This is a genomic window from Limosilactobacillus mucosae, from assembly GCF_046939755.1.
GTDB classification, from domain to species: Bacteria; Bacillota; Bacilli; order Lactobacillales; family Lactobacillaceae; genus Limosilactobacillus; species Limosilactobacillus mucosae_A.
Genome location: NZ_JBKZAY010000006.1, coordinates 1 through 57,671, shown reverse-complemented (window position 1 = coordinate 57,671; position 57,671 = coordinate 1). Strand labels below are relative to the sequence as shown.

Here is a 57,671-nt window from a genome sequence, read left to right as displayed (position 1 = left end):
TATAACTTTTCGGCCTTTGAAATGGGATTGATGTCTTCGTTATTTGCCTTGGTCCAATTCATCGGCTCCCCCATCGTCGGGCGCATCTCTGATAAAATCGGTCGTAAGCCGCTGATTGTCTGGGGACTATTGATTTTCGGCCTGGCCGAGTTTGTTTTTGCCATGGCTGGTCACCTTTTCTGGTTCAATCTTTCACGGGCCTTTGACGGACTGTCGGCAGCCATGGTCGTGCCGACTTCAATGGCGCTGGCTGCCGATCTGACCTCACTGAAAGATCGGGCTAAGGTAATCGGCTGGCTGTCGGCTTCTTTTAGCGGCGGACTGATTCTTGGGCCCGGCCTTGGCGGTATCTTAGCCAACTTTGGCTATAAGGTGCCATTTTGGATTGCCGGTATCCTCGGACTGATCAGTACTCTGGTGGCCTGGCTTTTGCTGCCAAGCGATCAAAATGAAGAATTCAAGTCCCATACCGAAGACGTTCAAAAAGAGCTGCAGGACAGCACTTGGACACAGGTTAAGTCACTGCTCAGTCCGGCAATGACGACCGCGTTTCTGATGATTTTTGTCGCGGCGTTTGGGTTGGCCGGTTTTGAAAGCATCTACAGCCTTTACGTCAATGAGGTTCACCAATTCGGTTTGGGCGCGATTGCCACCGTTCTCACGCTAAACGGGATCATCTCTTTGATTCTGCAAGTCTTTTTCTTTGAACGCATGGTAGTTTGGCTAGGCGAGGTCAAGCTGGTCCGCTGGGCATTTTTGCTCAGCGCTATCGGAACGGTCGTCGTCATTTACGATCACTCCCATTGGCAGATCATCGTCGCCACCCTGGTCGTCTTTGAGGCGTTCGACTTACTGCGACCGGCAATCACCACGCTTTTAACCAAGATGAGCCAGCAGAATCAAGGTCTTTTAAACGGCATCAACATGTCGCTGACCAGCGTCGGCAACATCATCGGCCCTTTGATCTCCGGTGCGTTACTGGATATTAACTACCAATACCCTTATCTGGTCGTGGTAATGTTTTTGGCGGTTGCCTTTCTGATCAGTTTTGCTTTAAGCAGAATGATTGCTCGCCATCAGTTTGGCTAAAACAACATCAAAAAATGGTCCTGGCAGTAAAACCAAGGCCATTTTTTTTACTTTAAAAATCCCAATCGGCAACTTTTCTAGCGACGACCATCGATCAGGTCATGCCAGTTATACGCAATATTAAGCTGAGCTGCCAGCCGTGTCGCGTAGTCGTGATGGTGCTCAGTATCTTTTAGCGCTATGTCCAGAGCCTTCAGATTATCCGTAACGATGCCATTGACTCCCATTAAGGCCGCCTGACGCATGGTATCAGGATCATCAACCGTCCAGACGCAGATTGGCTGATGATTGAAATGCAGCTGGGCAATCAACAATGGATTAAGCATCGAATACTCAACATTCCAGCCGGCATTCCGTGATGGCCACCCTAATACGTAGGGCTGAATCGCCATGACTTCAAGCTTAGGATTCAATCGATGCAGCTCTTGGACCGCGCGTAGATCCATTGAGTGCAGCCAGGCATGGTTCTGCTGCAGCCGCTTGCCATATCGCTGATTGAAATGCTGCAGCATCCGTGGCGAATCAGCGGGGGTCGTTTTGATCTCAACCAAAAGCTTTTGCCGATGTTTTTGGGCAAACCGCAAGTACTGATCAAAACTGACCAGATGCGCGCGGTGCCCGTTTTCATCAGCTATCAGTCTTTGCAGCTGCCTAAGGGTTAATTGACGCGGCTCGCGGTTGACACCGGTTAGCTGACGCAGGTTTTCATCATGCATTACGACGAATTTTTGATCGGCCGTTTCATGGACGTCAATCTCGATATAATTAGGATGCAGCCGCCGCGTTTTTTCCGCAGCCGGCAACGTATTCTGCACGCCATCGTTTTGCGTAACGCCTCGATGCGAAATGGCTAAGGGCTGATGCCAAACAGCCGGCAGACTGATGACACTGGTCGCTACGATCATCGTCGCAGTCGTCAGCCAGATCCCCTTGCCCAACCAGATGGGAAAGTACTTAGCTGCCCGGTTTTTAACCCGTTTATTTGACGATTGCTGGCCAAGCACCATAACCACCAGCGCGCCAGCCAACAGCCAAAAACTGCCGCCAAGCATCAGCGAGCGAAAAACAATCGCGATTTGCCATACCCATTTCCCGGGAAATTTTTCCAGTCCGCGTAAGCTCAGCAGTAAAAAATGATTAAGTCCCCAGCCAAACAGGCTTAAAATCAGAACCCCGCCCAATGCGCTCAGTGAATTCTCTAACGCTTGCCAACCGGCGTTCAGTTTTTCCCGCGCCTGTTTAAGCGTGATCTGGTCAGCCGCCATTTCAACCAAGTCAGGTAAGGTTAAAAAGCCAATCGTCAGCACTGCCAGATAAAACAGTACCGCTATGATCAGCAGCCATGTTTTGCGCGTCAAAAAATCAAGCATCAAGGCTGGATAATTCAAGTGTCCCCAGCGCAAAGCACAGAATAATCCCTGTCCCAGCGGCATCAGCCATAAAAAATCGATCAGAACCAAGATTATCCAGTCTGGACGCAGCCAAAAGGACATGTTTCTCAACAGTGCTGGCCAGGAAAAGCGATATTGGCTAAGCAGTACAATTCCGCGAATAGCAAGCCCCCAAACGATGCCTAGCCAGATCAGCCATAGACCCAGACAGCCGAGACTACCCAGCAGGACCAGAGGATGCACCGTTAAAAGCTCCATGGCGGTCAGCTTGGAGACAACCGGTACCTGCCCCTGTTGCAGCAGTTTAGTCATGATCAGTTTAAAAAACGGCCCCGTGATTGCCAGATCAATCAGTACGAGCATGAGTAAAAAGCCGCCATAGCTCAGCCAGTGACGAGTATATTCAATCAGGTTGGCTTTGATTTTGTCCATCAACAAATTTATCCTCTCAATTATGCTTCCTTACCATCTTAACTCAGGCCCCCGCAAAGTAAAAGGACCCGCTCGTCTGATGCGAGGAGTCCTTTTAATCTGCTTACTTTTGTTGCTTTTCTGCTTTAAAACCATGTCTTTGCGCATTTGCATAAAAGGCCCAGGCAACCATTCCAAAGAAGATCGGTCCAAATACCGTCCAAAATGCCGTCTGATAGTCATGATCCAAGATTGGCTGCAGACAGGTAAAGATAATGCCGATCGCTACGACCAGCCAGACGATTGCTGAGACCCAGTTGGCCGCCCGCTGCGTCTTAAAGAATACGAATGGCCGATCCAAGTCCTTGATCTTCTTGAAGAATGGGAAGGCCCCGACTAAGAACAGGTATGGTGCCGAGGTTGCGACGTTGGACATATCGGTCAGAATCAGATAGAACTGTTGTGCGGCTGAACCACCAAAGCTGACGGCAAAGATGATCACACAGATGACGATTGCCTGCATCCACATGGCAAAAGCCGGCATATCATGCTTGTTGAGCTTAGTCATCTTAGCTGGCCAAAGTCTTGGATCAGAGCCCATGATAAAGGACTTGATCGGTGAATAGACCATCACGAAGAATGAGCCAATGTAAGCCAGCCACATTGCCAGACCGGTAAACCGCGTCAGGATATTGCCGAGCAGCACCGCCGTGGCATGCGACAGTCCCAAAGAACTGCCCAAGACCAGTCCGACGTTGTTCATCAAGGCATAAGAGATGTTGCCAAGGTTGACGTTTTCTTTGCCTAAAACGCGCTCCCAGTTGGTTGACATCCCCCACATAAAGATCATTAAAGCATACAGAACCGTAATTACGATCATGCCGATCATCAAAGCTCTCGGGAACGTTTTTTCTGGTTTTTCAACCGAATCCATCACGCCCCCCATTGACTCCATCCCGCCATAGGCAAAGACGGCATAGACCATGAATGAAACGACCGCGACCCCAGATTGGAACTGCGGATTAGGCGAAGCGACAAATGAGTGCAGGCCATGAATCGGCTGCATCATCGCGCCGTGATTGCAGATCCAGATAATTAGACTGGCAACGATAAATACACCGCTTAAGATCATGACGAACGTTCCGCCCACGGCCCCAACCTTGGCAATCTTGTCGACCCCGCGGCTGCCCATGTAGGTAACGAAAATCATCCACAAAATAGCCAAAATACCGACAAACTGCGTGGAGGTCAAGCCAAAGAAATTCCAGCTCTGCGTTTTGTCTGAACCAAAGAAAAAGGCCGACATTGGAATCCAAACCTTGGCAGCCGTTGAGACCATCCAGACAACCCATGAACACAGCCAGATAAAGGTTCCGATAAAAGCCAGCTTTTCGCCAATTGAAACCTTCAGCCATGAATAGATGCCCCCTTTGGCACTCTTCAAAGCCGAGCCATATTCAGCAAACATTAAAGACGACGGCAGGAAAAAGAACAAAGCTGCCAGAATATACCAAATAATCGAGGCATAGCCCATTTGATCATAAGCAACGGTCGTATTGGCGAAACCAAATACGCACGTGAAAATCATCATGGTCAGATTAGCCAGCCCGATTTTCTTTTTATCTTGCTCCATTGCAAAATAACCCCTAACTTAATGAATAATTGCTGCCTAAACCAGTTAAGCTTATATGCATAATTATACTACTTTTATTTGGATTTAGGGGTAAAAGAATAAAATCGATCCCAGTTTTTGTTCAAATTAACAAATCACTCTTAAATAAAACGAATATAAAATGTATTTTATACGTGTATTCCCAACCAGGCTGCCCCCAGCCCGCCGAGCACGCTGGTCAGCATATACCCCCAACAGCGCGCGGCTTTACCTTCATCAAGCATCGCCAGCAGCTCCGTACTAAAAGTTGAAAAAGTCGTATAGCCACCCAAGAGCCCCGTCGTCAAAAAAAGGCGCAAACTGCCAGTCATTGTAAGGTTTGCCAGCCAACCCATCAAAAAAGAGCCGGTCAGATTAATGAATAAAGTTGCGACTGGCCAGCCAGATCGGCCCCATTTTTGCCAAGTCAGCGTTAAAAGCCAGCGCAAGGCTGCTCCCAAGCTGGCTCCCCAACCAATCAAGAGTATTTCAGTCATTATTTCGCTCCCGTTTTAATCTTAGTGCCAGTTTAAAGCCGCCAGCAGCCATAAAAACGCCGCCCAGCAGATTGATCGCCAAAAAACCGGCCCCAGCCAAAAAAGAATATTGCAGCAGCTGAACGGACTGCAGCGAAAACGTGCCAAACGTCGTAAACGAACCGACTAAGCCGGTACAGATTCCCAGATTCAGCCAACCACGCAGCTGCTCTTGCAAGACGGCATGGTAGGTTAGAAATGCCAATAGGAAACTGCCGATCAGATTCACCATGATCGTGCCCCAAAAGCCGCCCCAGAGCTGACCGCAAAACGCGCGCAGACAGCCGCCAACAAAGGCAAACAGCATCACGCTGAGCAGATTTTTAGTCAAGATTTATCACTTCCTTTTGAATTTGAACAGTCTTTTTAAGGTTACCATAGACTGTTCAAGCCCGATCATGAGTTCTATAATTAATACGATCAATAAATTGAAATGAGGTCTTAACTTATGAAAATGCGCCGTATCGATCACGTTGTCATTACCGTCAGCGATCTTGAACAGGCTCGCCGCTTCTATCATGAAGTCTTTGACATGCCGGTAATCGATCAGCAGACCAAGCCCGGCGTCGTCACTCTGCGCTGTGGGCATCAGCTGATTCGCCTGCAGAAAGCCGATCGCGATGCTCTGGTAGCTCACAAGCCAACCGTTGGCAGCGCGGATCTCTGCTTGGTTGCCAACGACCCGATTGATGCCATTTTGCACCACTTAAAAAGCTATTATGTCGATGTCGTTGCCGGACCGGTTGATCGGCTTGGCGCAGAAGGTCTCATGCAGTCGATCTACCTGCACGATCCTGATCAGAACCTGATTGAGATCGCGGTTTACGAAAATAAATAATTTCTACTTGGCAAATTTCTAAAATAGGCTTAAACTTTTAAAGCTTATCTTAAATTTCAAGAGGTGAAAAAAGTGAGTGAAGCTATTTACATGCGCAAGGCAACTTTAAACGATCTGGATACGGTAATGGAAATCGTTGAAAATGCCCGTGCGCTTTTGAAGGCTGATGGGAGCGAACAATGGCAGGGAGAAGACGGCTACCCGACACGCCTGACCTTTCAAATGGATATTGAAGGCGGCTACTGCTGGCTTTTAATGTATGGTAACGAAATCGTTGGAACGGCAACCTTGATGACGCAAGGAGATGCTCATTACATGCATATCGTCAATGGCAAATGGAATCGTCCTGGTCATCCGTTTGCCACGATTCACCGCGTTGCAATCTCTGGCAAATACCGCGGCAAGCATTTTGCCAACTACATTATGAGCCATATGATCACGCTGGCTTATGACGCTGGGGTCCGCAACTTCCGCATTGCTACTCACGATAAAAATGACCGCGTTCACAACCTGGTGCAAAACTTCGGCTTCGTCAAGCGGGGACAAGTCTACACCGGTCCAACTGATCGCGATCTGCGCAACGTCTATGAACTGAATCTCGACTAAAAACAAGTACTCTTCGCCAACGCGGGGAGTACTTGTTTTGTTATAATGAAGCTAATGATTTATCAAATAAGGACGTGATTTTTCTGAATGAAGAAAATACAACGATCAGCCAAAAGACTCGTCTCAAGCAGATCATTAAAGTCTTAAATCAGCATTCGTTTCTAACCAACTTTTATCGGCAAAAACACCCAGAAGAGATCCGGCAGGCTTTAGAGGAGCTGGGGCCAACCTTCATTAAGATCGGTCAGCTGCTGTCTACTCGCCCCGATCTGGTCTCACCAGACTACATCAAGGAACTGCGTCAGCTGCAGGATCAGGTCGACGTTGACTCATATGCGACCGTTGAACAAACTTTTGAAGAACAGACCGGCAAGCGGATTGAAGATGTTTTTCAGACATTCGATCAGACGCCTTTTGCCTCAGCTTCAATTGGACAAACACATCATGCCACACTTTTTGATGGTACGAAAGTCGTCGTCAAGGTCCAGCACCCTGCCGTTACTCAATTAGTGCAGACCGATCTGGCATTGTTCAAACGTGCGTTAGGCATGGTCGAGCACGTTCCAATTGATTTTTCGGTAATTGATCCTAAACGAGTTTTAGACGAGCTGAGTACGTCTTTGCTTCACGAGATCGATACGACGACTGAGGTTCAAAACGGTCAGGAATTCTATCGGCTCAACAATCATTTTGACATTATCGAAGTCCCTAAAGTCTATCCCAAATACTGTACGCAAAAGATTCTGGTCAATGAAGCCATGCCAGGCAAAAGCATCAAGCATTTGATGAACGAAAAAATGCCGCTTGATGAAACCAGCACGGCCAGGCTTAAAGAACGCAATCATTATCTGGCGCATGTTCTGGTCGAAAATTTTATCAAGCAGGTTTTCGAGGATCATTTTTTTCATGCCGATCCGCACCCAGGCAACATCCTGTTTTATAATCTCCCTAAAAATGATCCCAAGCGCAATGCAATGGCAAAGGATCTCAATTACCAAAAACAGCTGGGCAGTCACGAAATCGAAATTCAAAAGGATCATCCCTTGCCGCCCTATCGCTTGGTCTACCTTGATTTTGGCATGATGGGGCGCCTTTCGCCTAGTTTAACGGACGGCATTGCTCAGGTTGTAATCGCCCTTAACACCAAAAGCGCCCGCCAGGTTGGTCAGGCAATTCTCGGCATCTGTAATCGGACTGGCGAGGTTGATGAGCAGGAATTCTATAGTCAGCTGACCGGTTTTTTGGCACCTTATCTCAATACGGGCTTAGGCGGTATCGATCTGCCTGCGATGCTGTTTCAGATCATCTCGCTGTGCCGACAGAACAATCTGCAGGTCAAGCCTGAAGTCACGCTTTTGATCAAGGCATTCAGCTCAATTGAAGGCATCGTAGCCGCGCTGGATCCTGAAATGTCATTGATGGAGGTTGCCAAGCCATTTGCCAAAAAATATCTGCTCAAGCACTTCAACTGGAAGGACTCACTAGAAAGCAGCATTTGGCAGGCCCGGCAAACCGCCCTCGATTCGATAGCTATTCCTTCGCGCATCAATGATCTGTTGGAAGTTTTAAGTACTGGTCAGGCTAAGATCAACTTCCAGTACAAAGATCAGGCTCGTGTCTTACGCAATCTGGAGCGCATGCTGAATCGGCTTTTGATTGTGATCGTCTTAGCGGCAATCATCTTGGGCTCTTCAATTCTGGTTGAAGGCAGCGCTGGTCATCCCGCCATCTTCAAGCTGGGGACGGCCGGCTACACGATTGCCATCATTATCATCATTGGCCTTTTTTTAGGCGAGCTGTACCGCTATCTTAAGAAACATCATAAAAAACGCTTCTAACGAAAAATTCCCGCTCAAATCGAACGGGAATTTTTTAATGTAGCATTTTATTTAAATCCAGCGCATAAAACTGGAGAATCTTATCAATCATCAAGACGTCATGATCGGCTAAATGGGGTTTAGGATGCTGCAGCTGCAAGAGATCGCACATTCTGGCCAGACTGATTCCCGAGCTTTTCTCAAACACGTCGCTGCTGATGATCTTCTCTAGATCCAGCGGCTGAATTCTGGTCCAAGAACGACTGGTTTCTGCCAGCTGCAGACGATTGGCCTCTTGATTGAGCACGCTAAGATCCAAGCGATTGTCCCAGCTGACCAGGTAGTCGGGCTGCACACGATCGATAAACTTTAACACTTTTTTCAAAACGCTGGCTACCGTAAGCCGTTCTGCTTCTGAATAGCGCAGATCAAGCCGTCTCAACAGACTCAGCTGATCTTTGGGCGTCATTTTGCTGCTGAACACGTAATAATTGAATGCATCATTCTGACCATAGACACGGCCGGCAATCTGGCCCAGCCGCGTGGTTCCCGGCATCTGAGGCTGGCCATCGCAATAAAACTCCAGATCCAGACTGAGCAGCCTGGCTGGACCATTAACGATTTCGTGAACCTGTTTGAGCGTCGTGACCGCATTGGCAGCTGATGAAGCACTTTTAGGCTGGTGTTGCCAATTGGGCCGTTCCAGGCGAATCAGTTCGCTTAGGCTGGTTTTGCTGTTTTCCACGCTGTTTCCTCCAGTCGTTTTATTGCCGATGCTTGGACAGACCTTTCTTAAACGCCTTGATCAAGAGTCCGATTCCTGCAAATGCATCGCCCATCGTGCCACGCTGATTGCCTGACAGAATGGTTCCCGGCGTGCGCTTGTTTTGATGATCAAATTGAATCGATACGTTTTGACTGGATCCTTTTTTCTTTACCGGTCGCGGCAGCACCTCGATCGGCACTTTGACAGCAGCCTGTGAGGCATCTGGATATTCAATCATAATCGTCACCTGCGTCAGTCCTGGTGTTTCTAGAACCGGCTCTTTTTGCCAGCTAAATCTAGTTTCTGCTGGCAGCTCGCTTAAATTGGCGATTCCTTCTCTGGGAGCCAGCGAATCTCCTGGCATATACACGATCTTGCGCGTTTCGACCGCATATTGGCCAGCCATCGCAATTTTGGTCATAAAAATTCCCCTTTTCAGTATTCAACCGTTAAAATCTTTACTCGACTGCCTTCACCTAAAAGCCAGGTCAGCATTCGCTTCTGCATGGCCAGTTCTTCGGGCGGCTCGCCTTGAAAGACGAACAGAATTACCTTTTTGAGCTGACGAGCCGTCTTGAACAAATCGCTTAAGATTCCATGATCAGCCCGCAAAGAATGCCCCATAATGGCAATCGTGGCAATGTCTTCTGGATAGACGTCATTTGGCAGTTTAATCTTAAACGGTCGAAATGCATTTGCCGCGGTATAGGCCAGCACCTGAGGATCAATGCGTTTTTTAGCACAACGGCTGGCAATCGCATCAATCAGCCACTGGCGCCGCGTCTGCCACTGCTCAAAAAAACGGGTTGCAAAATAGCGGCTGGTAACGGGCATGTCGCTGTCAAGCGTATAAAGTAGCGAGATAATCTCTTGATCGCCAAAGACCGGATACAAGCGCCGCCAGCCATAATAATAGGCATCATAGTTTCTAAAGGCAGCCAGTGTTTTTTCAGCAAGCGGCTGCCAACCATTTCGCTGCCAGGACCAGCGCTTAAAATCAAGAATGTCGCGCCGATATCCCTTGGTTGTACTGGCATATTCATAAGGTTCGCGTGCTAATACGTCATCATTGTCAACCCCAAGAATGGTCTGACCTTCCAAAAGCGACCCATGCAGATAGTAGATATTCTCTGGCCAGACGTCATACAGCTGCTGTGCCGTATCGGTATAGTTAAAGTTTAAAACCGCGCCAGCCTGGCTTAAAAATTCCCGCGCCGTTTGTGAACGCGTGGGATCACTGACTAAGACGCGTTCCCGCTCTGTCCGCAGATAACGGGAAAATTCATGCTCAAAGCGCCGAATCGCCCGTGTGCTGCGCTGCTGAACCATCACGCCTGCACCAGGCATCTTGCGCGTGGCACTTAGCTGATAGGCATTTTCAGCCGCCACGCGAATCTGGGCCTCGACATCTGACCAGCGGACCTGCTGGCTGCGGGCGCGGCGATTAAAATGAACGATCTCATCCAACGGCGTCGTTCCCGCGTGCTGCCAAAAATCCTGATACCGGCTCTTAAAACCATGAAAAAGATCAAAGCCATTGCCAAGAACTACCAGCAGCTGGTCTTGATCATGATGTTGGTCAACGAGCAATGAATGATCCAGTTCTGGTGGCACGATCACCAGCGACACTTCCTTTCAACGTGTCTTATCTGCAGAATGCTGTTTTAGCAAGATCTGGCATCAGTTCATATCATCACAGCGCATTCCCGGAACACAATCACAGGGAACCTCAGCCGGTGCCGTCGCCGCTTTTTTAATCAGCAGTTTCTGCAGTTGCTTGACGTCTGCTTGACTGAGCGTGGCTCTTTCAATCACGTGTGCCAGCGTCCTGCCAACGTGCATATCGCAAAGACTGTCAAACAGTTCATCGGCAGCTTCGTTCATCGTTGGCTGTTCTTCAACGCATGGCTCATAGACAAACGCTCGTCCAACCCGCGTCGTTTTTAAGGCGCCTTTTTGAACCAGCCGCCGCAGCAGCGTTTTGACCGTGGCCGGTTTCCAAGCTACCTTGCCTTGCAGAATCTCGATCATCTGCGTACTCGTAACGTGCTTAAGCGTCCAAGCAACCCGCATTACCTGCCATTCTGCCGGCGTAATCGAATTTTCCAAAAAGATCTTCCTTTCTCTACTTTGAATTGCGTTTAAAGCCCAGCATGCTGCTCAGCGCTGCGGTAGCCGGCTTATCTTTTTTGGATGCACTCGGTTTGGTTAATTTTGCCTTCTGGACCACTCCTGATTTGCCTTGAGTATGCAACGCATCATCATAACTGTTTTGAGCTGTCTTAGTTTTAATATCGGTACCATTTTGATTATTATCATTTTGCGGCAGCACGGCATTGCCATCACCTGATCCAGCTGCGATTGACGAAGCGGCTGAGGGATCAGCTACCGCAACGAACGACTCGACGTCTTCGCCATTTAACGTTTCATAAGTCACATCAAGCTGACTGACTAAACGATCAGCCAGCATCTGCGTCGTCTGTGGATCAGACAAGGCAGTCTGGGCCTCCTTAAATGCCAGATCAAACGCGGTCTGTCTGGAGTCGTAGGCCGCTTGATAGCGTTTGGTCTGATCAACGCCAGTCATTTGGGCGACTGCTTTTTTCAGCTGCGTTAAATCACTGTTCTTGCCATTAAGAGCCTTCCGCGCTTTTATCAGCTCGCTGGTCGTCAAGTCAATCGTTTCTTGAGCTGGCGACTGAAAGTCAGGCGCAAGCTTCGACAGATCGGCAACCGTGGCGTTCAGCTCCTGGTTGGCCGCGGCTTGACTCAACAACTGCTTAGCCTGATCAAAACTGGCTTTAAAGGCCTGCCGGTGTTTGGCATCTGCATTCAGATAACGCAGCGTGGTCAGATCGGACTGTGCACTCTTAAAGACCAGTGCCAATTGGCTGAAGTCGTTCTCCATACCGCTTAATGCGCCACCAGCCTGTTGCAGCTTTTCAACGGTTTGATCCACTTGCGACTGCAGCACGAATTCATCAGTCTGAATGATTTTTCGCGCTGCCGCCAACGCTTCGTTCAGCTCTTCTTTTGCCAACGGACTGGCATTGACATAGCGGGCTGTCTCCATCAACAGCTCAGCGTCACTGATTGCCTGACGCAAAACAAAAGTCGTCGTCTCCTGACCATCGAGCTTCGTAACGGCATGTGCCAGGCTTTCTTGTACTTTTAAAAACTGCTTGAGCGTCACGTCGCGATTCTGCTCCAGGTTCTGCAGCTGTGCATAGGCGGCATCGAATGGCGCTTTTTGGCTGGCATTTTGATAGCGCGCGCTTTGCTTCAGCAGACGCGCTGCCGTGACCAAGATCTGCCAGTGCGCATCATCAATCAATCTAGCCGTCATTTTTTCACCATCTTCCTTTTGAATGAATGCTTTTATTCTATTATGGACCATTTCTTGCATAACAAAAAGCGATTTTGCTGAATGCTGACCTTTTTATTTGCTATAATGATGGCAAAGCTAATTTTGAAAGGAAAATTGCAAAATATGGAAGTTAGTACCAGTCCCATAACACTTTTTACAATTATATTCATTCTGCTTTTAGCAGCTCTGTTTACCCTGTTGGAGTATTCTTTGATCAAGGTTCGTCCAACCGAGTTAAAGGAGCTTAAACAGACATCCAGCGTCCGGCGGGCCGAAAATATGATCGAACATTTGACGGAGTATCTGTCTACGGCTCAGGTCGGGGTTACGATGACGTCTTTGATTTTAGGTTGGATTGGTGAAGCCTACATCACTGAACTGCTTGAAAAGGCCAACATCTTTCCCAAAGCCGTAGCCAACGATTTCAGCTCGATCATTGGGATTTTGCTGTTTACATTCCTGCACGCGGTCTTTACCGACTTGGTTCCTAAAAACATGGCCATCGATCAGCCAGTTAAAATACTGTTGGCGATTGCCCACCCAATGACGTTTTTCCACGTAATTTTCTACCCGCTGATCTGGCTGTTCGACTGGACGGCTAAACTGATTACCAAGCTGCTTGGCTTCTCAGTTAATCCAGACGAAGACATCTACACGCAAAACGAAATCGTCACCTTATCACAGGAATCCGAGCGGGCCGGTGAGATGGATAAAGAGGACGTCGTGTTTATGGAACGCGCCTTTCGCATGAACGATAAAGTTGCTGATGACGTCATGGTCGACCGCACACAGTTGAGTGTAATCGACATTACTGCTACGGTCGCGGACGCCGCCCAACTTTACTTTCAAAAGAAGTACACGCGTTTCCCAGTCGTTGCCAATAACGATAAGGATCATATCTTAGGCTATATCTTCAGCTACGATATTATGCGGCAGAACCAAATCAACCCTAAGCAGGCCATTCGCTCAATCATGCGTAAGATTCCAATCGTCTACCAAAGCGAAGAACTAACGGATGTCTTACAGATCATGATGAAAAAGCAAGTACCGATCGTTGTCGTACAAGACGAATATGGTGGTACGGCCGGAATCATTACCGACAAGGATATTTATGAGGAATTGTTCGGTACGGTTGGCGAAGAAATCGATCACGTTTCTTCTGACATGATCGAAAAGAAAGAACCGGATTCCAAGGGTAATTCAACCTACTTAGTATCCGGTAAGATGCCGCTTGACGACTTTGAACGCTACTTCAACGTTCGCATTCCCCAGTTTGACCAAACCGACGTATCAACTTTGACTGGCTTTTTCTTGGAACGTCAATACGACTTGAAGGTGGGACAACCCGTTAGAGTCGAAGATTTCAGCTTCACGCCACTGGATCTGAAGAATGCTTACGTCAGTCAGTTCAAGGTCGTTCACATTAAGCCAAAGAAAAAACCTGTCGTTGATAGTGACAGCGACTCAGATCATAAATACCGTTCAAAGCGCGATCGTAAGGATGATCACGATGATGGTGCGCAAGACTAATCCAAATAATCCAGCTGTCTGAAATTTACAAAGACTTTACCTGTGAAAGCGGGTCAAAGTCTTTTTTTAATGCTAAAATTAGGATGCTCCAATGATTTTGTCAGATTATAAGTTCACTCATAATCGCTTCCCCGTTCTAGGGGGTCATTTTATGTACGATCGAATTCTAATACCTATTACCGCTCGTTCTTTTAGCCGTGAAATCGATCCATCATTTATCAATCGGCTCAAACACCTGATCCAGGCTCATCCGAATACCAGCTTTATGCTTTTGTATATTTTTGAGCCGCGCGACTGCCGCTGGCTGGCCGCTGGGTTGCCTAATCTTGATCCAGACTTAATGTTAGATCTGGCCGCGCACCAGCTGACCCGCATTGAACAGCTGATTCAAGCTACTGGGGCCTGTCAGATTGAGCATCAATTGGCAGTTGGCGATCAATATTTGGCTATCAGTCAATTGATTCAAGAAAACGGCTTTGAGCTGGTCGTTATGCCCTGGCGGCCAAAGTGGTGGCAGCGCTGCTGGCGGCATCTGTTCCATCATGCTCGTTCAATTACCAATGACCTTTTGATCTTAAACGTTCAGTAATCATCAAATAATTTATCAGCATCGTCGACTCGGATTGTTTCGGATCGGCGATGTTTTGTTTTGAATTCTGTAAACTGTCGCCACCAATATCCAATCAAGCCCCGTTCAATCCCAATCTGACGCGCCTGACTGCCATGGTTAATTTTATTAAGCAGTTGGCTTTGTAATTTTTACGTTATTTTAAATTTTTCGGCATTATTTAAAGCCATTTACCTACTGATATTTTCAGAAAATACGAACTATCAAAGCTCATGACACGATATTATTTGCTAAATATCTTGAAGGAACCCTGACAAGTCGCTTTTAATTAGCCAATCGCATTTTTTGTATCATTTTTGTAAATTTAGCCGTTACGTGTTTTTTACGGAAAACCGTCTTTTTTCTTTACGTTCTTACTTTAAATTATAAATCGTACTCAGGTACATGCTTTATTCATGGGATATTGAGAAAGGAAGCAAATAACATGAACAAGAAGTCACTTATCTCTTTAGCTGCCGTCGCTACTTTAGGTTTTAGCTTGTTTGGCGGCACGGCTGGCACTATCCACGCTGCAACTGACAGTAACAAGATCACTATTGTCGGCTCAACGGCTCTGCAGCCACTTGCCGAAACGGCGGCTCACAGCTACATGAGCAAAAACTCTGGCGTTAACATCGACGTTCAGGGTGGTGGCTCCGGTACTGGTTTGAGCCAGGTTCAATCTGGTGCCGTTTCAATTGGCAACTCCGATATCTTCGCTGAACAGCAAAGCGGCATTGATGCCAAGAAGCTGCAGGATCACAAGGTCGCCGTTGTTGGGATGGCCCCAGTCGTTAACAAGAGCTTGAAGGTTAACAATCTGTCAATGAGCCAGCTGCAAAAGATCTTCACTGGCAAGATCACTAACTGGAAGCAAGTCGGCGGACCAAACGAAAAGATCACCGTTATCAATCGTGCCAAGGGTTCTGGTACGCGGGCAACGTTTGAAGCCGCAGTGCTGAAAGGCAAGACGGCCATGAAGTCACAAGAACAAGATTCCAACGGTACGGTACAAAAGCTGGTTGCCAACACGCCTGGTGCCATCAGCTACCTGGCCTTCTCTTACACGAAGTCTGACAAGATCAAGGCACTGAAGGTTGACAACGTTGCACCAACCGACAAGAACGTCGAAACCAACAACTGGAAGATCTGGTCCTATGAACACATGTACACTAAGGGCGCTGCCAAGGGTCAGACCAAGAAATTCTTGAACTACATGAACTCCAAGGAAGTTCAAAGCAAGGACGTTAAGAACCTTGGCTACATCAGCATTCACGACATGAAGGTTACCAAGAACGCTGACGGTCAAGTTACCAAGAAATAACCACCGCGTCAATCAATAAAGGAGAGAAACCGGAGGAAGCAAGATGAATGAACAAGATCAACTGATGCAAAGCAGTTTTCAAACCAGGCAGGACCATTGGGGCAAATTAGTCAGCTATTTCTGCATTACGGTAATTGGACTGCTGGTCATTTCAATTATTTACTTCATCGCCGCACGAGGCTTGAACATGTTTATTAAAGATGGCGTCAGCCTCAAGGACTTCCTAACCGGTATGACCTGGGATCCAACCGTTACTGACGCTCACGGCAAGCCAGAAGTCGGCGCCTGGCCAATGATCTTTACCTCATTTGCCGTTACGATTCTGGCCACGCTGGTCGCAACGCCGCTCGCTTTGGCCGTTGCCATCTTCATGACTGAGCTGGCCCCTAAAAAGGCAGCCTCATTCATGCAGTCGGTCATTGAGCTTTTGGTGGGGATTCCATCCGTCGTTTACGGGTTCGTCGGCTTAGTCGTCGTCGTTCCCTTTATCCGCCATCTTTTCGGCGGTACCGGGAGTGGGATCTTGGCAGCCGTTACGGTGCTGTTCGTCATGGTGCTGCCAACGATCACTTCCATGTCAATCGACAGTCTTAAAAACGTGCCTAAAAACTATCGTGAAGCTTCAATCGCATTAGGGGCCACTCTTTGGCAGACGATCTACAAGGTAATTCTGCGCTCGGCCATTCCCGGGATCTTGACCGCCGTTATCTTCGGGATGGCACGAGCATTTGGTGAGGCCCTGGCCGTTCAAATGGTTATCGGTAACGCGCCTTTGATGCCAGAAAACCTGATTTCACCAGCCTCAACCCTGACCAGTACTTTAACGGTCGGCATCGGCAACACCGTTATGGGGACCTTGCCAAACGACGCACTCTGGTCTTTGGCGCTGGTCTTGATGCTGATGTCCTTGGCCTTCAACCTGCTGGTAAAACTGGTCAACAAGAAAGGAGTCTCACGCAATGCTTAATGCCAAAAAAGCCAATCAGCTGGCAATGGGCATCATTTATGTCTTAGTCGGTCTGGTGGTCTTGATTCTGTTTGTTCTGCTGGGCTATATCATCTTAAGCGGTCTGCCGCACATCAACTGGCAGTTTTTGAGCTCAGCTGCCCAAAGCGTTGGTGAAGGCGGCGGGATTCGCGACCAGCTGTTCAACTCGCTGTATCTATTGGTTCTGACGCTTTTGATCTCCACGCCGCTTTCAATTGGGGCCGGTATTTTCTTAGCCGAATACGCCCCTAAAAATGGCGTTACGGAAGTCTTTAAAACCGCGATTGAAATTTTGAGCTCACTGCCCAGCGTGGTAGTTGGTCTGTTCGGTTACCTGTTTTTCGTAATCAAGCTGCATCTGGGCTTTTCGGTTATCTCAGGTGCCATTGCCTTAACGTTTTTCAACCTGCCGCTGTTAACGCGGAACTGCGAAAACGCCTTAAACGACGTCTCACCGCTGCAGCGTCAGGCCGGCCTTTCATTGGGGCTTTCCCGCTGGAAGACCATGACTAAGATCATGCTGCCAGAAGCCTTGCCTGGCATTTTAACCGGGGTGATTCTGGGGGCTGGCCGAGTCTTTGGTGAAGCCGCTGCTTTGATCTACACTTCCGGACAAAGCGCGCCAAGCGTTGACTACAGCAACTGGAATCCATTTTCCGCAACCAGCTTCTTAAACCCGACTCGTCCTGCTGAAACGCTGGCCGTCCACATTTGGAAGCTGAATACTGAAGGGCTGGTTTCTAATGCCCATGCAATTTCCAGTGGGGCTTCGGCCGTACTGATCATCGTCATCTTATTGTTCAACCTGGGCGCTCGCTACTTAGGCAACCATATTTACAAAAAGATGTCGGCTCGTAAATAAATTAGAGGTGAAAACAGATGGCTGAATATTCTTTTGATGATACCTACACGCTGCCCGTCAAGGAACCGCTGGCAATGCAGACCAAAAACGTCAGCGTATACTACGGCAAGCAGACAACGCCTTCACTTCATCAGGTCAGTATGGACTTTGCCGAAAACAAGATTACGGCTTTGATTGGTCCATCCGGTTCTGGGAAGTCTACTTATCTGCGCTGTCTGAACCGAATGAATGATGAACTGGGCCGCATCGATGGCGAGATCCTGTATCGAGGAATCAATCTGAACTCCCCACAGGTTAACGTCTACGAAACTCGACGTGAAATCGGCATGGTTTTCCAACATCCAAACCCGTTTGCCAAGTCGATTCGCGAAAATATCACCTTCGCCCCCAAGCTCTATGGCATCAAAGACCAGCAAAAACTAGATCAAATGGTCGAAGAATCCTTAAAGAGCGTGGCCCTCTGGGATGAGGTCAAAGACTCGCTTGACCGCAGCGCGCTTTCCCTTTCTGGTGGTCAGCAGCAACGTCTCTGCATCGCGCGCTCATTGGCCATGGATCCTAAAATCATCTTGATGGACGAGCCAGCTAGTGCCCTGGACCCCATCTCAACTTCTAAGCTGGAAGAAACTATGCAGGCCTTGAAAAAAGACCACACGATTATCATTGTGACGCACAACATGCAACAGGCCGCGCGCTGTTCAGACTACTGTGCCTTCTTCTACTTAGGACATGTCTTGGAATTCAACTCTACCAAAGACATCTTCAGCAACCCTAAGATCAAGGCAACTAATGATTATGTATCCGGTAACTTCGGCTAGGAGGGCATCATGGAAAAAATTCTTAAATGTAAAAACGTGGTGCTCAAATATGGCACTAAAGAAGCACTGCACGGTATCAACATGGAGATTGAACAAGACAAGATCACGGCTTTGATCGGCCCATCCGGCTGTGGCAAGTCAACCCTGTTAAAATGCTTCAATCGCATGCACCTTGACGACAATGCCACGGTTGAAGGTCAGATCCTGTTTAACGATCAAGACATTTATGATCCAAAAGAAGACATGGTTGAGCTGCGGCGGCAGATTGGCATGGTTTTCCAACAACCCGTTCCCTTCCCGCTTTCAATCTACGACAACGTTGCCTATGGACCACGGATCGGCGGCATCAAAGACAAAACACAGCTGGATCAGATCGTTGAAGAAAGTCTCAAACAGGCTGCCTTATGGGATGAAGTCAAAGACGATCTGAAAAAAAGCGGTCTGGGCCTTTCCGGTGGTCAGCAGCAGCGACTCTGCATCGCCCGCACGCTGGCCGTCAAGCCTAAAATCATCTTGCTGGACGAGCCAACCAGTGCCCTGGACCCGATTTCCAGCGGCTTGATTGAGGAAACGCTGATGAAGCTAAAGGATGAATACACGATCGTCATTGTGACGCACAACATGCAACAGGCTGCCCGTATCTCTGACTACACGGCATTTATGCTCAATGGCTCTTTGATTGAGTTCAACTCAACCAAGCAGATGTTTGAAAAGCCAGATAACCAGCTGACTGATGACTACTTGAATGGGCGCTTCGGCTAAAAGGAGTTTATAATGGGAGATCAAAATCTAGCAGAAATCTTAAAGGTAAAAAAACAGTTCGTTGCCATGGGGACACTGGTCAGCTCGCAGATTCATCAAGCAACCAAATCTTTTTTGGAACACGATATGATCCTGGCCAAACAGGTAATTTCTAAGGATCAGCAGGTTAATCAAACCGAGGTTGAACTGGAAAAGAACGTTTTTGACGTCTTAATTCGGAAAAATCCCATGGCCTCTGATTTTCGTGAAACCATGTCAATTCTCAAAGCCAGTTCTGATATGGAACGAATTGGCGATGCCGCAATCCGCATTGCCCGCCAAACATTGCGCATGTCTGACAAGCCAACCTTCACTGCCGCCGAAAAACTGATTCAGCAATTAACCTACCAAGTGCGTCAGATGTTGGATAAGGTTGACGAAGCCTACGTCAACGATGACAGTGATGCTGCCTATGCCGTTGCCAACGAAGACATTAAGGTTGACCGCCTCTATCTGCAATTGCGGCAGCTGATTTTAAGCCAACAGGTCAAAGACAAACAGCAGCTAAAAGCTTCTGACGTCTACTTGATCATCAGCCGGCAACTGGAACGTGTTGGCGACCATATCGTCAATATTGCTGAATGGATTGTTTATGCTCAAACTGGCAAGATCGTTGAATTGAATCCCGGCAAAAACGATCCTGAATTGATCAAAAAATAACCCACCCTTCCCTGTTTTCCATCAAACCACGAACAAAAAGGCCATCTTCAGCTATTTGAAGATGGCCTTTTTTCTACTCTAAGTCAAGTGTTATCAACGATTTTAGGCAATTTTATTTTGAAATAAGGGCTTGATCGGGAAATGACTCCCGAAGGATCAAGTCAAATATCTGATTTAGGGCATGATAAATACAGCCACCTTTAACACGGCGGGCACATCGTCTCGACCTGCTCTTCTCTGCTCAGTCGGTTTATGAACAAGGTCTAGGCCCAGTATGCTGTTAACTTGGTCGGTATCTTGATCACTTATCTTGGTCTCTCACCGATCAAGTTGCTTTCTCCTGTACCTCTGAATACTCAGCGACAAGGACGGTTTCCTCCGGCAGATGCAGGAGAACATCGCAAAAGCGATAACAACCGCCGACACGATGAGCCCAGACAGTATCCAGGCCAGGCTCGACGAGCTGCAAAAGGAGCTCATCCGAAAGGCCAACAGCCAGCAGAACTACGATGCCATCGCCGATGAAATCTTTACGTTGCGCGAGCAGAAATCACAGGCCGAGGCAGACACCGGAAGCCGCGAGGAGACTCAGAAGCGCGTCGCCGAGCTGCAGGACTTTATCGCCGGACAGGAAACTGACATCACAGAGTTTGATGAGTCTCTGGTAAAAAAACTCATCGAGAAGATCACCGTCTTCGCCGACCACTTCACCGTGGAATTCAAGTCCGGCATCACAATCGATATCGAGGCATAAAAAGACTCCTCGCCGCTGAACTTAATCAGTAGTGAGGAGCCTTGGTCTGTCTTATTCTTCTTTTAAAGACCTGTTGTTATTTCATCTTCGCAAATACATCACCAATATCCCCATCGATGCAGATGCTCCTATTCGCAATTTCGCCCGGACAAAACGCCTCGCCATAATTGATACAAGCATACACTGACTTTTCATTTGCCAGTGTCATTTGCCAGAACGGATACTTCACAATGACAGGTGTATTGGCTCCCACGCCAAGCTCCAGATAAAGCACTTGAAGGCTCTCAGTCTTAAGCAGGAAGTCCGCATATGCCGCCGATGCCTTGTGCCAGCCTTCATCCTCGACAAAGGAATCATCCGCGCGAAGATTCATGGTCACATCAGATCCTTCATCCGGGCACTTCGGAATGAGTGCCGTTGGAATCTTCATACTTAGAATCCCATCTTCAGGCACCTGAAATATTCCATGCTCATCCTTTACAAAGCCCTGTGCTTCCATTGCTTTCATTACCCATTCTTCATTATCATAGGTTTTCTGCATGAGTGGATTGACGCTCTGGAAAAGTCCATAGTCTCCTTGGGTGTAGAACAGACGCTTTTTATCAAATCCTGCCCTCTGGAACTGGTGATCTACATTCGTTGTAACAACAAAATAATCCTTATCTTTCACAAGTGAGAGCAGTTCCTGATAGACAGGCTTCGGCGCATCAATATATCGGTTGTAGTAGATATGCCTTGCCCACCATGCCCAGCGTGTTTCTTCATCGGGGAAGGGATAGAACCCGCCGGAATACATATCCCGGATGCCATACTTCCTTGCAAAGTCAAAGAAGTACCTTTCAAATCGTTCTCCGCTATAGGTCAGTCCGGCGGAAGTAGAAAGTCCGGCACCTGCTCCGATAACGACTGCATCTGCTGCTTCGATCTCTTTCTTTAATCTGGCGATTTCTTCCTCCTTAGAGCCTGTTGGGAATGACATATTTCTGCTGAAATACCGCACCGCACTGAGTCCCTTCTGAATGCTCTCCTGATAGCCGTTCGGCATTTCATCGTATAAGTTCTTCATAGTTTTTTTTGTCTTCATCCTTAAAAACATTAAAGATCACCCTTTCAATAGCACCCGGATGCTGTGAAAGCCAGCTGTCCACGGTGCTGACGGCGATCTCCGCCGCCCGCTTGTTCGGGAAATGAAATACTCCCGTAGAAATACAGCAAAATGCCACGCTTTTCAAATTATTATCAAGACACATATCCAAGGTGTTCAGGTAGCAGTCCGCCAGATCCATCTCAAGTTCCGGCGTCAGCTCATATTGCACAATCGGGCCTACGATATGAATTACCTTTTTCGCAGGAAGATTATAGGCATCCGTCAGCATTGGAACAGCAGTCGGCTGCTCATAATCTTTGCCGTATTTGATCCGCAGCTGATTCATCTGCCTGCTGCACTCTGCTCGAAGCTGGACTCCGGCAAAGGTGTGGATGCAGTTGTCAATGCAGGTGTGCATCGGGACGAAGCAGCCCAACATCTGCGAGTTTGCGGCGTTCACGATGGCGTCAACGGCCAGACGGGTGATGTCGCCCTGCCAGATCGACATGCCATTCCGAATCACGGGGATCTCCGAAAGCGTGACAATCCCGTTTTCGAGGACGCGCTCCCGAAGGTATTCATCCTGTACGGTCAGTACCGAATCGTCCAGCTTTTTCGGCATACGAATGTTCATCAGGGAACGGAGGATTCGCCGTTTGCCCTCCGTATCCGCAGGCGTCTGTAAATCTTTATATTGAACAGAATCAGCCTTGAACGCTTCGACCAGCGTGTCAAGCCGCTGCTCCTGTGTCATTTTCTTCTTCATGCTGTTACCTTCTTTCCACCGCATCTACAGGACAGACCGTCATACAGTTGCCACAATGCAGGCAGTGCTCCTTTTCAATAACAAACGGCATTTCGTCCTGAATGATACAATTCTGCGGACAAACCGATGTGCAGCTTCCGCAACCGATGCATGTGTCAGTAATGAAATATCCCTCTGCCTTTTTCTCCACTCCGCCGAAGGTAAACGATGCACGCTCTATCGGTTTCTTCGAAAGATCAAACCACTCACCGCTGCCTTCATAAATCTGGAACACCGTCAGAGCCTGCATAGACTCCACTGTGGGATATATCTTGCGCATATACAGATTTTTCTCGAACAGTTCCGGAATCTTATCATATCCAAGCTCCCGAACCTTTCCGCGGATAGACACAGCCACACTGCTCATGGTATCCTCACCCTTCATTGCGGTCAGGGCAAGAAACTCTTTTTTCTTCAACCTGTCATAGAAGCCTTTGCCCTTTGCTGTGAGGAAATACAAACTATCTCCATCACTGTCCATCATATCGATTGCTGCCGTCACCGGAAGGCCTTCGTCATCAACGGTGGCTACAATCGTTCGATGTATTTCATTTACTATATAGATAGTCTTTTGCTGTCATTCTAACGTCTCCTTAGAAAAGGACTCCGAAGCTATCTGCCCCGGAGTCCCATTTTGTCAGGCTTCTTTTGCGAGAATATCCTGCAATCCCGTCTTTAAATCCGCTATCGTGTATTTTCTCATTTCATCCTCCATAGCGGTTTGGATGTCTTTCAATTTGTCATCCAAAAGGGCGTGGATATTTTTACCTACAGGACACTGTGGATTCGGATTCTCATGGAAATGAAACAGTCCTTCATCATTTACACAGTCAACCGCCTTATAAACATCGTAAAAAGTGATTTCATCCAGTCTTTTAACAAGCGTTATACCGCTTTTACCCTGACTGATGTCGATAATCCCCGCTTCCTTGAGATTGCCCATAACATTCCGGACAATGACAGGATTAGCGCCTACGCTGCCCGCCAGAAATTTGCTCGTCACCTTTTCGTTGTCTTTGAAATAATCGATAGCGGTAATGATATGTACAGCTATCGTAAATCTGCTTGTAATCTGCATTGCCTCTTCTCCACTCCGTTCCGGTTCGCACTGAACATGCGTCCACTGGACGCATAGTGCCCTCCTGCTTGTAATATAACGCTTTACAAGAAGCCTGTCAATGCAGATATTACAAGCTGTCGTAAATTATTCTCTCACTACACTGATACGCTGCTGGATGTGGTCACCCTTTTCGATCTCATCTACCATAGCGATGGCATAATCCGCATAGCTGATAATGCTCTCGCCCTTGCTGTTCAGTGTAAGCTCCTCGCCAGCAAGGATATACTTTCCGCTGCGCTCACCGTCTGCCTGGAAGTCTCCAGCAGGGCTGATGAATGTCCATTTCACGTCATTTCTCTCACGCAGCTTGGCAAGCTCCTCGCCCTGTGCCTTTGCAAGCGGGAGGAACATGGCCGGGAAGTCTGCACCATCACTGACAACAGCCGTATGCTCCGGATTTACGAAGAGGCTGCCTGCACCACCAACGATCAGAAGACGGGTGTCCGTTCCTGCAAGGATGTCGCATAGATGCTGGGAAGTCTTCACATGACCGTCCAACTTATCCTCTTCCCATGCGCCAAAGCCGTCCACCACTGCATCAAAGCCAGCCAGATCTTCCTTCGTAAGATCCATGATGTCCTTCTGCACATAATCGGAAGCCGCCGTCTTGTTCTCTGCTCCGCGACCGAATGCCTTAACCTCGAAACCTCTGTCCAATGCTTCCTTGACAACCTTCTGAGCCACGCGTCCGTTTGCTGCTACTACTGCAATCTTCATGATGAAATCCTCCCTGTGAATTCTGGTTATTATCTTGTAATCTTTTTGATTACAATCAGATTATATGGAACAGCAGCGCACTTGTCAATTGTTTCGTTACATGTTTTTTTCAAAAAAATTTCCGGACGCTTTTTGTGCATCCGGAATTTATATTTTATTCTGACATCTATCTCACAGCCACAACTCCCCGACATCTAACTCGGCAACTCAACTATGTGACATCTATCGTGGCAACTCAACTCTCACACTTTTTGACCCGATTTACTCTTGGATAAGTTACCGAGAAGCTTTTGGTCTGCCCGATGCCAAATATGCCCAACTGCCCGAAAGCCGCAGTATACTTAAGCTTTCGCGGCTATTTTCCATCGTCCCTTGACATCAATACTACCGTCTCCACATGCGGGGTCTGCGGGAACATGTCGACGTGTTTTTTCTACTTATAACATGGCGGGCAGGAGGGAGGCCATCGTCTCGACCTGCCCTCCTCTGCTCAATCGGTTTATGATCAAGGTCTAGGCCCAGTATGCCGTTAACTTGGTCGCTTATCTTGGTCAGTCAGCGATCAAGTTGCTTTCTCCTGTACCTCTGAATACTCAGCGACAAGGACGGTTTCCCCCCAGCAGATGCAGACTTTAGCTGAAATCTATTCAAAGGGGATCACCATGAACGCTGACAAAATATATGCGGAAACAATCGCAAAGGAATATGTGCCGAAGCTGTTTTATAAAACAGTTGCTCTGAAAAAGCTGGACAGAAAAGCCAAAAAGCGGGCTACTGTCTTTGCCTGTACATTCGGAGTGACCATGGTACTTATGCTTGATGCCAGAATATGCCTATCTATGCAAGCAATAGGGGGAATCATCTCCCCATGTTGATTGCAGGAATCGTGATAAAGCTCATAGGACTTGTGGGCATCAGTGTAAATTATCCGCTTTGTAAAAAATGCTTGAAAGCGATAAGCAGAAGTACGTCTTTGACATTGTACAGCTTGCAAATCAGATTATTGAAGCCACCGAGGAATAACGATTTTCACTTCATCAGTTCATCCGACAGCCGCATGATCTTGGGTGCCAGCTTCGCCCGCTTGCACTTGACCATGTGGGTATAAAGCGGATAGGCAGAAATCACGCCAATAAGACCGATAATGCCGACAACAATTCCAGGAATAAAATAGGCTTCCCAACCGGTAATCATCGTGCAGCACATTCCGATACCCAGGATCAGAGAGCTGAGGATTCCGACAATCAGCGATACGATGGTAGCTCCCTTTGTCGCACTGGCATCGAGCCTACGAAGCCGCTCCATTGAGATTTCCTTTTCCATTGGAGGGGCATACTTATCCCGGATATTTTTAATTTCCTCCTGCTCCTTTGCGGAGTAGGTATAGGTGAAGGTTTCTTTCTTATCTTCCATGATCCATTACTCCTTTCACGATCGCTCGAATATTGTATCAAGCAACTGTTTGCAAAGCATTCAAGTTATGTTTGAGAATTATTAAAATTAAGTTTTTTCAGATTTTTATTTGCCCGCCAGATCATATGACCTGCCATCCCAATGACAATGGTACAGACGCCGCCTCCCGTCGCGGCGGTCATAGCCTTGCGGAACATGGGATCATCATTTCCCCCGAACTGTGCCAGCATAGCGGTTTCCAGTGACAGGATACACCATCGCTGCCACAAGGTTGATCGCCTTCGCCGCCGAAAGGATCGGGCTGTTGTGCCGGCGGGTTTTCACCACATTTATGATTGCCAGAATGACGGCGTAAAAGGCGTAAAGAGCCATGGCGTATATAAGCAGTCCCGGATAATCAAAGCCTTGATTCTGATGCACCATGAAGATCACAATACCGGCAAGAGCCTGATTCATAAAAAGAAGCATAACTCCGCACAGCCGGTAACGGCGCAGCTCCGCTCCCTCATCCTGCACATTCAGCTGCCGTACCAGCAGAAAGCGCATCAAGCAAGGGGGTCGTGTAATTTAGTTTATTGGACCGTCTGATGTTGTTAAACCAATATATGTAATCTTTAAGTTCTTGTTGGACTTCCTCCAAAGAATGCAGTCTAACTCGATTTAGTCTCTCGCGTTTCATTAAGTTGAATATAGTTTCACCCGGTGCGTTATCGTGACAGTCTCCCTTTCTGGACATGCTTTGAACTAGTTCCATCTCTTCCAAGCGGGCTTGGTAGGTTGGACTTTGATACTGAGAACCTTGATCAGAATGGATAACTGGGTGGGAGTAAGCCGGTAGTTTGGTTTCCAATTCATCCAGCATACTCAATACTAAATCCATGTCGGGGGAGTAGCTGGCAGTACATGCAAGGATCTCCAAAGAAGCCTCGTCCACTACAGGAGAGATATAAACTTTCTTACCGTTAGTTAGTACATATTCCGTAATGTCGGTATGGAGAACGTGATATGGCCTTTCTTCATCGAAGTGCTGCTGAAGAAGTTTATCAGCTACTTTGCCTACAGTACCCCTGTAGGATCTGTATTTCGCAGTTCTCTTGTGGTACAGCTCGGTCTTCAACCCGATGCTTGGCATCAGCTTACGTACTGTTTCCATCGCCAATTTAACACCCTTGTCGCGCAGTGCAGCCCACATTGGACGATAGCCATACATGCCTTGGCCTTCGTTGTAGTAAATGTCTTTGATAAGCTCTTTTACTTCGACATACTTATCCTTCTTAGCGATTCTTTTAAGGTTGTCGTAATAAGTCTTACGATTGAGATTAAGAGCTTTAAACAGCTGTTCTAACTGAAATTCTGGGTGGTCTGCCCGAATATCACAAGCTATCTGTGTCTTTTTGTCGATTGGATAGCGTGGATACCGGACGGCCACTTTTTTTGCGATGATGAGCTCCAATTCTAATTCTTTGATTCTGGCATCTTTTTCCTGAAGTTTGGCCTCATATTTTTGCTTATCAGTTAGAGTTCCTATTTGCTTATTACGCTTGGCTTTCTTGGTCTTCTTAGGCATTTTAGCTGGTCTACCTTTCTTGACAGGAAGGAGCGCCTTTTGACCGCCTTGCTGGAACTTCTTAGTCCATGAATATACTTGTGACGGACTAATATTGAATTTAGCAGCTACCAGATTACGTCCTTCATCGGATTTTAGAATAGTAGCTTACCACATCCAGCTTAAAGCTAACAGAATATTCTCTTTTGGTTCGCTTAACTTTTAAGCTTTCCAAACCATTGAGTTCGGCAGTATTCACCCACATACGAATTATAGATGGAGTTATATTATACTTTTGCTTAATCCATTGTATGAGCCTCTGCCATTAAGATAATCAGAAGCAACTTGTACTTTTAGTTCAGATGAATATTTGGTCATAAAAATACCCCACAATCGTTAGGCTTCATTTCACACTACTTCTTTAGGCCTTAACATAATCTCTTTTACCTCCAAATTCCGATTTTCCGCTCTCTTGTCCAAGAACAATTTGCAAGCAATTTTTGCTGGCCACGATTTTATGGTATCGGCCGTCCCCTTGTTCGTGACATCGAGAAATTCAAACGCCTGGTAAATGGCTATATTATTTTCTTCAACAATATTCGTATCTCTGTTAAAAGCAGACGGTCTGAGTCCTGTTGAATATCGCAATCAACAGTTGGCCGCTTAATTTTAAAAGTTTGTCCGGATTTTAGCTTGCACTTCGTCTTAAATCAGAGCAAAAAAGACCCGCCTTAAGCGAGCCTTTTCATTTCTTACTCAATAATATTTAGCCGCGATCATGCTTTTTCTTAAAGTGTCCTGCTAGACCAAGCATGCTTAGCAATGACGTCAATAACCCCATGATGCTCCATGACGCGTCTTTAACATTGTCATTACCAGTCTGCGGCAACTGTTTCATCGTCGTCTTGGTAGTTGGTGATTCAGCTGAAGTCTGCATTGACTGCGAATCACGAACGATGCCTGGCTGAACGCTTTCACTCGGAGCAGTCGGTTGACTTGGTTCAACCGGCTGACTTGGTTCCGTTGGCTGTTCTGGTTCAACCGGCACGGCATTCTTAGCATAGATCACCGTCTTGACTTGATCAGTCGGTGTCATCTCAAATGCAACTGTCGTCTGATCAGGCGTGTAGCCGTCAATTACTGGCGAGCTGACTGTGGAGTATTCAGTCGGATCACTCGTCCAGTCCGTGGCGGCAATAATCCGCCCCGTCACCTTGTCAACCGTGATCACCCGCGTCCAGCGCGCGGTTTGAACATTGTCAGGAGCCATCGTATTGCCGTCATCATCTTGATAATGCACGATAGCTTGAACTGTTTGATCATACTCGTCCTTGGCTGGCCAAGCTGGACCGGTTGGATCGGCAGGATTGATTGGTGTTGCTGGCAAAATCGGGTTGTCAGGATCCGGATTGTTAGGATCGATTACCTGCGTGCCATGCTTGAGCGTAACGGTGAACGTCTGCAAAGCATTGCCATCCCGATCAAAGACTGCCTTTCCTGCGTCTTGAGCCTGAGTAAACTCGTCACTGACCAAAACGTAGCCTTTATTGATCAGCTGCTTGATCTGATCAGCCGTGCTGTAGTCAATCTTGGCATCGGTTACGCCATCAACCTTATCGCTTTGAATCGTCTGACCAGTATCTTGATCAACGTAATTGATTCTTGCTTGTTGCGGATCAGCGGCGTAGTTGACATAGATCACGACATCGTCTTTTTGAACGGCCGCGATCTCATTTGCGCCAATCTCAGTCTGACCATTGACTGGCGTATAGCCCTTAATTGTCGGTGAAGCAACGGCAACCGTCTTTTGTGATGCCACGGTTTCCCAAAGCGGCCAGTACACCTTGCCCGTCACGTCATCTTGGTAGCCAACCCGTTTAAAAGTCAGTACCTGCACGTTATCGTTGGCGGCCGGCTGCTGGCTGTCTTGGTAGACATAGTGGATGATCTGAGAAACCTTGCGAATGCCGCTGGCCGGATCAGTGTCCGGATCAACACTGCTGTAATGGTGACGCAGATAGATCGTAAACAGCTGGTAATTTTGATCATCATTGTCAAACCGCAGCTGTTGTCCTTGGGCTTGCGCGGCGGCTAATGCCTGGGCAAAGCCATCACTGACCAAAACGTACTTGCCGGTTGGGTTGGTCTGCTCATCGTAGACCAGTTTGCTGAGCTGATCTTTAGTGTCGTAATTAATCTGCTCATTGGTCTTGCCCTTTGCTTCATCGTAGGCAACCAATGAGCCGCCATTATCGATGTCGACATATTTGATGATTGCCGTCTGATCATTTGGACTATAGGTTACGATGTCTAACAGATCGATTGGCGCGTCATACTTGTCGTTGTCCATAGTCAGCGAACTGTGCGACAGAACCGTCACGTCTGGCGTGTAGCCTTTGATCGTCGGTGAGGTAACATCGTCAAACTTACCTTGCCGTTCGTCAGTCATCCAGGCACCATTCCAGTCAATCGCGCCGGTAACCATGTCCAGGTCGCCAGTCTGCTTAAACGTCATGTCCTTTCCAGAGTATGGATCAGCCGCCTGCGTGCCATCCGCGTATTTATAGAGCACCGTCTGCTTGATGGTCTTTTCACGGTTGGCCGCCTGTTTTAGAATATGATGCTTCAAATGAACGACAAACGTCTGATCAACCTGGTCATCCAAGTCAAAAACAATGCCATCTTTTGTGCCGTCACTGACTAGATCGTATTGGCCGGTCGGGTTGGTCTGTTTATCATAGAGAAGCTGTCCCAAAGTCTTAGCCGAGTCATAGCTGCTCTTGGCCCCAGACTGACCGGTTGTCTGATCAATCGTGACGACTTTTTCATCAAGATCATCATCGACGTAATTGATGTTAGCCAGTTGGTTGTCGATAATGTAGTAGACCGTATCGGCAACCGTGAAGACCCCGTCACTGGCCTTGTCAAACGTATCAGCATCAATAACGACCGTCTTAGGACTAAGCGTGTTGACGTTCAGATGATAGCCTGGAATCAATTCGGCAATGGCGTCATAGTCTGCTCCGTGCGTCAGGATCAGTTCGCCAAATTGGGCCTGCTTCTTGTATGTGGCATCATAAACGATCGTATGCGTGACCAGATCCTCATCACCGGTTTGTTCAAAGGTCAAATCGGCAGCTGGGTCATGATAGTCAGATGCCGCCATTTGCCCCTGCTTTGGTCCATCCCGAAAGACGTAGTGCACGACCCGCTGAACCTTAACTGACCGGTTAACTGCTGCATGACGATGCTTGAGGTAGACGACAAAGCTTTGCGAAACGTTATCGTCATCATCAAACCGGATTGGCTGGCCGCCCGTCTCATCTTTGACTAAATCATAACCCTTGGCTGCCCAAGCTTTAATCACATTGACCGTCGAATAGTCGCTTAATTGATTGCTAAAGCCAGTCAGATTCTTTTCGCCAATGATGGTCCCAGTATCCTGATCGAAGTATTCAATGTAGGCTGACTGCGGGTTGGCAGTGTAGACAACCTGCTTGTAGACGTCTAGATCCTGGTTGTAGTTGTCATTATTTACCGTAATGGCAATCTCATCAACCTGACCAGGAACCGCCTTATAACCTTTAATCGTTGGTGAAGGTACGGCAGCAAATTTCTGAGTTGGCGTCCACGTGCCGTTCCAGTCAACGATATCGTTAACCAGATCCTTGACCCCATCCTGTTTGAAGTTCAGTTCTTTAGTTACCCGCTGATCTTTAAGCACAACGCCATCTTTTACATAATCAATGGTTTCGGTAACGGTCTTAGTGCGCGAGTCCTTTTCGGTTTCATGACCAAAGTAGACATAGTAGACCTGATCTTCATCATTATGATCAAAGACGATCTCTTGGCCGTTCGTTTCATCGGTAAGCAATTGGTAATGCAACTGTTCAAGGCCTTTGATCATGTCGGTCGTTGTATAGCCGCTGTTCATGTCCGACAAGCCGCTCAGTTCCTTAAAAAGCAGCTGGTGGCCAGTTGGCGTCGTGCCATCGATAAAGTAGATCTTGGCTTTTTGCGGCTGGGCCGTGTAGGTTACGGTCTCATTAATGACCACCGTTTTTTGGGCAAAATCACTATCAGCCGGGCTGATCGCAGAAACTGGCACGACTGCCTTGTCATAGACATAGCCCGCGATCTTTTGCGAAGGCACTTCTTTAAAGCTTTGCGCGTCAAGCTTGTCCCAGGTAACCTGCTTGTTGACGAGATCCTGAGTCCCATTCTGTGTAAACTCAAGGGTCTGCGTCTCGGGATCAAAGACGTTTTGGCCCGCCTTGCCGCCATTGCCATAGATATAGGTAATAACCCGCTGGTAGGTGACATTGCGCGAAGTCGATTTCTTGCCGTGCTTGAAGTGAACCTCAAAGCTTTGGTCGGCAGCATCATTAGCATCAAAGATCACGTTTTGACCATTAGTGCCATCACTGAACTTAACGTAGCCAATCTGTTCGTAGCTGGCGATTGCCGAACTGGTATTGTAGCCGCTGTCTTCGTTGGAGTAGCCGTTCAGAGTCACGGTTGACATTTGCTGATTGCTTGCGTCTTTAGCATCGTCATCAATAAAGGTGATCGTCGCCGTCTGCGATTTAGGCGTGTAGAGAATCGTATGCTCCAGCGTATTATCCTGCTGCCAGTTGTCGTTGGTGACCGTCAATGACTCGCTAGCGATCTGGTCAGGTTTAGGATTGGTATAGCCATTGATCGGCAGTGCCTGAACCGCTTCAAAATCAGCCTGCGTCCATGCATCCCAAGCTGTTGTGTCGTCAACCAGATCGTGCTTCCCAGTTTGGCTGACCTGCTTGGTGACAGTCGTATCCTCTGCCAGTTTGCGTCCATCAGTCGACTGGTAGTGAATAATCTGCTTGACGTTTGCGGTTCGAGAAACATCTTCAGTCTTGTGACCAAGGTAGACATAGTAGACCTTCAACTGGCCATCAGCTGGGAAGACGATGCCATTTTGCGTCTCATCTTTATCAAGCGTGTAGTTTTGGTAGTTCGTCAGCTTCTTTGCAATGAAATCCTGGGCACTATAGGTTTGATGATCGCCGGTCTTGCCTTCCAAAGACTCGCTGGCGATCGCATTGTTCGTCTTGGTGTCAACGTAGACGATCGCGACGTTTTGTGAGTCGGCATAGTAGGTAACCGTCCGATAGATATTCAAGTCCGTGTCATAGTTGTCATTAGTAATGGTAATTGTACGCTCCGGTTCGCCAGCATAGTCATAGTGATAGCCAGTAATCGTTGGCGAGTCAACCTTAGCCAGCGTCTGAGCAGCTGTCCATTTGCCATTCCAGTTCGTTGTCTTGGTGACCTTGTCTAACTGACCATTCTGCGTAAACGTCAGCTCTTTGTGATATAGATCATGTGCCTGACTGTAGTTTTCGTATTGATACTTGATTTCTTCAACGACCGTCTTAGTCCGTTGCGTATCTTCATAGCCATGCTTGAGATGAACGACATAGATCTGATCGTTGGGGTTATCTGAAGAATTGAATTCCAGATCTTTTCCGCCAGTATCATCAGAAACCAGCTCATAACCTTGGCCAAGATAGCTATTGATCGTTTCAGTCGTACTGTAGTTGGCGCTGGTATTTGAATAGCCGTTTAAGACCTCGTTTGCCAGCTGCTTGCCCGTGGTATCGTCAATATACGAGACTGAAATGTACTGCCGATTTGGCGAATAGGTGATCGTTCCTTCAAACTGGCCAGCGACAAAGTTTTGGTTGGTAACGGTAATCTTACGCTTGGCAATCGTCTGGATGTCTGGCGTGTAGCCATCAACATGACCAGCCGTTACTTCGTCAAAATACTGGGTCTCAGAGTAGTCGCTGTTCCAATCAATCTGGTCGGTTACCAGATCCTTGACCCCATTTTGCGTAAACGTCAGCGTGCTGGTCTGATCCCAAGGCTGCTGATGGTTATCGCTGAACTTAAAGTGAATGATCTGCTTAACTTCAACTGAACGCGTTACTGCTGCTGTCTTGTGCTTTAAGACGATTTTAAAGATCTGATCTTGGCCGGCATCATCATTAAAGACGATCCCGTTTTCCGTTTCATCAGAAGCAACCTCGTAGTTGGCATACTTGGCCAGGATCTGGTTGCGAATGCTCGTGTAGTCCAGTTTTTGATTGGAAAGCCCGGTTTGCGTGTCAGTCTCCAGCACTTTATCGTTATCTGAGCCATCGATATATTTGATCAGCGCGGTTTGTTTGAGCGGCGTATAGTTGACCGTAAACGAGTAGGTCTTGCCCTTTTGATCAAACGTTGAGGCATCGATCGTCACGCTTTGAGCCGGAACCTCATCGACAGAAACGGAATAGCCCATCAGATTTGGCGTGGTAACTGCCTTAAATGATTTGGTCTGTTTCCAGTCTTGATTCCAGGTCGTTGTATTAGTGACGTTATCAGTTACGCCATCCTGTTCAAAGACAAGCTCTCTGGTCAGCGGGTTGGCTTGCTTCAGCAGACTCTGATCAACCAGCGTGCCGTCCTGATAATTGGCATCACCCTTGTAGACATACTTGATTTCTTCGGTGACTTTCATCGTCCGACTGGTACTTGTCGTCTGATGCTTCAGATGAACCTCCAGAACCTGGTTGTTGCTGATGTCGTCTTCATCCAGGACTGGCTGGTTTCCGTGGGTGGCATCCGATACCAAGACGTAATGCTGCCCTAGATACTTATTGATCGTCGCTGCGGTCGTGTAGTCCAGCGTCTGACCTGATTGACCGGTTCCCGTCCAGTGTTCAAGGACTTGATGCGTTGTGTCGTCAATATAGTTGACAACCAGGATCTGACTCTTGCCGACATAGATAATGTCATGGTGAACGTTTAGCGACTGGCCATGGTTGGCATCAGTAACCGTAATTGCAACGGCATCGACTTGAGCCACGTCAGGCGTGTAGCCGGCAAGCGTTGGCGAAACAACGGTCTTAAAAGTCTGCGTTGGGGTCCAGTCACCGTTCCAGGTCGTCTGATCGGTGTACAGGTCATGCACCCCAGATTCATTGAAGGTCAGCGTATCCTTATAGACTGGCAGCTGGTCTTTGACGTCGACATATTTAGTCGTGCCATCCAGCTGCTTGATGGCCTTGTGGTGTTCGATCGTTTCAGTAACGGTCTTGGTTCGCTTGACGGCTTCGGTTTCATGAACGAAATGAACGACATAGGTCTGATCATTTTTATCGTCCTTGTCAAAGATGATGTTTTGACCATTCGTGCTGTCACTGACCAATTTGAGGTGCTGCTTGACGTATTCAGCAATCGCGGCCTTCGTGTTTCGGCCACTGTCAGCCCCGGAATTACCGGAGAATTCCTTAACGGCCAGATCTTGATTGGTCGTATCGTCATGATAGATAACCTTGACCGCCTGTTTATTTGGCACGTAGGTTACCGTCACGGTCGAGTCTTTGTCCGTTGCCTTGATCGTCGCGCCAGCCACCGTCAGTTTATCAGCTGTATAGCCATTGATCTTTGGCGAGTCTTTTTGCTCAACGTTTTGGGCAGCGACCTTGCTCCAATCTTCCCAAGTCGTAGCACCAGTTACACGGTCACGATCACCGGTTCGCGTAAACGTAACCTTTTGCTCAACCGATGGCGCGGCTTGGCCATCGCCTTGGTAGTAGTATTCGATCGTGCGCTTGACCGTTTTTTGACCGTTGGCTGGATCCGTCTTGCCATCAACGGTTTCATGATGATGCTTTAAGACGACCTGATAGACCTGATCGATATTGGCATTGCTGTCATAAGTGGCGCCAGCTGGAAAGCCGTCGTTGACCAGATCGTACTTGCCATTTGGATTCGTCTTGGCATCATAGACCAGCTGCTTAAGCTGATCAGCCGTTGAGAAGTTGATCGGCTGACCATCATAGTCCGTCAGCGTGCCACTGGTTGAGATGACTTGATTGCCGCTGTCTTGATCAATGAAGTCAACCCGCGCATTCTGCTTGGCCCGATAGACAACCGTAATGTCTTGATCCAAAGAAGTTATGTATTTGGTTGGGTTAAAGGTATAATCCGTAACCGCTACGCCATTGATGAACGGTACGAAGCCGGCAATTGTCGGTAACGTGACATCAGCCGCGCTGGTTGCGTCATCAGGATCGTTGGCATACTGCGTCTTGGTCTTTTTGGCAGCATCAAACGCCGCGTCAGTTGAATCAATCACCAGATTACCCAGTTTTTTGTAGACATACTGCACGTTGCGCGTCTGCGGGATATAGATGTTGTAGATCGTTATATTACCGCCACTGCCAGATTCGACGGTAACTGACGATCCTGCTCCGCTTGGCGTCAACGTGTAGGAACCACGCAGACGATTGTTATAGTAGTAGTCTGCGCGCATCGTTCCATCAGCGCCGGTCTGAGTGAAGTCGACCTTATCGCCACTGTGCCAGTCTTTGGTATATGTATCGCCAATCTTGCCAAATTCAGACATGTAGCCGCTGCTGTTGCTTGGTACGGTTTCATAGTAGCCATTGACGACCTTGCCGCCAGTCGTGGTGTAGACTTGACCGCTTAATCCTTGCTGAACGTGGCTTTGAGCGATCTGATTGCCGCTGTCGTCAACATAGGACGTGGTCTGCGTAACCAGCTTAGGAATCATAAAACTAAGAATCGTGTAGTAGGTACTGTCAGAAACTGCGCCCCCTTGGTTGACGTTAAAACGCGGGCTCCAGTTGTAGTATGTACTAGAATCATAGGGATTACGAATGACGCCTGAATAATGGTCATTATAGATGCGACCCAGATATACTCCTGACCATGAATCCTTACTTGTTTCAACGTAATATTCATAGTCATCTTCATTAATCGTATATTCATTAAGAACTTTTTTATTGGTAGAATCAAGAATCGTTACGTACAAGATCCCGCTGCCGGAACGATCCGTTGACAAGACAATGTTGTATTCCCCGGTCTTGCCAGTCCGATTATTGCGGCTGGTGGCCCAAAAGAAGGTGTAGCGGTTGGTATCAGGATCAACGTACATTGAGCTTGGATATTCAGGATCCTTAACCGAAAAAGTTGCTGCCGTATCGTTAAGACCATTAGCGACCAGACGATTGGCAATTGCATCCGTGCTGACGGCTGCCGTTGACGCGACCTGTTTTAGATCAAGCGTAATCGTTTTGCCAGTGCCCGCTTGACTGTTGGCTGCTGATTGACGGGCCACCGACACCTGACTTGCCGATTTGGTACTGGATGAAGCTGCTTGACTAGATGTCACGGTCTGACTAGCTGTCGATGACGTTTGGCCGGACTTTGCCGCAGTCGCTGAAGCCGCCGTCTGACTTGCCGTCGCTGCAGCAGCACGTTCTGCTGATATCGCGGCTGACTGGCTAGCAACGGTTGCCGCCATACTGGATGTCGATACCGATTGTGCCTGGGCAGCCGTCGAATTCGTCAGTGAATCTACGGTTGCAGCAGCAGAACTGCCAGTTGCCGTGTCCTGTGTTGCGCCGGCTGACAAAGTAACGGCACTGCTGCTTGACGTTGCCGCACTATTTTGCAGATTAACAGCCGGCTCAGCAGTACTGGCCGCGGCCGCACGATTCGTCATCATCGTCATGGGCACAATCGTAAAAGTAAACGTCACGATCGCGGCAAAGGCCCACTGTTTGCCATCTTTGTACATTTTGTAATGTATTTTTTCATCATGCATATTGACTTCCCCCATTCACTTTTGGATTGCAAAAACACTCTCTGCTATCCTTAAGCCTATTCAATTGCAATCCGACTATTTTTAAGAAAAAGTATATAAACAATCTCCTTCTTACTCTAAAGATAGCGCAGATAAACAGAGGATTAAACTTTAAATTTTTGCTTTTTCTCAGCCATTACGTCTTTTATTAAGCGCTTACAAATAACTGTTTATAAAAAAATAAATATCATTTTATAAACAGATGATTTTTTTTCATTATTCATAATGCCAGCCCTTTTTGAAAAGTCTTATTAACCGTAATTGCTTCAATACAGTTAAATAGCAGAATTGCATCATCGAGGATATAATGGACGTTTTTAATATTACCGTCTAATTTTTAAAACTGTTAAGTGACTTGTTATAAAGATGCTGATGTTCTAAGCTAATTAACTAGATCACCATTGCACCATCCCTACAGAAAGCTAATTATCAGCGCTGTGGAGCGGTCGCAAAACTGACTTTGGGCAGAAAATTAAAATTCAATGGTAGCGGAAACTAAAATTACCTACTATGCGTCGCTTTTTTCTCAATAGTAGGTAAGTGCATACTGGATTTTTAAAAATTTACCTACTTGAGGCAGTTTTTTAGCGATTTTTGCCATCTGGCTGCTACTGAGCATCTGCGTCTGCCAACCAAAACATTAAAAAGACCCAGCCAGTCCGCTGGGTCGCATCAGATAATTAACTTTTTTCATGGCGAAGCATCATAAAGAGTCCTGCTGGCAAAATTACGAACCCAACTGCCATACCGATGATTGCAAACCAATTGGGCACGATGCCTTGAGCAGTACTGATACCAAACTCACCGACCCAGTCAAACTTGAACAGCAAAAAGATCGTAAAGGCAACCGACAGTACCGGCAGCAATACATCCGTCAGCCTGTTCCGTTCTGCCGTAAGCACCGGTTCAACATTGGCTCCCCGATAAAAACGAATCACGCCCAATGGAATCACGATAAACTCAAAGAACCGCACCATGGCACTCAGTACGATAATTGCCGTCATGTTGTACTGAAAAGCCATTGGGATAAAGATTGCCAAAGCCAGCGTAATTATAAACGGATAAACCGGAAAGTCATGCCTGGTTCGCTTGGCCAGCCATTGCGGTGCCTGATGCTCTTTGGCCATGGCCTCTAAAACCCGCGGCGTGTGAAACGAAGCGGCGACATTGATCCCGAACATTGAAATCAGCGCGCCCAGCTCAATCAAGACGCGCAGCCAGCGAGCTTGAAAAATCGCGGTAATGGCTACGACCTGCTTGGTTTTGACAATTGCAGCCGGATTGATTGCCATCGCTACTAAGATCGTGCCGATATAAACCAGCGCAATGACCATAATTGCCAATGGAATGGCCCGGGGCAGGTTCTTTTGCGGATCCTTCATGTCTTCTGAACCGCTTGCCACGCTCTCAAAACCAGTAAAGGCATAAAAGGCGGCAATAACTGCCATCACCAAGCCAGAAGTCGTGAGCTTGGGAATCAAAGGCTGTCCATTGGCGGCTTTAAGCGCGTCCAGATCGTGAAAATGACTGACGCCGGTTTTTAAAAAGACAATGATCCCCGCAACGATGATCAAGCCCAGCGCCAACAGTTTGCCGATGGTTGCCAGGTTGCTGACCCAGGTTAAGAAGCGCTGCCCAAAGAAATTGATCAGTAAAATAATCGCCATTAAGACAACAAAGCCCCAGGTAATGTTTTTAAAGCTGGTTGAGTCAGCACCAAAAATGGAAAGCGTACTCTTGATCACGCCAACCCCCATCACGCCCCAGGCAACGCTGGCCGAAAAGAACCGCACGACGCCCATGTAAAAGCCCATGTTCTCGCCATAGGCTGCCTTAGCATAGGAATAAGCCGCACCGCTTTTGGTAACGTACTTGGCTGCCGCGGCAAACGTCAAGGCCAGCATTGCCGCAAAGACCGCCGCGATCAGATAGACCAGTGGCGCCTTGGTTCCCACCATGGCCACGACCGAACCTGGCGTCAAAAAGATTCCGGAACCGATAATTGAATTGATTGCCAATAAGACAATTGACCAAAAGCCCAGTTTGTCAGTCTTATTCTGCATGTTCATCCCTGCCTTTCCCGTTGGCGCATTTGATCAGATAGTCAAACAGCCGGTTCATTTCTGCTTGGTGAGCGCGCAGCATTTCAGGATGCCACTGGACACCAAGCACCGTTCCCGTTTCGTTTTCAATTCCCTCATAGACGCCATCCTGCGCTAATGCATTAACCTTTAGTCCCTTGCCAACTTTTTTAATCAGCTGATGATGGTAGGAATTAACCCGCAGGCGAGGCACTTGGTCAAAAATCGCCGCCAAATGCGTATCATTAACCAGCTTGACTTGATGCGTCGCCTGCCACCATGGCGTATCGCCCTGCCAATGCTTGAGCGTCGGCACCGGATAGTACTTAAGATCCTGATAGAGCGAGCCGCCGTGAAAGACGTTGATCAGCTGAACGCCCCGGCAGATGCCCAGCACCGGGATGCCGCGCTTTTCGGCCAGCTTTAACAGCCGCATGTCAAACTGATCGCGCGCCTGCCAGACCGTGCCTTGTTCAGGCTGCGGCTCTTCGCCATAACTTTCCGAATCAATATCTTGACCACCCGAAAGAATCAAGGCATCAACCAGTTCCAGCTGAGACTCGGTTACGTCGGCATCCTCATTGAACGGAATAATCATCGGAACACCGCCATTTTTGATGACCGCCTCGCTATAGTCCTTATTGACGTAGCTGCGGCGATAGCCAACGAAAGGACCAACATTTTTGGTCAGTTCGCTGCCTGAAATGCCAACGATCGGCTTTTTCATAAACTTATCTCCTTTACAAAATAAAAAAGGGACTACCAGCTCACCGCCAGTAATCCCTTGACTCGATCAGCAACCTGTCCCGGCTGCATCATTTGGTCATGCAATCTGATGGCAGAGCAAAAAACACGCGGCAATGCATGCAGCATGGACAGCACATTTTTTGCATCATCATTTGAATAGCCATCAGTTTACCTCATTGTTTTTTAATAATTTAAGAATATCCTAACCAGCAGCGTTTGTCAATTCAAACCAGGTTAGTCCTTATCATGATGATCATCTTGTTCTTTCGGCATTCCCTGATGATCGCTCAAGTCAATTACCATGGAACGCGTTTTTTTCGACTGATTGCTATCTTGCGGCGGCTGCCAGTTGAAATGCCGAATCACCAGTGAAAGCGGCGGAATCAGCAGCATGTACAACAGGGCCGTCAGCAGCGTCGCAGGCAGGGCCAGCCGCATAAAAGGCATGATGCCCGTTCCATGAGCAAATGCATCCCCCGCAATGCCGCAAAGCACCTCGGCCGTAATCCATTGTGAGATGCCGGCTGCCACGCCGACTCCAATCGCCTGCCGATGCGTTACCTTAACGTCGCGTGGCAGCTGCCAGCCAATCAAGGCACTGACCATCACCATGTCAACGGCCATATCCAGAACCGTCATCCAATCGGCCTTGCCAAGCAAGAGCAGAATCACCGTTCCCATCGTCGTAATGCCGGCACCCCAGCGCAGATTCAAGCCAACCATTGCACTCAACCCAATGACTCCGGCCAGCTCAATGGCAACCTGTCCGCTTGGCAGCGGCGTTGACAGACGCAGCAGACCAACGATCACCATTAAAGCCGTTAGTCCCAGTGCCCAGAGACAGTCTTTTGTTCGCTGCTGCATAGGCTTAATCCAGTGGCTTTTTAGCCGTATCCTGCATCCAAGCCAGTGCCAGCGCGCCCTGCCCCAGGTGGACGCCGATTACTGGGCCAAAATAGCTCAATTCAAAGCGAATGTCGGGGTGATCGGCTTGCAGCTTGTCCAGCCATTTTTGCCCTTCTTCAGGACAGTTGGCATGCAGCACCATTGCCCGTACCGGATAGTCGAGCTTGGCCACGTCCTCGTCAAAGATCTGTTCACAGCGCGCCTTGGCCTTTTTCATTGAGCGCACCTTTTCAAATGCTTCAATGGCATAGTTTTGCGTGTGCATTGTCAAAAGCGGCTTGATCTTTAGAATTGAGCCGATAAAAGCCGATGCATTAGAAAGCCGGCCGCCCCGCACCAGGTTCTGCAGATCGTCAACGACAAAGACATTATTGAACGTATCCTGATATTCGCGCAGCTTTTTTAAGATATCATCCAGATCATCGCCTGCCTGAGCTAATTGAGCGGCTTCCAAGGCCAGATAGCCCATCATCTTGACCGTCAAGTGCGAGTCAAACGGGATGATCTTGATCGTATCCTGCATGTCTTGGGCAATCTGCGTAATCGTGTTGAGCAGGCCTGAGATTGCCTTGGTCAGGTGAATGCTGATGACGGCATCGTAGCCTTCATCAGCCAGCTTTTGATAGGTTTCCATCAAAAGACCGATCGATGGCTGCGAGGTGCTTGGAAATGACTTTGAATGAGCCAGTTTGTCGTAAAATTCTTCAGTCGTAATGTCGACGCCTTCTTGATAGCTCTGGCCGTCGATCACCAGTGGAATCGGCACTACCGTAATTTGATTCTCCGCAGCTTCTTGTGGGGTTAAATAAGCGGTACTGTCGGTTACAACCGCGATTTTCATTTAGTTTTCCTCCAGTATGATTGCAGATTTAAAATAATATTTTAGAAAAATAATAGCATGTTAAAAACTGCCGGCCTCAAAACAAGGTCTGCATTTTAATAGGATAGCACATTCAACTCACAAAACCAATTATCCAGCAATTCCAGTTGCCTTAATTTCATAAATCGTCGGTCTGACTTGGTTTTGGATGACAATCAACGTTATAATAGACTAGTTATGCAAAACAAAGGAGGAACGCAAAAATGCCATTTGACGGTTTCTTTACTCATGCTATGGTTCACGAGCTGAATCAAACGCTGCAGGGTGGCCGTGTTTCCAAGGTCAACCAGCCCTATCCTGCCGAAATGGTGATGGTAATCCGCGCCAATCGCCATAACTACTCCCTGCTGATCTCGGCCAATCCATCCTATCCACGCATTCAGATCACGCAGATTCCTTATCAAAATCCCGCTGTCCCTAGCAATTTCGCCATGACCATGCGTAAATATCTGGAAGGAGCGCTGGTAAAAGAAGTCGCCCAGATTGAAAACGACCGGATCGTTAAGCTGACCTTCTCGACTTTAGATGAGCTGGGCGACCCATTGGAACTGGTGATGATGGTCGAAATCATGGCGCGCCACAGCAACGTTACGCTGGTTAATGCCAAGACCGGCAAGATCATTGATGCCATCAAGCATGTCGGCAGCGACGTCAACCGCGTCCGTCTGCTTTTACCGGGAGCAGCCTTCATCATGCCGCCTAAACAGCCGCGGTTCAATCCTTACCTGCCCAACCAGATTTATTCTGACCTGGTTCGCGAGCTAAAAGATGATCCGATTCAGCTTGCCAAAAAACTGCAGGCCAGCTATCAAGGACTGGCACCGGAAACTGCTAGGGAACTGGCGGCCGAGCTTTTGGCCAGCGACAGTCTGCCAAGCGCCTACCAAACTTTTCTGCGTCATTTCGAGGCCCCGCAACCAGTTCTGATTACTAACGAAAAAAACAAAACTAGTTTCGCGGCTTTTACTCCTATCAATACCGCTGATCTCAAGGTGCAGTCGTTTGCCACGCTTTCTGAGCTGCTCGATGCCTACTATGTCAACAAGGCACAGTCTGATCGCACCAAGGAATTAGCCGGTCAGGTATTAAAAGTGGTGCATAATGAACTCAAAAAAGACCGGCGCAAGATGAAGAAGTTTCAAAAAGAGCTGGCTGATGCCGCTGACGCCGACCGCTATCGAATCCGCGGCGAACTGCTCACTACCTGGCTGCATCAGGTTCCCCGTGGCTCTCAGTCAGTTGAGCTGCCTAATTTTTATGATGAGAATCGACCGCTTAAGATCACGCTGCAGCCTGATCTGTCGCCTTCTCGCAACGCTCAGAAATACTTCACGCGCTATAACAAGCTCAAGGCCTCAGTTAAATACGTCAACGAGCAGATGGCGATTACGCAAAAAGAAATCGATTATTTTGAAACGATTCTCAGTCAGATCGACTTGGCTAATCCCAGCGACGTTCAAGAGATTCGCCTTGAGCTCCAGCAGCAGGGATACATCAAGGCTAAACACAAAAAAGGCAAAAAGCAGCGCAAGATTCCTGTTTCCAAGCCTGAAGTCTTCCATGCCGCTGATGGTACGGTCATTTTGGTCGGCAAAAACAATCTGCAAAACGACCGGCTGAGTTTTAAAACAGCCAATAAAAACGAAATCTGGCTGCACGTCAAGGATATGCCTGGCTCGCATGTCGTGATTCGCGATTCCAACCCTAGCAAAGAAACGATCCTGCAGGCGGCTCAGCTGGCAGCCTGGTTCTCTAAGGGGCGCGACTCTGCCCACGTATCGGTTGACTATCTGCCGGTAAAGAACCTGCATAAGCCAAGCGGTGCCAAGCCTGGTTTTGTAACCTTCCGTGGTCAAAAAACGCTGTCGGTAATGCCAAAAAAGCTGCCGAACTAAATAAAAGGACTTTGATGCATTGCCACCAAAGTCCTTTTATTTTAATAATTGCCGACAAACATTCCCTCAGCTTTTGGCGGTTGATATTCGCCAAAGTAGTCGGCAAAATCCAGATCCAGGTAGTCGCATAAATCCTTGACCTCAGTCATTGTCTTATCAATGACCGGAATCCCGTTTGCCTTACGATCAGCCATGGCCAGGATCTCTTTTTCGCCATGCGTATAGATCTTGTCGTGACCATCTGCCTTAGCAGAATCGCGCAGCTTTTGCAGATATTCAGAAAGGTGCTGACTGATTGCCTCACCATCACCAAATGCGTTGAGATTGATGGCCATAAAGCCGTGGCAGATTCCTGACTTGCCATTTTGCATGGTTGATTCAGAGGTCGTACCCATTGAAAGAATCGATGAGAAGATCTCGGCGACCATCCCATTACCATAGCCCTTATGCGACCCCAGCGTTTCCGTATTGCCGCCCAAAGGCATGATGCCGCCGCCGTTTTTGTGAACGATATTGTCCAAGACCATCGCCGCATCGTTGGTTGGCTCGCCTTGTGCATCCAAGGCCCAACCATCTGGTAATGGCTGATTCAGCTTATTGTACATCTCCAGCTTGCCCCGCGTAACGACCGTCGTTGACGCATCAAACAAAAAGTCATAAGGCCGTGCTGGCACGCACCAGGCTTGTGGATTGGAACCGATCATTGCCTGTCTGCCAAACGTTGGGACCATGATGGCCTCGCTGTTGGTACAGGAAAAACCAAGCATGCCTTCTTTAGCGGCCATTTTGGCATAGTACCCGGCAATACCGTAATGATTTGAATTACGAACCGAAACGATTCCAACGCCTGCTTTCTTGGCTTTGGCGATTGCCAGTTCCATCGCGAAATGCCCATTAAGCTGTCCCATGCCATCATGGCCGTCAACTACCGCCGAGACTGGAGTTTCAAAAACGATTTCTGGCTTGGCATCAACTTTCATCGTCCCTTTTTGAATTCCCTTATAGTAGCGGACCATTCGCTGCATGCCATGACTTTGAATACCATACATATCGGCAGTTAATAAAACGTCGGTAATGATGGCAGCCTGTTTCGCGTTAAAACCAAACTTTTGAAAGGCATCCATGCAAAGACGATCAAGCTGTTCGTAGGAAAATTTTACGACTTTATTTTCATTCATTTTGCAAGCTTCTTTCTGTTTATAAAACGCTTCACGACTTAACATGATTAAATCATAACATATTTTCCGCCTAAATTTAAGCGCTTTCATTAATAAATATCAAATATTTTTGTATTTTTTACAAATTTAAAAACGATTGCAAAATTAAAAGAACCAGACATCTTGACCTGCCTGGTTCTTTTAATTGCTATTCAAAATCATCATCACTCAAAAACTGCATCTGACCACCCAAAACCCGGTTGATGGTTGGCTTTTCATGAACAAGATGCAGCGACTTGAACGGAAAGACTGCTCGATAGACTGCCATTTTGGTTTCGCCTTTAGGAACCAGCGCTTCATTTAAGGCATCGCCATCCAGCCGGCCCAATGCCATGCGTACCGTAATTCCCGGCAGATTCAACTTTAAGACCTTCGACAAAAAGGCAATTTCCGGCAATGGCATATGCTGAACCAAAAGCTGCTTAAAGGTACCATCAAAGCGGTGTACAAAAACAACCTGGTAAAGTCCTGGCGCCTTCTGCTCACTAATAGCCTGACCACCTTGCTTTTCCAGCAAAGCAAAATCATGCGGCGTCAAGCGGGCCGGAAAACGCTGCGCAGTCGGCTGATAGCTCAGATCATCGGTTGACTGCAGATCTGCCGTAATGCCCAGCGGATAGATGAGCTGACCGTCAAACAGTGCGTTAAAACTGTCCAGCGGCTCACCGACCGTTAATGAAGTTGGGCGCTGATCTTCAGGAATCTCGGCAATCTGGATGTTTTTGGCAATTGGTCCCAGCTGGTCGATCAATTCATGACGACTAGCCGGAATCAATACGACTTCCGGATGCTCGACGTCCAAAACCGCACGAATGTTTTCTGACTGCAGCGGCTCCAGATAGCGCTTGCGAGCCAGCATCGGCGCCAAGGTTACCGAGCTGGGATTGTCATTGATGATGACGGTCTGGTAGCCATGGTCGCGCAATTCACGCAGCGTGTTGGCAACAAAATAGTCACAGGAAGTTCCGTTGCCCAGCCGCAATGGTCCCGTACCTACAACGACTGCGGTTGGCGAAGGACTTGGATTGGCCTCATCCTCCATTTCATACGTAGAGTAAAAAACGTTGGTGTGCTGATCAAATTCGCCCGCAGAAGGCTCCAGCTCCTTAAAGGTTCGGTGAATGACATGCTCGTCTCGCATTGCTACCACCTTAGTCGTTGGCCATTGCCAGATCTTAGCAATGCTTTCATCGCTCATGCCGCAGTATTTGGCCTTGACCAACAGCTCTGTATCGCCAGGATGGCCCTTGAGCGCATCTTCAATCGTCTGCATCTGACGCAGACAGGCAAAGTAATAGGCATCGATCTTAGTCAGCTCGGTCAGCTCATCATCAGTGTAGCCGCGCCGCAAAGCTGCCAACAGCGTAAACAGACGACCGGCATGCGGATGGATCAAAAGCTGCACCAGCTCATCATCGGAAAGCTGATCCTGTTTTGCCAGGCGTGAATCCTGCTCTATTCTTGGAAAGTCACTGATTGCCTTAAACATGGCCTCAGTCAGACTGCGACCAACGCCAATCATCGTCCCCGTTGACTTCTTGCGCGTGCCAAGCTGCCGATCTGCATCGGGCAGTTCGGCAAACGGCCAGACTGGCATCCGGACGGCAACGTGATCCATAACCGGTTCCGTCACGGCCGCGTGCTTATAGTAGCCGTGGTCAAGATGAATGTCACGCAGCGTCTTGCCGGCATATAATTCGCCACAGACGACCTGCAGGGCATAGCCGGTTGCTGTTGCCGCAAAAGCCGTTAAGCGGTCAAAATAAGGATTATTTTTGATCACGTAGAATTTTCCGTTAGCTTGATCAAGCGCAAATTGAACGTGATTGACGCCGACGATCCGCAGTTTGCGCGTTATGGCAAATGCCGTATCGCGCATGTCTTGAATTTCTCGATCAAGCAACGTCTGGGCCGGAATCACCGCAATTGAATCGCCAGCATGAATGCCAATCGGATCGATATCTTCGACGCAGGCCAGCTGCATCATCGTCCCAAAGCCGTCTCTTAAAACAACGATCTCGATTTCCTTAAACCCAGCCAGACTCTGCTGAACTGTAATCTGACCCGAGCGTGACTGTCTGAGACCAGTTGCCACGGCCCGCTTAAGCTCATCTTGATCATGTACCAGCGAACGCCAGCCCGCTCCTTTGGGTAATACAGAGCGCACTATAATCGGATAGCCGACCCGTTGGACCATCTCCAGTGCATCAACGTAATTATCGACTTTAGAGATGGCCTTGGTAGGCACGTTGAGATTATGCAGCGTCTTGCCGAGCAGCATTGGGTTGTTGATCTGACGAATCGTAGCTTCAGGTACTCCCAAAAGCTCAATGTCATCGGCCTGCAGAATGCCGGTCTCGCTGACTGCCTGAATCAGCTCAAATGCTCGCCGGCCGCCCAGCGTTGGCAGGATTGCATCAGGATGATACTGCTTGATCGTGGCAACGACATTTTCAACCGTCAGTGACTTGATGCAGGCATGATCGATGGCATCCGGACAATCCAAGGTAAAAGAAAATGGATTGTCATCAATGAGGATCGTCTCCCAGCCCTGCTCTTTTAAGACGCTGGCAACCTGAAAAGCCGCAGCATCAAGCTCATCGCCATGTTCAATGCTGTCGGCGCCGGCTCCAATCAGAAGAACCTTTTTCATCGCCATCCCTCCTCGCGCTGCTTCATAATGTCCATAAACTCATCAAAAAGATTGTTGGTTTCATCCGGACCAGGCGCGCCATCAGGGAAGAACTGCACCGAAAAAGCCGGATAGTGACGATGCCGCAACCCTTGAACCGTGCCATCAAGCATATCGACATAGGTAATAAAAAGCTGCGAACGATCGACTGAGTTGCGCCGAATTACATAACCCTCACCTTGAAAAGCAAAAACAATGTGATCGGTGATGATCTCTCGGATTGGATGATTCATGCCATGATGCTCGGTTGCCAAACGCTCAACCTTACACCCATTCGCTAAGGCAAACAGCTCGTGCCCCAGTCCAATGGCAAACATGGGGACCTTAGCCTCAACTTGCCGAATCATTTCCAAGACTGATCGTTTCAATGATTCAGGGTTTCCTGGGCCGCTGGAGAGCACTACGCCATCCGGATCCAATCGCAAAATATCATCAACGCTGGCCGTATATGGCAGCACGGTAACATTGCACTTACGCCGCGAAAGCTCCCTTAAGATCCCGTTTTTAAGGCCAAAGTCAATCACGACCACGCTGCGGCCAATATCTGGATTGGGAAATGGCTTTGGCGTGGCAACCTGAGCAACCTGCTGATTGGTCAAAACGGTAGCATGCAGCTGATCAAACGCATGATCATCAGGGACTGGGACGATACTGCCCTTCATCGGCTGGCCAACCTTTCGCAGATGCCGCACGATAGCCCGCGTGTCAACGTTGGTAACCCCAGGAATATTCATCTGCTTTAAATACTGATCCAGAGTCGTTCCATGACGCCGTTCCTTTAAGGGTGCCAGATTACGGCAGACGACACCTTTGATTGAAGGTACGATCGATTCATAGATATTGCGCTGAATTCCATAATTGCCAATATTGGGGTTGGTAAAAACGACAATTTGATTATGGTAGATTTGGTTGGTAATAATTTCTTGATATCCCGTCATACTGGTATTAAAAACCATCTCGCCAAAAGTTACGGCAGGCGCGCCAAATCCCTCACCCTCAAAGATGGAGCCATCCTCAAATATCAAATATCTTGCTGTCATCCAATCTCATCTCACTTTTTAAGCCGCCTCAAAACTATTCATCACGGCGGTCGGTTTTGTCCAAATGTTCAAGCATCTTGGTAAAGTAGTCCGGCAGCGGCGCGGTAAACGTCATCTCTTGACCGCTGCGGGGGTGTCGAAAGCCCAACAGACCAGCATGCAGATACTGTCCCGGTCCAGCCAGGGTTTTGCGTGGCCCATACAGTGGATCGCCAGCCAAGGGATGCCCGATATAGGCCATATGAACGCGAATCTGATGCGTTCGCCCAGTCTCCAGCCGACATTTGACCAGCGTATAGTGCTGATAACGCTTCAGTACCTTAAAATGCGTTACGGCATGACGGCCATCCAAGACGACTGCCTGTTTCTTGCGATCTTTTTTGGAACGACCCAGCGGCGCATCAATCGTTCCCTGCTCCTCTTTGATCACGCCATGCACCAAGGCGACGTACTCACGCTGGTTGGTCTTGGACTTCAGCTGCGCGGCCAGACTGCGGTGTGCCAGATCATTTTTGGCCACCATCAACAGGCCCGAGGTATCCTTATCGATGCGGTGGACGATTCCTGGCCGAAACTCACCATTGATCGTCGACAGCGGCGAATGATACAACAGTGCGTTGACCAGCGTATGACTGGGATGCCCAGGCGCGGGATGCACTACCATTCCGGCCGGTTTATTGACGACGATCACATCATCATCCTCATAAACGATATCCAGGGGAATGTTTTCTGGTTCCAAATCAATGGTTTGCGGTTCTTCAGGTATGATGCGCACCATATCGCCCACTTGAAGCTTGTACTTGGTTTTAACGGACTGCCCATTAACGGTAACGTGGCCATCCTCAATCCATTTCTGCAGCTGCGAGCGGGAAACATCACTTAGAAAATGGCCCAAAACCTTGTCAATGCGGCCGGTCAGATCGGCATCAATCTTGATTTGGCGTTCTGAGTTCATTTGTGATCATCCTCTTTCAAAACTACGATCAGCATGATAAACACGCCAACCGTTAAACAGGCATCGGCAACGTTAAATACTGGGAAATTGACGTTTCTTAGGGCAAACATATCAACCACGTATCCCTGACTGAGCCGGTCGATAAAATTACCGACTGCACCAGCCATAATCAGCGAAAGTCCTGTCATCATCCAGGCAGAGCGGCGATTTTTCCACATCAGATAAGCTACCACGATAATTGCAATTACCGTTATGACCGCAAAAAACCACTGCCGCCCTTCCAACATGCTCCAAGCTGCCCCGGTATTATGCAGATTATCCAGATCCAGCAGTCCCGGAATGAACGTTCGGCTGCCATTTAACGGGATATTGCTGGTTACCCAGTGCTTGACGATTTGATCGACAATGATCAGACCAACGATTAAAATCAAAGACCATGGCAGCAGCGATTGTTTTTTCAATTGATTCTTTTCTGTTTTATTCATGTTCATTTTTTACTGCATTACCCAGCGTAATCTTTAAAGAGTCGATTGAGCGCGCGGAAAATGAAAAGGTCATGACCTCGCCATTAACCGTGATCGTCATGGTATGCTTGGTAAAGCGAGGCTGGCGAATGTCTTTAAGCGGAATGACCAAAAAACGATTCTGCAGCATACGATCAAATACCATTTTGGTCGGCGTTACCAAAACCGTGCGCCGGCCAATCGCCAAAACTGCTAAAATAATAAAAAGCGCTAAAAGCAATGCCGTAATCCAGTTAAAATGAGTAATCTCCAGCCAGACCACGACACCGGCAATGCCAATCAAAAGCATCCAGCACCATTGAATGGTTGCCGAGGTTAGATCCGGCTGATAAAAGTAGCGTTTTTCTTCTTCCAAAATATCACTTCCTAATGTCAATGAGGTAATCAAATGATCAAACTATATACCGATGCTGCCACCAAAGGCAATCCTGGCCCCACCGGACTGGGAATGCTGATTGTCAAAGACGGCCATCAGCAGCAGCTTAAAGCTTTTTTGCCGCGGGCTTCTAATCATCAAGGCGAATTTGCCGCGGCAATTGAAGGCTTTGCCTATTTAAAAAAACATTTTTCCAATCAAGAGACCGTGCTGTTTTATACCGACAGCCGCCTGCTGAGCGACGCTGTGGGCAAAGAGCATGCGCGTCATTATGAAAACGAGCTGAACGAGCTGTTGACCAGCATGGACGATTTTAAAACCGTCGTAGTCCAGTGGGTACCTGAAAAAGAAAATCAAGGCGCCCACCAGCTGGCCAATCAGGCTCTGCATGAATGGGTCAATCAGCCTGACCATCAGTAACCAGTATATCAAACTTTCTTACGGTCTGATCAACAATCCGTCAGTCGCAATAATTTCTTAAATGCCCTCATCTTACTATATGTAAATTAAGAATTCATGCATTATTTTTAGTCAAAAAATCGCCCTGCCTTGCTTCAGACAGGACGATTTTTTTGCGACTATTTGGGTTACTCAATTACAATGTAGGATTTGATCGTCTTACGGTCAGCCATATCACGATAGGCTTCGTTGATCTGATCCAGCGTGTAGGTTTTGGTAAACACTTTGCCTGGATTGATCTGCCCATCCAAGACCGCCTTTAAAAGCACGTTTTTATCATAGGTCGTCACACTTGCCGAACCACCAGCCATTGCAATATTGTGGGCAAACAGCGTGAATGGATCGACATTGCTGTGCGGCACGCCGATTCGACTGACGTGAGCGCCATTGTGAACTACTGCCAGACACTGATTGATTGAAGCTTCTGTACCGACACAGTCTAATGCCGCGTCAGCACCACCGCCAAGCAGCTCCTTGACCTTTTTTACTCCTTCATCACCACGTTCAGCAACATACGCCGTCGCGCCAAATTCCTGGGCCAGTTTTTGCCGATCCTCATGACGACTCATGATAACGACCTGCGAGGCTCCCATCATTTTAGCAGCAATTACGGCACATTGACCAACCGCGCCGTCACCAACGACAACAACACGATCGCCATGCTTAACCTCAGCCGTTCGTGCGGCATGATAGCCAGTTGCCATCACGTCGGCCAACGTCATAAACGACTTCATCATGCCTTCGCTATAGTCTTCTGGCTGACCAGGAATCTTAATCAAAGCCCAGTTGCCATGCTTAAAGCAAATATATTCGGATTGGAAACCTTCACTCCAGTTATCATAAAGGACCCGCTCGTCGCAGGTGCCATCATAGCCGGCCAGACAGGCAGCACAATGTCCACAGCCATGCGTGAATGGAGCAATAACAAAATCACCTGGCTTGACCGTTGTAATCGCACTGCCGACCTCTTCAACGATCCCAAGCGCTTCGTGACCGCTGTTAACTGAGTCGTTGGCTTTTTGATCACCTGCTGAGTAGGCCCATAGATCTGAACCGCAGACACAGGTCCGGATCACGCGAATAATTACGTCATCATCGGCCTGCAAGGTTGGCTTGGCAGCCTCTTTAATCACCATTTTACCGGGTTCAGCAAAAATTGCCGTTTTCATCCAAAATTCCTCCTTACGATTTCAGCAACCGGATACATCGACTTAGGTACAGCTTAATCCTTAAAGCGTACTTTAAGTCAACCCGTTCAGTCGTTAAAAACAGCACGATTCGAATCATCTGACTTTAATCTTAGGCTATTGATAGCGTCCCGCTACGCTGGATCGCTTTTAATATCAGCTCGGAAATTTTTCAAAAATAAAAACCGACCACCACCACGGGCAGTCGATTCTGCTTAATAAATTTAATGATTGAGCCTAAAGTGCCTGCGTAGCAAATGAACGACTCTCCAAAGCCTTCAACAGGGCATTGACCGTATCAAGCGCCGTCAAAAGCGGGATATTGTGCTCAATTGCCGTCTGCCGAATCACAAAGCCATCAGAAGCCTTTTCATAATCATGTTCCATGGTATTGATAACCAGGTCCACGTCATTGTTCTTTAAGACGTCTAAAATGTTGGCCCGCTTGGAATCCTCTTCATGCAGCTTGCCAACGGTCGTAACGTGCAGGCCGTTTTGCTTTAAGAAATCTGCCGTGCCATCCGTAGCCAAAATTCGGTAGCCGATCTTGGCAAAGCGCTTGGCTAGTGGCAAAATCGTCTCTTTATCACGGTCCTCAATCGTCAGTAAAACATTGCCATAGTCCGGCAGATGCATCTTGGCGCCTTCAAACGCTTTATAGAGTGCCTTTTCAAACGTGTAGTCGCTGCCCATGACCTCACCAGTAGATTTCATTTCAGGTCCCAGGTAGCTGTCAACGTCATCCAGCTTATTGAAGCTAAAGACTGGCGCCTTAACATGAATGGTCTTTGACTCTGGGTAGAGACCATCTTGATATCCTTGACTGGCCAATGACTCGCCCAAAATCACGCGGGTTGCTACCTGAGCCATTTCGATTCCCGTAATCTTGCTCAAAAACGGTACCGTCCGGCTGGCCCGTGGATTGACTTCCAAGACATAGGCCTCATGGTTATGAATAATAAATTGAATATTCATGATGCCCACGCACTTCAAAGCTACGCAAAGCTTCTTGGTAGCGGCCACGATCTGCTGCTTAATATCGTCATCAAAGCTTTGTGGCGGATAGACGGCCATTGAGTCGCCAGAGTGCACGCCGGCGCGTTCGATATGCTCCATGATCCCCGGCAAAAGAACCTCTTTGCCGTCACAGATGGCATCAACCTCGCATTCACGCCCTTCCAGATAGGCATCGACTAAAATTGGATGATCTTCAGCGGCTGGCGCGTTTTGGCTGAGATATTCGTGCAGTTCTTTTTCATTGTAGACGATCTCCATTGCCTTACCGCCTAAGACGTAGCTTGGCCGTACCAAGACCGGATAGCCAATCTCCTTAGCCGCTTTTAAGACGCCTACTCCAGTCGTGGCCGTTAACCCAATCGGCTGCTTGAGCTGCAGATCCTTGATGACTTGATCAAAGACTTCTCGGTCCTCGGCCGCATCCAAATCCTTAACCGTAGTTCCCAGAATCTTGACGCCATGCTCAGCCAAGCCTGCTGCCAGATTGATCGCTGTCTGACCGCCAAATTGAACGATCACGCCCATTGGCTGCTCCAGATCGATCACGTTCAGCACGTCTTCCAGCGTCAACGGTTCAAAATAAAGCTTGTCAGAAACCGAAAAGTCAGTTGAAACCGTTTCGGGATTGGAATTCATGACGATCGCCTCATAGCCCAGTCGTTGAATTGCCTTAACACTGTGGACGGTGGCATAGTCAAACTCTACCCCTTGACCAATTCGAATCGGGCCCGAGCCGATAACCAAGACAGACGGCCGCGTGCTTTTGATGCTTTCATTTTCATGATCATACGTACTGTAGAAATATGGTGTCTGCGACTCAAATTCAGCTGCGCAGGTATCAACCATCTTATAGACTGGTACGATGCCGTTTTGCAGCCGCAGCTGACGGACGCTGTCGACATCAGTCTGCCAGAGATCGGCAATCGTTGGATCAGAAAAGCCGTACTGCTTAGCCAGTTTTAACACAGCGGCGTCTTTAGGGCTGGCCTTGATCTGATCTTCCAGTTCCACGATATGTTTTAAGATATCCAAAAAGTAAACGGTAATCTTAGTCAGCTCATGCAGGTCTTCTAGGCTGTAGCCACGCCGCAGCGCCTCAGCCAGATAAAAGATTCGATCGTCTTGAACGTGCACCAGCTTATCTTCCAGCTCAGTATCAGATGCTGACTGCGCCTCCTTTGAAAACAGGTCTTTTTGATCGATTTCCAGGGAGCGAACGGCTTTTTGAACGGCTTCCTCACAGTTGCGGCCGATTGCCATTACTTCACCGGTGGCCTTCATCTGACTACCCAGACGGCGATCGGCATGAGTAAACTTGTCAAATGGCCAGCGCGGAATCTTGCAGACTACATAGTCCAGTGCCGGTTCAAATTCAGCAAACGTCGTCCCGGTAACCGGGTTTTTGATTTCATCTAAAGTCAGACCAACGGCAATCTTCGCAGCCATCTTGGCAATCGGATACCCAGTCGCCTTGGAGGCCAGGGCCGAGGAACGCGATACCCGCGGATTAACTTCGATCACGTTGTATTGATAACTATTGGGATCAAGTGCTAGTTGAACGTTGCAGCCACCTTCGATCTTGAGCGCCCGAATCAGTTTGAGCGCGCAGTCACGCAGCATCTGATATTCACGATCAGAAAGCGTCTGACATGGAGCAAAAACAATTGAGTCACCCGTATGAATCCCGACCGGATCAAAGTTTTCCATACAGCAGACTACCATGGCATTGTCAGCGGCGTCACGCATTACCTCAAATTCGATTTCTTTATAGCCGGCAATTGATTTTTCAATCAGACACTGGGTTGCCGGTGAAAGATCCAAACCATTAGCAGCAATGGCCTTCAGCTCGTCATCGTTATGGCACATGCCACCACCAGTGCCACCCATTGTAAACGCAGGCCGTACAATGACTGGATAGCCGATCGCATGGGCAAACTCAAGCGCCTCATCAACCGTGGCCACCGTCTTGGAGGCAGGCACGGGCTCGTTTAAACGCTGCATCAGCTCTTTGAATTTTTCCCGGTCCTCGGCCTCATCAATCGAATCCAGCTTGGTACCCAGCATCTGAATGTTCAATTCATCCAAGATCCCCGTCTTGCCCAGCGCCACTGCCAGGTTCAAGCCGATCTGTCCTCCCAGCGTCGGCAGGATTGCATCTGGATATTCCTGGCGAATAATGCGTGACACTGATTCGACTGTCAAAGGTTCAATATAAACATGATCAGCAATCTCGGTATCCGTCATGATCGTTGCCGGATTAGAGTTAACCAGTACCGTCTCATAGCCTTCCTCGCGCAATGCCATGCAGGCCTGGGTTCCTGAGTAGTCAAACTCGGCTGCCTGACCAATGATGATTGGTCCCGAGCCGATTACCAAAATTTTATGAATATCTGTCCGTTTAGGCATTGGTGCGTGCTTCCTTTCGTTGATCTACCATGCTGATAAAGTCGTCAAACAAACCGTCGGCATCATGCGGACCCGGGGCGGCATCTGGGTGAAACTGAACCGAGAATGCCGGATATTGACGATGCCGCAATCCTTCAACGGTACCGTCGTTGATCTCGATATGCGTAATCATCAGCTTTTCTTTATCGATTGAAGCTGGATCAACCGCGTAACCATGATTTTGTGAAGTAAACACGATCTGACCAGAGGCGATGTCTCTGACTGGATGATTGAATCCGCGGTGACCAAACTTCATCTTGTAGGTGCTGGCACCATTGGCCAAGGCAAAAATCTGATGTCCCATGCAGATGCCAAAGACCGGCAGATGCCTTTCAATCTCAGCAACCATTTTGGCAGCCGCTGTCATTTCTTCAGGGTTGCCAGGGCCATTTGAAAGCAGCACGCCATCCGGATGCAGATTTAAGATCTCTTGAGCCGTTGTTGAATATGGCACCACGATCGTATTACAGTCTCGTTTGGCCAGTTCGCGCAAAATGCTGTGCTTGGCGCCAAAGTCAACGACCACGATATTGCGCTTGGTCCCAGGATTAGGATAAAGCGTCTTGGTTGAGACTTGGCTGATAATGCCTTGGGTTGGATTTTGACTCTTTAGTACTTTAATCACACTGTCGGCATCGGCGATTGAGTCGGTAATTCTTCCGCGCAGCGTACCGAAATGACGCAGCTTGCGGACCAGCTCACGTGTATCGATGCCCTGCAGTCCTGGAATGTTCATCTTTTCTAAAAAGCCCGGCAGAGTATCCTGCATGCGCCAGTTGCTTGGAATACGGGCTACCTGCCGACAGATGACGCCCTTGATCTGTGGCTGTAGCGATTCAAAATCGTCCAGCGTTACGCCATAGTTGCCGATCAGTGGATTGGTAAATACCAGGATCTGATTGGCATATGATTGATCGGTAATCGCTTCTTGATAACCAGTCATCCCTGTGGTGAAGACGACTTCGCCAGTGGTCTGCACATCCGCGCCAAAGCCCTCGCCTTCATAGATTGAGCCATCCTCCATAATCAAATAACGTTTCATTACAATCTCCCTTTTCTAAACGATCTCAATCAAGCCTGTGCCATTTCGTTTTGCTTGATTAAAACGACGCTGTCTTGACCATCAATCTCGCTTACATTAACCTTTACGCGCTCCTGCATGGACGTAGGAATGTTCTTGCCGACAAAGTCAGGTCGAATCGGCAGCTCACGATGTCCCCGATCCACCAGTACCGCCACTTGCACTCGTTTAGGCCGTCCTTGGTCCATAATGGCATCCAATGCTGCTCGTGTCGTGCGGCCGGTAAAGAATACGTCATCGACCAATACCACGCGCTGATCGTTGATGTCGGCACCCAGCTTTAGATCTTCATTGCTAACGGTCGGTCGTCGATCATCGCGATAGTTGGTAACGTCCAGCTCACCAACCGGTACCTGCACGTTTTCCAGTTTCTGCAACTGATCGGCAATGCGACGCGCCAAATAGACTCCCCGCGTCTTGATCCCAACCAGAACCAGCTCCTGCGTACCCTTGTTGCTTTCGACAATTTCGTAGGTGATTCGCGTTAAGGCCCGTTTCATGGCCATCGCATCATAAAATTCTTTCATTTCGCCAAACTCCTTACAAAATTTGTCCAATAAAAAAGCACTGCCTCACGACTCGTGAACCAGTGCTCCAACATATTGTTTAAAAAGCGCGACCAAAACGTCGACCAAATTTAAACGATGCTGCCTTGCTAGCCTCACGGGACTAAATTTAAAGGACATATAGATTGTTATTTAATTTAATGGATAGCTATGCGTTTGTCAAGCATATTTCTAAAATTAATGATTATTGTTTCAAAATCAAGCGCTTACATATTAATTAGAAAAAGACCGTTTTTAAGGCAAAAAACACTGGATTCATGCAATTTTAACGTTTATTACCGCCAGTATTCCCTTTTGTTTAAGTAAATTAAATCATTTTACTTTAATGGTTTAATAATTTTTATTCATCTTTTATACATATTCAGCAATTAAAAAAGTCCGATGCAGCTGGCATCAGAC

Annotated in this window: 48 protein-coding genes (1 of these 48 running past the window's edge); 16 read left to right on the top strand and 32 right to left on the bottom strand. The window is 48.0% G+C overall.

Annotation, left to right across the window (positions count from 1 at the left end; translation table 11 throughout):
• On the top strand, positions 1 to 1,089 hold the 3' portion of the coding sequence (locus ACLUWI_RS03600; RefSeq protein WP_412146174.1) for an MFS transporter. 108 nt of this gene lie to the left of the window's left edge; 1,089 of the gene's 1,197 nt are visible here — the last part of the coding sequence; the start codon falls outside the window, past its left edge; the stop codon is at positions 1,087 to 1,089.
• A gap of 77 nt (positions 1,090 to 1,166) precedes the next feature.
• Here the strand turns inward: ACLUWI_RS03600 and ACLUWI_RS03595 are convergent, their stop codons facing one another.
• The 4 genes from ACLUWI_RS03595 to ACLUWI_RS03580 form a co-directional block, all read right to left on the bottom strand.
• A complete protein-coding gene (locus ACLUWI_RS03595) occupies positions 1,167 to 2,912 on the bottom strand; it encodes a glycerophosphodiester phosphodiesterase family protein (protein ID WP_412146173.1) in 1,746 nt (581 codons plus the stop codon).
• A 103-nt stretch (positions 2,913 to 3,015) separates the two neighbouring features.
• Positions 3,016 to 4,524, bottom strand: a complete 1,509-nt coding sequence (yjeM, locus tag ACLUWI_RS03590; protein ID WP_412146172.1) for a glutamate/gamma-aminobutyrate family transporter YjeM — start codon at positions 4,522 to 4,524, stop codon at positions 3,016 to 3,018.
• Positions 4,525 to 4,691: 167 nt separating this feature from the next.
• Positions 4,692 to 5,039: a fluoride efflux transporter FluC gene (locus ACLUWI_RS03585; RefSeq protein ID WP_412146171.1), complete on the bottom strand. Its 348-nt coding sequence runs from the start codon at positions 5,037 to 5,039 to the stop codon at positions 4,692 to 4,694.
• A complete protein-coding gene (locus ACLUWI_RS03580; RefSeq protein ID WP_412146170.1) occupies positions 5,032 to 5,409 on the bottom strand; it encodes a fluoride efflux transporter FluC in 378 nt (125 codons plus the stop codon). Before ACLUWI_RS03580 ends, ACLUWI_RS03585 begins: the two co-directional genes overlap by 8 nt.
• Positions 5,410 to 5,526: 117 nt before the next feature.
• Here ACLUWI_RS03580 and ACLUWI_RS03575 point away from each other — a divergent pair, with 117 nt between their 5' ends.
• The 3 genes from ACLUWI_RS03575 (at position 5,527) to ACLUWI_RS03565 (ending at position 8,360) form a co-directional block, all read left to right on the top strand.
• Positions 5,527 to 5,916, top strand: coding sequence for a VOC family protein (locus ACLUWI_RS03575; protein ID WP_412146169.1), 390 nt, complete (start codon positions 5,527 to 5,529; stop codon positions 5,914 to 5,916).
• Positions 5,917 to 5,988: 72 nt separating this feature from the next.
• Positions 5,989 to 6,522, top strand: a complete 534-nt coding sequence (locus ACLUWI_RS03570) for a GNAT family N-acetyltransferase (RefSeq protein ID WP_347981806.1) — start codon at positions 5,989 to 5,991, stop codon at positions 6,520 to 6,522.
• Positions 6,523 to 6,599: 77 nt separating this feature from the next.
• Positions 6,600 to 8,360 (top strand): ABC1 kinase family protein, encoded by a 1,761-nt coding sequence (locus ACLUWI_RS03565; RefSeq protein WP_412146205.1) that lies wholly within the window; start codon positions 6,600 to 6,602, stop codon positions 8,358 to 8,360.
• 34 nt (positions 8,361 to 8,394) lie between these two features.
• Here ACLUWI_RS03565 and ACLUWI_RS03560 read toward each other — a convergent pair whose 3' ends face one another.
• From ACLUWI_RS03560 to ACLUWI_RS03540, 5 genes are read right to left on the bottom strand one after another with little or no spacing between them, the layout of a single operon-like run.
• Complete coding sequence (locus ACLUWI_RS03560) at positions 8,395 to 9,084, bottom strand: hypothetical protein (protein ID WP_412146168.1); 690 nt, start codon at positions 9,082 to 9,084, stop codon at positions 8,395 to 8,397.
• A gap of 19 nt (positions 9,085 to 9,103) precedes the next feature.
• On the bottom strand, positions 9,104 to 9,526 hold the full coding sequence (locus tag ACLUWI_RS03555; protein WP_412146167.1) for a Rib/alpha-like domain-containing protein: 423 nt from the start codon (positions 9,524 to 9,526) through the stop codon (positions 9,104 to 9,106).
• Between the two features lie 14 nt (positions 9,527 to 9,540).
• Positions 9,541 to 10,725 (bottom strand): AbiH family protein, encoded by a 1,185-nt coding sequence (locus ACLUWI_RS03550; protein WP_412146166.1) that lies wholly within the window; start codon positions 10,723 to 10,725, stop codon positions 9,541 to 9,543.
• Positions 10,726 to 10,785: 60 nt separating this feature from the next.
• Positions 10,786 to 11,214, bottom strand: coding sequence for a CopY/TcrY family copper transport repressor (locus ACLUWI_RS03545; protein ID WP_412146165.1), 429 nt, complete (start codon positions 11,212 to 11,214; stop codon positions 10,786 to 10,788).
• 16 nt (positions 11,215 to 11,230) lie between these two features.
• Positions 11,231 to 12,451: a hypothetical protein gene (locus ACLUWI_RS03540; RefSeq protein ID WP_412146164.1), complete on the bottom strand. Its 1,221-nt coding sequence runs from the start codon at positions 12,449 to 12,451 to the stop codon at positions 11,231 to 11,233.
• A gap of 144 nt (positions 12,452 to 12,595) precedes the next feature.
• Here ACLUWI_RS03540 and ACLUWI_RS03535 point away from each other — a divergent pair, with 144 nt between their 5' ends.
• The 9 genes from ACLUWI_RS03535 (at position 12,596) to ACLUWI_RS03495 (ending at position 20,816) form a co-directional block, all read left to right on the top strand.
• Positions 12,596 to 14,002, top strand: a complete 1,407-nt coding sequence (locus ACLUWI_RS03535; protein ID WP_412146163.1) for a hemolysin family protein — start codon at positions 12,596 to 12,598, stop codon at positions 14,000 to 14,002.
• 151 nt (positions 14,003 to 14,153) lie between these two features.
• The gene (locus ACLUWI_RS03530; protein ID WP_412146162.1) at positions 14,154 to 14,591 is read left to right on the top strand and encodes a hypothetical protein; all 438 of its coding nucleotides are present in this window, start codon (positions 14,154 to 14,156) and stop codon (positions 14,589 to 14,591) included.
• 463 nt (positions 14,592 to 15,054) lie between these two features.
• Positions 15,055 to 15,933, top strand: a complete 879-nt coding sequence (locus ACLUWI_RS03525) for a phosphate ABC transporter substrate-binding protein (protein WP_412146161.1) — start codon at positions 15,055 to 15,057, stop codon at positions 15,931 to 15,933.
• Between the two features lie 43 nt (positions 15,934 to 15,976).
• The gene (pstC, locus tag ACLUWI_RS03520) at positions 15,977 to 16,900 is read left to right on the top strand and encodes a phosphate ABC transporter permease subunit PstC (RefSeq protein ID WP_056967762.1); all 924 of its coding nucleotides are present in this window, start codon (positions 15,977 to 15,979) and stop codon (positions 16,898 to 16,900) included.
• Positions 16,893 to 17,783, top strand: coding sequence for a phosphate ABC transporter permease PstA (gene pstA / locus ACLUWI_RS03515; protein ID WP_412146160.1), 891 nt, complete (start codon positions 16,893 to 16,895; stop codon positions 17,781 to 17,783). The genes pstC and pstA overlap by 8 nt, the downstream gene beginning before the upstream one ends.
• Before the next feature lie 17 nt (positions 17,784 to 17,800).
• On the top strand, positions 17,801 to 18,601 hold the full coding sequence (gene pstB, locus ACLUWI_RS03510) for a phosphate ABC transporter ATP-binding protein PstB (protein WP_272216211.1): 801 nt from the start codon (positions 17,801 to 17,803) through the stop codon (positions 18,599 to 18,601).
• Positions 18,602 to 18,610: 9 nt separating this feature from the next.
• The gene (gene pstB, locus ACLUWI_RS03505) at positions 18,611 to 19,363 is read left to right on the top strand and encodes a phosphate ABC transporter ATP-binding protein PstB (protein ID WP_272216212.1); all 753 of its coding nucleotides are present in this window, start codon (positions 18,611 to 18,613) and stop codon (positions 19,361 to 19,363) included.
• Between the two features lie 12 nt (positions 19,364 to 19,375).
• On the top strand, positions 19,376 to 20,062 hold the full coding sequence (gene phoU, locus ACLUWI_RS03500) for a phosphate signaling complex protein PhoU (protein ID WP_272209193.1): 687 nt from the start codon (positions 19,376 to 19,378) through the stop codon (positions 20,060 to 20,062).
• A 385-nt stretch (positions 20,063 to 20,447) separates the two neighbouring features.
• Positions 20,448 to 20,816, top strand: a complete 369-nt coding sequence (locus ACLUWI_RS03495; RefSeq protein ID WP_272209192.1) for a hypothetical protein — start codon at positions 20,448 to 20,450, stop codon at positions 20,814 to 20,816.
• 76 nt (positions 20,817 to 20,892) lie between these two features.
• Here the strand turns inward: ACLUWI_RS03495 and ACLUWI_RS03490 are convergent, their stop codons facing one another.
• From ACLUWI_RS03490 to ACLUWI_RS03470, 5 genes are all read right to left on the bottom strand, one after another.
• Complete coding sequence (locus tag ACLUWI_RS03490; RefSeq protein ID WP_272209191.1) at positions 20,893 to 21,882, bottom strand: SIR2 family NAD-dependent protein deacylase; 990 nt, start codon at positions 21,880 to 21,882, stop codon at positions 20,893 to 20,895.
• Positions 21,863 to 22,669, bottom strand: coding sequence for a protein-ADP-ribose hydrolase (locus ACLUWI_RS03485; protein ID WP_272209190.1), 807 nt, complete (start codon positions 22,667 to 22,669; stop codon positions 21,863 to 21,865). Before ACLUWI_RS03485 ends, ACLUWI_RS03490 begins: the two co-directional genes overlap by 20 nt.
• 4 nt (positions 22,670 to 22,673) lie before the next feature.
• Positions 22,674 to 23,210: a 4Fe-4S binding protein gene (locus ACLUWI_RS03480; protein WP_272209189.1), complete on the bottom strand. Its 537-nt coding sequence runs from the start codon at positions 23,208 to 23,210 to the stop codon at positions 22,674 to 22,676.
• 135 nt (positions 23,211 to 23,345) lie between these two features.
• Positions 23,346 to 23,786, bottom strand: a complete 441-nt coding sequence (locus ACLUWI_RS03475; RefSeq protein ID WP_272209188.1) for an Rrf2 family transcriptional regulator — start codon at positions 23,784 to 23,786, stop codon at positions 23,346 to 23,348.
• A gap of 126 nt (positions 23,787 to 23,912) precedes the next feature.
• Positions 23,913 to 24,545: an NAD(P)-dependent oxidoreductase gene (locus tag ACLUWI_RS03470; protein ID WP_125119682.1), complete on the bottom strand. Its 633-nt coding sequence runs from the start codon at positions 24,543 to 24,545 to the stop codon at positions 23,913 to 23,915.
• 662 nt (positions 24,546 to 25,207) lie between these two features.
• Between ACLUWI_RS03470 and ACLUWI_RS03465 the strand changes: the two genes are divergently transcribed.
• Positions 25,208 to 25,420 (top strand): hypothetical protein, encoded by a 213-nt coding sequence (locus ACLUWI_RS03465; RefSeq protein ID WP_272209187.1) that lies wholly within the window; start codon positions 25,208 to 25,210, stop codon positions 25,418 to 25,420.
• A gap of 154 nt (positions 25,421 to 25,574) precedes the next feature.
• Here ACLUWI_RS03465 and ACLUWI_RS03460 read toward each other — a convergent pair whose 3' ends face one another.
• From ACLUWI_RS03460 to ACLUWI_RS03425, 8 genes are all read right to left on the bottom strand, one after another.
• The gene (locus ACLUWI_RS03460; protein ID WP_272209186.1) at positions 25,575 to 25,958 is read right to left on the bottom strand and encodes a hypothetical protein; all 384 of its coding nucleotides are present in this window, start codon (positions 25,956 to 25,958) and stop codon (positions 25,575 to 25,577) included.
• A 204-nt stretch (positions 25,959 to 26,162) separates the two neighbouring features.
• The gene (locus tag ACLUWI_RS03455; RefSeq protein ID WP_272209185.1) at positions 26,163 to 26,507 is read right to left on the bottom strand and encodes a hypothetical protein; all 345 of its coding nucleotides are present in this window, start codon (positions 26,505 to 26,507) and stop codon (positions 26,163 to 26,165) included.
• Positions 26,464 to 27,666, bottom strand: coding sequence for an IS3 family transposase (locus tag ACLUWI_RS03450; RefSeq protein ID WP_272209255.1), 1,203 nt, complete (start codon positions 27,664 to 27,666; stop codon positions 26,464 to 26,466). Before ACLUWI_RS03450 ends, ACLUWI_RS03455 begins: the two co-directional genes overlap by 44 nt.
• Positions 27,667 to 28,270: 604 nt before the next feature.
• Entirely contained in the window at positions 28,271 to 37,165 is an 8,895-nt protein-coding gene (locus tag ACLUWI_RS03445) for a mucin-binding protein (protein ID WP_412146159.1), read from the bottom strand.
• Between the two features lie 719 nt (positions 37,166 to 37,884).
• Positions 37,885 to 39,267, bottom strand: coding sequence for an APC family permease (locus tag ACLUWI_RS03440; RefSeq protein ID WP_412146158.1), 1,383 nt, complete (start codon positions 39,265 to 39,267; stop codon positions 37,885 to 37,887).
• The gene (locus tag ACLUWI_RS03435) at positions 39,257 to 40,012 is read right to left on the bottom strand and encodes a gamma-glutamyl-gamma-aminobutyrate hydrolase family protein (RefSeq protein WP_033935342.1); all 756 of its coding nucleotides are present in this window, start codon (positions 40,010 to 40,012) and stop codon (positions 39,257 to 39,259) included. Before ACLUWI_RS03435 ends, ACLUWI_RS03440 begins: the two co-directional genes overlap by 11 nt.
• A 254-nt stretch (positions 40,013 to 40,266) precedes the next feature.
• Positions 40,267 to 40,896, bottom strand: coding sequence for a hypothetical protein (locus ACLUWI_RS03430; RefSeq protein ID WP_033935341.1), 630 nt, complete (start codon positions 40,894 to 40,896; stop codon positions 40,267 to 40,269).
• A 4-nt stretch (positions 40,897 to 40,900) separates the two neighbouring features.
• On the bottom strand, positions 40,901 to 41,779 hold the full coding sequence (locus tag ACLUWI_RS03425; RefSeq protein ID WP_033935340.1) for a DegV family protein: 879 nt from the start codon (positions 41,777 to 41,779) through the stop codon (positions 40,901 to 40,903).
• 242 nt (positions 41,780 to 42,021) lie between these two features.
• Between ACLUWI_RS03425 and ACLUWI_RS03420 the strand changes: the two genes are divergently transcribed.
• On the top strand, positions 42,022 to 43,713 hold the full coding sequence (locus ACLUWI_RS03420) for an NFACT RNA binding domain-containing protein (protein WP_412146157.1): 1,692 nt from the start codon (positions 42,022 to 42,024) through the stop codon (positions 43,711 to 43,713).
• 41 nt (positions 43,714 to 43,754) lie between these two features.
• On the opposite strand, the gene ACLUWI_RS03415 is transcribed toward ACLUWI_RS03420, so the two are convergent.
• From ACLUWI_RS03415 to ACLUWI_RS03390, 6 genes are all read right to left on the bottom strand, one after another.
• Positions 43,755 to 44,891, bottom strand: a complete 1,137-nt coding sequence (locus tag ACLUWI_RS03415; RefSeq protein WP_412146156.1) for an Ldh family oxidoreductase — start codon at positions 44,889 to 44,891, stop codon at positions 43,755 to 43,757.
• A 187-nt stretch (positions 44,892 to 45,078) separates the two neighbouring features.
• A complete protein-coding gene (locus ACLUWI_RS03410; protein ID WP_412137883.1) occupies positions 45,079 to 47,583 on the bottom strand; it encodes a carbamoyl phosphate synthase large subunit in 2,505 nt (834 codons plus the stop codon).
• The gene (locus tag ACLUWI_RS03405; protein ID WP_045025404.1) at positions 47,580 to 48,662 is read right to left on the bottom strand and encodes a carbamoyl phosphate synthase small subunit; all 1,083 of its coding nucleotides are present in this window, start codon (positions 48,660 to 48,662) and stop codon (positions 47,580 to 47,582) included. Before ACLUWI_RS03405 ends, ACLUWI_RS03410 begins: the two co-directional genes overlap by 4 nt.
• A gap of 34 nt (positions 48,663 to 48,696) precedes the next feature.
• Positions 48,697 to 49,617 (bottom strand): RluA family pseudouridine synthase, encoded by a 921-nt coding sequence (locus tag ACLUWI_RS03400; RefSeq protein WP_033934738.1) that lies wholly within the window; start codon positions 49,615 to 49,617, stop codon positions 48,697 to 48,699.
• Positions 49,614 to 50,102, bottom strand: a complete 489-nt coding sequence (lspA, locus tag ACLUWI_RS03395; protein ID WP_048345222.1) for a signal peptidase II — start codon at positions 50,100 to 50,102, stop codon at positions 49,614 to 49,616. Before lspA ends, ACLUWI_RS03400 begins: the two co-directional genes overlap by 4 nt.
• Positions 50,095 to 50,496 carry an EbsA family protein gene (locus tag ACLUWI_RS03390; RefSeq protein WP_045025405.1) on the bottom strand — a complete coding sequence of 134 codons (402 nt, stop codon included), beginning with the start codon at positions 50,494 to 50,496 and terminating at the stop codon, positions 50,095 to 50,097. Before ACLUWI_RS03390 ends, lspA begins: the two co-directional genes overlap by 8 nt.
• Positions 50,497 to 50,529: 33 nt before the next feature.
• Between ACLUWI_RS03390 and ACLUWI_RS03385 the strand changes: the two genes are divergently transcribed.
• The gene (locus ACLUWI_RS03385; protein ID WP_045025406.1) at positions 50,530 to 50,937 is read left to right on the top strand and encodes a ribonuclease HI family protein; all 408 of its coding nucleotides are present in this window, start codon (positions 50,530 to 50,532) and stop codon (positions 50,935 to 50,937) included.
• Between the two features lie 167 nt (positions 50,938 to 51,104).
• Here ACLUWI_RS03385 and ACLUWI_RS03380 read toward each other — a convergent pair whose 3' ends face one another.
• From ACLUWI_RS03380 to pyrR, 4 genes are all read right to left on the bottom strand, one after another.
• On the bottom strand, positions 51,105 to 52,145 hold the full coding sequence (locus ACLUWI_RS03380) for a zinc-binding dehydrogenase (protein WP_045025407.1): 1,041 nt from the start codon (positions 52,143 to 52,145) through the stop codon (positions 51,105 to 51,107).
• A gap of 255 nt (positions 52,146 to 52,400) precedes the next feature.
• The gene (gene carB, locus ACLUWI_RS03375) at positions 52,401 to 55,586 is read right to left on the bottom strand and encodes a carbamoyl-phosphate synthase large subunit (protein ID WP_412146155.1); all 3,186 of its coding nucleotides are present in this window, start codon (positions 55,584 to 55,586) and stop codon (positions 52,401 to 52,403) included.
• Positions 55,579 to 56,667: a carbamoyl phosphate synthase small subunit gene (locus tag ACLUWI_RS03370; RefSeq protein WP_412146154.1), complete on the bottom strand. Its 1,089-nt coding sequence runs from the start codon at positions 56,665 to 56,667 to the stop codon at positions 55,579 to 55,581. Before ACLUWI_RS03370 ends, carB begins: the two co-directional genes overlap by 8 nt.
• A 29-nt stretch (positions 56,668 to 56,696) precedes the next feature.
• Positions 56,697 to 57,233: a bifunctional pyr operon transcriptional regulator/uracil phosphoribosyltransferase PyrR gene (gene pyrR / locus ACLUWI_RS03365; RefSeq protein ID WP_412146153.1), complete on the bottom strand. Its 537-nt coding sequence runs from the start codon at positions 57,231 to 57,233 to the stop codon at positions 56,697 to 56,699.
• Between the last annotated feature and the right edge of the window lie 438 nt (positions 57,234 to 57,671).

Coding starts and splice junctions, on each gene's coding strand:
- ACLUWI_RS03420 (WP_412146157.1), top strand. CDS start 42,022: ATGCCATTTGACGGTTTCTTTACTCATGCTATGGTTCACGAGCTGAAT.
- ACLUWI_RS03555 (WP_412146167.1), bottom strand. CDS start 9,526: ATGACCAAAATTGCGATGGCTGGCCAATATGCGGTCGAAACGCGCAAG.
- ACLUWI_RS03465 (WP_272209187.1), top strand. CDS start 25,208: ATGAACGCTGACAAAATATATGCGGAAACAATCGCAAAGGAATATGTG.
- ACLUWI_RS03575 (WP_412146169.1), top strand. CDS start 5,527: ATGAAAATGCGCCGTATCGATCACGTTGTCATTACCGTCAGCGATCTT.
- ACLUWI_RS03585 (WP_412146171.1), bottom strand. CDS start 5,039: ATGACTGAAATACTCTTGATTGGTTGGGGAGCCAGCTTGGGAGCAGCC.
- ACLUWI_RS03470 (WP_125119682.1), bottom strand. CDS start 24,545: ATGAAGATTGCAGTAGTAGCAGCAAACGGACGCGTGGCTCAGAAGGTT.
- ACLUWI_RS03525 (WP_412146161.1), top strand. CDS start 15,055: ATGAACAAGAAGTCACTTATCTCTTTAGCTGCCGTCGCTACTTTAGGT.
- ACLUWI_RS03410 (WP_412137883.1), bottom strand. CDS start 47,583: ATGAAAAAGGTTCTTCTGATTGGAGCCGGCGCCGACAGCATTGAACAT.
- pyrR (WP_412146153.1), bottom strand. CDS start 57,233: ATGAAAGAATTTTATGATGCGATGGCCATGAAACGGGCCTTAACGCGA.
- ACLUWI_RS03495 (WP_272209192.1), top strand. CDS start 20,448: ATGCAGGAGAACATCGCAAAAGCGATAACAACCGCCGACACGATGAGC.
- ACLUWI_RS03405 (WP_045025404.1), bottom strand. CDS start 48,662: ATGACAGCAAGATATTTGATATTTGAGGATGGCTCCATCTTTGAGGGT.
- ACLUWI_RS03460 (WP_272209186.1), bottom strand. CDS start 25,958: ATGGAAGATAAGAAAGAAACCTTCACCTATACCTACTCCGCAAAGGAG.
- ACLUWI_RS03425 (WP_033935340.1), bottom strand. CDS start 41,779: ATGAAAATCGCGGTTGTAACCGACAGTACCGCTTATTTAACCCCACAA.
- pstB (WP_272216211.1), top strand. CDS start 17,801: ATGGCTGAATATTCTTTTGATGATACCTACACGCTGCCCGTCAAGGAA.
- pstA (WP_412146160.1), top strand. CDS start 16,893: ATGCTTAATGCCAAAAAAGCCAATCAGCTGGCAATGGGCATCATTTAT.
- ACLUWI_RS03475 (WP_272209188.1), bottom strand. CDS start 23,786: ATGCAGATTACAAGCAGATTTACGATAGCTGTACATATCATTACCGCT.
- ACLUWI_RS03595 (WP_412146173.1), bottom strand. CDS start 2,912: ATGGACAAAATCAAAGCCAACCTGATTGAATATACTCGTCACTGGCTG.
- phoU (WP_272209193.1), top strand. CDS start 19,376: ATGGGAGATCAAAATCTAGCAGAAATCTTAAAGGTAAAAAAACAGTTC.
- ACLUWI_RS03385 (WP_045025406.1), top strand. CDS start 50,530: ATGATCAAACTATATACCGATGCTGCCACCAAAGGCAATCCTGGCCCC.
- pstC (WP_056967762.1), top strand. CDS start 15,977: ATGAATGAACAAGATCAACTGATGCAAAGCAGTTTTCAAACCAGGCAG.
- ACLUWI_RS03490 (WP_272209191.1), bottom strand. CDS start 21,882: ATGAAGAACTTATACGATGAAATGCCGAACGGCTATCAGGAGAGCATT.
- ACLUWI_RS03400 (WP_033934738.1), bottom strand. CDS start 49,617: ATGAACTCAGAACGCCAAATCAAGATTGATGCCGATCTGACCGGCCGC.
- lspA (WP_048345222.1), bottom strand. CDS start 50,102: ATGAATAAAACAGAAAAGAATCAATTGAAAAAACAATCGCTGCTGCCA.
- ACLUWI_RS03445 (WP_412146159.1), bottom strand. CDS start 37,165: ATGCATGATGAAAAAATACATTACAAAATGTACAAAGATGGCAAACAG.
- ACLUWI_RS03530 (WP_412146162.1), top strand. CDS start 14,154: ATGTACGATCGAATTCTAATACCTATTACCGCTCGTTCTTTTAGCCGT.
- ACLUWI_RS03430 (WP_033935341.1), bottom strand. CDS start 40,896: ATGCAGCAGCGAACAAAAGACTGTCTCTGGGCACTGGGACTAACGGCT.
- yjeM (WP_412146172.1), bottom strand. CDS start 4,524: ATGGAGCAAGATAAAAAGAAAATCGGGCTGGCTAATCTGACCATGATG.
- pstB (WP_272216212.1), top strand. CDS start 18,611: ATGGAAAAAATTCTTAAATGTAAAAACGTGGTGCTCAAATATGGCACT.
- ACLUWI_RS03370 (WP_412146154.1), bottom strand. CDS start 56,667: ATGAAACGTTATTTGATTATGGAGGATGGCTCAATCTATGAAGGCGAG.
- carB (WP_412146155.1), bottom strand. CDS start 55,586: ATGCCTAAACGGACAGATATTCATAAAATTTTGGTAATCGGCTCGGGA.
- ACLUWI_RS03435 (WP_033935342.1), bottom strand. CDS start 40,012: ATGAAAAAGCCGATCGTTGGCATTTCAGGCAGCGAACTGACCAAAAAT.
- ACLUWI_RS03540 (WP_412146164.1), bottom strand. CDS start 12,451: ATGACGGCTAGATTGATTGATGATGCGCACTGGCAGATCTTGGTCACG.
- ACLUWI_RS03380 (WP_045025407.1), bottom strand. CDS start 52,145: ATGAAAACGGCAATTTTTGCTGAACCCGGTAAAATGGTGATTAAAGAG.
- ACLUWI_RS03535 (WP_412146163.1), top strand. CDS start 12,596: ATGGAAGTTAGTACCAGTCCCATAACACTTTTTACAATTATATTCATT.
- ACLUWI_RS03415 (WP_412146156.1), bottom strand. CDS start 44,891: ATGAATGAAAATAAAGTCGTAAAATTTTCCTACGAACAGCTTGATCGT.
- ACLUWI_RS03440 (WP_412146158.1), bottom strand. CDS start 39,267: ATGCAGAATAAGACTGACAAACTGGGCTTTTGGTCAATTGTCTTATTG.
- ACLUWI_RS03485 (WP_272209190.1), bottom strand. CDS start 22,669: ATGAAGAAGAAAATGACACAGGAGCAGCGGCTTGACACGCTGGTCGAA.